This window comes from Bacillus sp. WP8, assembly GCF_000800825.1.
GTDB lineage: Bacteria > Bacillota > Bacilli > Bacillales > Bacillaceae > Bacillus > Bacillus safensis.
The window spans coordinates 2531114-2588784 of sequence record NZ_CP010075.1; the positions used below are offsets into that span (position 1 = coordinate 2531114).

Consider the following 57671-nt stretch of genomic DNA (forward strand, 5'->3'; position numbering starts at 1 on the left):
ATGACATTCATACTTGCTTCAAGGTGATTTTCCTCAACTGTACCGTTTAGCACTTCGCCGCCTGCATACATGCTGATCAATTGAGCTGCTCTTTCTGCTGCCGGCTTCGTACGCTGCGGATCGAGTCCTTTTTCAAATCGTGTGCTTGATTCACTGCGAAGTCCTAAGTCTCTAGATGCTTGACGGACTGTTTGACCGTTGAAATATGCCGCTTCTAAAAGAATCGTCGTCGTCTCATCACGCACCTCTGATTCAAAGCCGCCCATGACGCCTGCTACCGCGTGCGCTTTCGTTCCATTCGTAATGACAAGATGCTTTGATGACAATGTACGCTCTTGTTCATCGAGTGTTTGAATGATTTCGCTATCAGTTGCTTTACGAACGACCACCTGTTTTGAACCAAAGCGGTCATAATCAAAGGCATGAAGCGGCTGGCCGTATTCAAGCAGTACAAAATTTGTAATATCCACGACGTTGTTAATTGGACGAATGCCTGCATTCATCAATCTTGTTTGCATCCAAAGCGGTGCTGGTCCAACCTTTACATTTTTAATGATCTTTGCTGCATAAAGTGGATTCGCTTCTTGATCCTCAATTTTAACAGAAATATAGTCTGCTGCTTTTTCGGAAGAAGTGTCATGTGCTGTATCAGGAAGCTTGATGTCTCTTCCTAAAATGGCCGCAACCTCATAAGCGACACCTAGCATATTCAGGGCATCGGCACGGTTTGGTGTTAAGCCAAGCTCAAGTACCGCATCATCTAATTGAAGTGCTTGAAGGGCATCATCCCCTGGTTTCACGTCATTCGGGAAAACAAAAATACCTTCTGCATATTCTTTTGGTACGAGCTTGCTCTCTACACCTAATTCTTGCAGAGAACAAATCATGCCATGAGACTCTTCACCGCGCAATTTTGCTTTTTTAATTTTGAAGTTGCCAGGAAGGACTGCACCAACTGTTGCGACGGCCACATGCTGTCCTTTCTCCACATTCGGAGCCCCGCAAATAATTTGCACCGGTGCGTCTTCGCCGATATCAACAAGACATTTGTTTAATTTATCTGCATTCGGATGCTGTTCACGTTCAATGACGTGTCCAACGACAACCCCTTTGATGCCTTCACCTTTATATTCAACGGCTTCCACTTCAATTCCGCTTCTTGTGATTTTTTCTGCTAATTCATCCGGCTTGATGCCTTCTAAATCGACATAGTCTTCTAACCATTTATATGAAACAAACATGTTGATTTCCTCCTCTTAGTCCTGCTTGAATTGCTTTGTGAATCTAATGTCATTTGTGTAGAAATGACGAATATCGTCAATGCCGTATTTCAGCATCGCAATCCGTTCCACACCCATTCCAAAAGCAAAGCCTTGGTAAGTTTCTGGATCAAATCCGCTCATTTTCAGGACATTCGGATGAACCATTCCTGCACCTAAAATCTCGATCCAGCCTGTTCCTTTACATACAGAGCAGCCCTTCCCGCCGCATTTAAAGCAAGACACATCGACTTCAACAGACGGTTCTGTGAATGGGAAAAAGCTTGGACGCAGTCTAATTTCACGATCTTCTCCAAACATTTTTCTTGCGACTGTCTCCAGCGTTCCTTTTAGATCACTCATGCTAATATTGTGATCGACGACAAGCCCTTCAATTTGCATAAATTGATGTGAATGAGTCGCATCATCACTGTCACGTCTATATACTTTCCCAGGACAGATGATCTTCACAGGACCTTGTCCTTTATATTTCTCAAGTGTACGTGCTTGAACTGGTGATGTTTGTGTTCTCATCAGTGTATCTTCCGTAATATAGAAGCTGTCCTGCATATCACGTGCCGGATGCTCCTTTGGAAGATTCAGTGCTTCAAAGTTATAGTAATCCGTTTCCACTTCAGGACCTTCCTCAACGGTATAGCCCATTCCGATAAATAAATCTTCAATGTCTTCGACAACTATCGTTAATGGATGTCTTGCCCCCATTTTGATTGGACTTGCCGGCAAAGTAACATCGATCGTTTGAGAAGCAAGTTTCTTCTTTACTTCTTCTGCTTCCAGCTGTTCATTTTTTTCAGCAATGGCACCAGCAATCTGCTCTCTTACTTCATTTGCGAGTGCACCCATTTTCGGTCTTTCTTCCGCGGAGAGCTTGCCCATTCCGCGAAGCACTTCTGTAATCGGTCCTTTTTTCCCTAAATATTGAACCCGAATGTCATTGACCTCTTTGAGCGAGCTAGCTGCTTCAACCTTCGCTATCGCCTCTGTTTCAAGCTGTTTTAACGTTTCTTGCATGAGTGTAATCCTCCTTTTGATATACAAAACCGCTCGGATAAACGGCTGTTTGATCGTTTGAAGACAATAAAAAAACCCGTCCCTCCATAAAAGAAGGGACGAGTTGTGGTCGCGGTACCACCCTTGTTAAGCACAAATGCATGTGCGAATAAGCTTCATTGACATAACGGAATCAAACGAATCCGGTTCACCTTTACGCAAAGCAACGCCTGCGGTCCCGGTGACAACTCCAGAGGTGAATTCCTGTTTCAGCTTTCCTTAAATGCACTTTCAGTCTACGATGCATTCTCCCTATAAGGCTGCTTCTTGAAACAATCTTCCTCTATCATGGTTTTTAAAATATTAGTTTTATTATAGTGAAAATGAACGCATGTTGCAACATTATCCACGCAAATGATAGACAAGAACAGCTGCTGCAACAGCTACATTTAATGATTCTGCCTGCCCATACATTGGTACATATAAATTTTGGTCTGTCATTTGCAGAATCTCTGGATCAATACCAGCTCCTTCATTTCCAACAATTAAAGCAAATGGGCCTTCTGCCGTTACGCTTTTATACTCTTTCGCATCTTTTAAGGCACTGCCGTATACAGGTAAGCCTCGTTCTTTCAGTTCCATGATTGCCTGTTGAAGGGATTGCTTTAAGATAGGCAGGTGGAAATGAGACCCTTGTGCGGATCGGAGCGTTTTTCCGTTAAACGCATCAACTGTTCCTTCTCCTAAGATCACAGCATCAAGACCAGCCGCATCTGCTGTTCGAATGAGTGTGCCTAAATTCCCCGGATCCTGCACTGCGTCTAATAAAAGAAGCCGTTCAACCTTCTTTTCTTCAAAAACAGGAACTGTACAGACAGCGGCAATGTGCTGAGGCGTTTCTGTTTCTGTCATGGCAGAAAAGGCCTCTTCGCTCAGTTCATAAAGCTCAATGTCAGGCTGGATATGAGGAGGAAGCATATCGGGCGAAGTGACCATTAATTCCTTCACGATCCCGCTCTTTAATGCTTCTTCGACTAAGTGTATTCCCTCAACGAGAAACAGCCCCGTTTTCGTTCTTTCTTTTTTCGTATGGAGCTTTTTCCACTGTTTAATGTTTGTGTTTTTAGCTGATTCTATATATTTCAAGCGACGTTAACTCCTTTAATTATCATGAATTTATTATATCTCATGCACACTACATAATAAACCTGTCTTTGAGACAGAATAGGGCTATTACCATCAAAAAAGGAGTGTGGGCAATGGATTTTAATTTAAGAGGCGCAGTCATTCAAAACATTACTGGCCATAATCAAGAACAGCTTGAACATACGATTTTAGATGCTATTCAAAGCGGCGAGGAAAAAATGCTGCCAGGTCTTGGCGTGTTGTTTGAGGTGCTATGGCAAGAGGCATCAGAAAACGAAAAAAATGAGATCCTTGAAACACTAGAGCAAGGCTTAAAGCCTCAGCAGCAGCAATAAAAGAAGCCGGTTTGCTTATAAAAGCAAGCCGGCCTTTTTCATTTAGCCAGTGATAGGCGTTTCCATTCGAAGCGCTGGATCACGCCAGATTTCAACCCATTTTTTAATTGCAAACACAATAATCACAAACCCTAAGATCAGCATGATGATCGAAAGCACCGCATTCAGCACACTATAGCCGGATGCTTCAGGATTGAGATATACATTCGCTACCATCCAATAGCCTGCATAATTCACCGTCACATATAAGTAAGCAAGCGGAATTAAACAAGTCAGCATATAACGTCTTTTATCTGCAATTTTTAATACAACCGTCGCCCCAATGATCAATCCAACCGAAGCCATTAACTGGTTTGAAACCCCAAACAGCGCCCAAATAGACCCGATGTCACCTGAGTAAAGTAAGTATCCCCACATAAAACAAGCAAGCGCACTTGCAAACACCGAACCAGGTACCCAGTCAGTTCGTTTAAGCGGTTTATATGCTTCACCTAAGAAGTCTTGAATCAAATAGCGTGCCACACGTGTCCCCGCATCAATAGCCGTTAAAATAAAAACAGCCTCAAACATAATGACAAACTGGAAGAAGTAAGAAGCCAAATGACTAAAGAACGGAATTCCCGTAAAGATATACGCCATCCCTACCGCTAATGTTACGGCACCACCCGTTCTTCCTTCTAAATCAAGGCCGATTTCCTTACTCAGCTGCGGAAGGTTTTCAACGCTCATACCGAGTGTCCGGAAGACTTCTGGCGTACTGTTTATCGCAAAATAATCTCCTGGATGCAGGGCCGTAGCCGCAATTAAAGCCATAATCCCAACTAAGCATTCGACCAGCATTGCACCAAACGCAACAGGCTTCATATCACTCCAGCGGTCCAGCATCTTAGGTGTTGTCCCTGAACCAACAAATGCGTGGAAACCAGAAATGGCACCGCAAGCAATGGTAATCGAAATAAATGGCCAGACAGGACCAGCTAATACAGGTCCTCCTCCGTTCACAAACTCTGTAAACGCCGGGAATTGAATGGACGGATTCACCACAAAGATGCCGGCAATCAGCGCAATGAATACACCAATTTTCATAAAACTACTTAAATAGTCCCTCGGTGCAAGCAGCAGCCAAACTGGCAGAGCCGCAGCAAAAAAGGCATAGATCGGCAGGGCAAGAGCAAGCGTTTTTGTATCAAGTGTTAAAAAATCACCTAGTGCCGTTCCTTGAATATTTGGACCAAGGAATACACCAAACATCAGCAAAATAAATCCCGCAGATGTCGCCAGCTTTAAATTGCCTGTTTTTTTATAATACAGACCAACTCCCATCGCAATCGGAATCGTGATTCCAACTGCAAATGTCCCCCAAGGGTTTCGTTCTAAAGCATGAAGCACAACCATAGACAAACCTGCCATTGTGATTGTAATAATAAACAGCATCGCAAGCCCTGTACAAAACCCTGCAACAGGTCCCAGCTCTTCCTTCGCTACCTCTGATAATGATTTCCCCTTTTTTCGCATCGACGCAAATAAGACGACTAGATCATGTACAGCTCCGCCTATGACTGCACCAATTAAAAGCCAAAGGAGACCAGGTAAATACCCAAATTGAGCGGCTAATATCGGACCCACTAACGGACCAGCAGCTGCAATCGCAGCAAAGTGATGCCCAAATGTAACCCATTTGTTTGTCGGCACATAATCTTTCCCGTCCTCTAGTAGGTGAGCCGGTGTAGGATGATCATCTGTGACTTTTAATACCTTGACCATCATAAATGTGCCATAAAGACGATAGGCAATCGCTAAAATACACATAGATCCTATTACAATTGTAACCGCATTCATTTAACCATCCCCTTTGTATAAACAATTTGTTACAAATATAACATAAATTGATTGATTTTTCTTTCTTTTAAAACCAAGTTGACAAATAAGAATAATATGTTTATTCTTAAGGTAGCTTCACCTACTTCCATAAACTCTCTTTTGGCAGGGCATTCTATGGCTCTGTCCTTTTTATTGCTTTCATCTTACAAAAATAAACGCTTGATCACACGTGCCTTATTCACTAGGAAATATTCTCTTCTTTTGCCATAAATAGTTCTTTTGGCGCATCTTAAAAAAACACCGTTCATTTCCTGGGAAATTCAATAAAAAAAGCCTTTCCCCTGCTGAGGAAAGGCTTCCTTACTTATGAACCGTACGTAATTTGTTCGACGGTTTTTTGATCAAGTCTTTTGATCACTTCAGTTAAAAGCTTCACTGCATTTTCATAATCATCTCGGTGAATCATTGCAGCATGGGTATGAATATATCTGCTCGGAATCCCGATAGATAGTGATGGAACACCATGACCCGTTAAATGAATACCGCCAGCATCTGTCCCGCCGCCAGGCATTGAGTCATATTGATAAGGAATGTTCAGCTCATCCGCAGTTTGGACAACAAAATCACGAAGTCCTTTATGAGAGACCATTGAAGCATCAAAGACAACAATCGTTGGGCCTTTGCCAAGTTTGCTTGTTGCTTCTTTCTCAGTGATGCCTGGTGTATCTCCTGCCACACCTACATCAATGGCAAATCCAATATCAGGCTGAATCGTAGCCGCTGCTGTTTTGGCTCCGCGCAGGCCTACTTCCTCTTGGACAGTTGCGACGCTGTAAGCAATATTCTCATGCTGAGCGTTGTGTAAGTTTTTCATGACATCAATTGCCGCGGCACATCCAATGCGGTTGTCCCACGCTTTTGCAAGGAGCATTTTTTCATCATTCATGACTGTAAACTCAAAGTAAGGAACGATTTGATCTCCAGGCAGCACACCCCACTCCATTGCCTGTTCTTTGCTTGACGCCCCAATATCAATAAACATATCCGTAATCTCAATTGACTTTTTGCGAGCTTCAGGTGACAAGACGTGTGGTGGTTTAGAACCAATGACCCCTGTAATCTCTCCCTTTTTCGTTACAATGGTGACACGCTGAGCGAGCATGACCTGTGACCACCAGCCGCCGACTGTTTGAAAACGAATGTAGCCTTTGTCATCAATTTTTGTCACCATGAACCCTACTTCATCTAAGTGACCTGCGAGCATAATTTTAGGCCCGTTTGCGTTTCCTTCCTTTTTAGCAATCAAGCTGCCAAGGCGGTCTGTAGAGACTTCATCTGCATATGATTCTATGTATGTCTGCATGACTTTTTTGACATCACGTTCATTTCCTGGGATCCCTTTTGCATCCGTTAGGTCTTTCAGCATAGTTAATGTTTGATCTAGCTTTGTCATTCCATTTATCCTCCTTTATCTTCATGGTGCATTCTTATTATACAAAACCTCTTTCGTTCAATACGATCTTTTTATGAATATTTTTTCGTTTTACGAAATATTTTTTTAAAAAAAGTTGAAACCTTTTGGCGTTTTCATTCGTAGTACATCAGATAACGGTATTGGAGGTGCATCCTGTCATGTTTGTAATCCTCATGAGACTAGCTCTTGTTGCACTGCTTGTCTACATCTTCTACATGGCGGTAAAATTCTTCTCAAATCCGAGAAGAAAGCTGAAACAAGCACAATTAAAAGAAGGCTTTTATTTTATGGACGAACAGCAAAACGCGCGCAAAAACTTTAATTTCGTCTATAAAGGTGTCTTGTTTGAAGGGGAGAAGCATGTTCCTTCTAAGGATCATCCTCTGTTTGTCCACTCCATTTACGTTTGGACGGAGTCACCTGAGAAGCTGAGTGAATTTACATTAGAAGACTTTGAAAAACTAGAGGAAAACATTATCGAGCGTTATCCTCAAACCAAAATTGATTGGGATCAGCCCATTAAAAAAATCAAACAAAAAAAAGGAGCAGACACGCCGTCCTGATGGCGTCTGCTCCTTTTTCAAGTAACTTGGATATAGCCCAATAGAATCAACTGCAAAATCATTAATACAGGCATGCCGATTTGAAAGGCAGGATGCTTTGTTTTATGCCGGAAATACTGCATTCCCAGATACGATCCAGCGGCGCCAAAAAGCACCGCAGCACTCCATAAATGCGCCTCTGAAATTCTCCATTTATGTGCTTTGGCCCGGCGTTTGTCCTCACCCATGAGAAAAAAGCCGTAGCCATTCACTAAAATAAGCAGCAGGATCAAAGCCATATTCATTCATTTCACCTCACATGATGAGAAAAAAAGATCACCCCTCAAAGGAATGATCTTTTATAAAACTTACTTGTCTAGTTGTGCTTTTGCAGCATCAGCAAGCTGATTGAATGCATTTAGGTCATTCACAGCAAGGTCAGCAAGCATTTTGCGGTTTACTTCGATACCAGAAAGCTTTAAGCCATGCATTAAACGGCTGTAAGAAAGACCGTTCATACGAGCTGCAGCGTTGATACGAGTGATCCATAGTTTACGGAAGTCACGTTTTTTCTGACGACGGTCACGGAAAGCGTAGTTTCCAGATTTCATCACCTGTTGGTTTGCTACTTTGTATAATCTATGTTTTGAACCGAAATAACCTTTTGCTAATTTAAGAACCTTTTTACGACGCTGACGCGACACAGTTCCGCCTTTTACTCTTGGCATTGTAATTCCCTCCTATGATTCCTATTCCAAATTACTTGATGTTTGCAAGTTGTTGTTTGATACGTTTGAAATCTCCAGCACTTACGATTGCGCTCTTACGCAATTTACGTTTTTGCTTTGTAGATTTGTTAGCGAACAAGTGACTTGTGTACGCATGAGAACGTTTAAGTTTACCAGAACCTGTTTTTTTGAAACGTTTAGCAGATCCGCGGTGAGTTTTCATTTTTGGCATTGGATGTTTCCTCCCTCTGTTACTTTACTTTTCGACTTTTGGTGCAAGCATGAGGAACATGCTGCGTCCGTCCATCTTAGGTTTTGTTTCTACTGTTGCTACTTCAGCGCAAGCTTCAGAGAAACGGTCTAACACGCGCTGTCCGATTTCTTTATGCGTAATCGCACGGCCTTTAAAGCGGATAGAAGCTTTCACTTTATCTCCCTTTTCAAGGAATTTGATTGCATTACGGAGCTTCGTGTTAAAATCATGTTCATCGATTGTCGGGCTCAACCGAACTTCTTTTAAGCTAATGATTTTTTGATTCTTACGTGCCTCTTTTTCCTTCTTCTGCTGTTCGAATCGGAACTTACCATAGTCCATGATTCGGCAAACAGGTGGTTTTGCATTTGCAGCAACTAACACAAGGTCAAGATTAGCTTTAGCAGCAATTTCCAGAGCTTCCTGGCGGGTTTTAATCCCAAGCTGATCGCCATTTTGTCCGATCAAACGAACTTCACGCGCACGAATACCTTCATTAACTAATTGATCTTTGCTAATAGTGAGCCACCTCCATGAGATTTTGAATTGAGTTCACAATTCATTTTGACCATTTCGTTGTATGTTTTACAGGCAAACAAAAAGTGTGGGCATATAAAACACCCACACTGCGAACATTTGCATGAAAAAATAAATGTACGGTCAACCTGTCAACTACAAACATGTGTCAATCAGGTGAGAAGCGGGTGCTTCTGCTTGTGATATCTATTCAATTCGTTAACTATTCTACACAATTTTCATTTGTCCGTCAAGTAACCGAACTCTTGAAATAACTTTTTCAGTGTAACATGATGAGACGAATTGGGCAAGACTTTTTCACACAATGACGCCATCAAAGAATCAATTGCATAAAGATTGGGATGACGATAACGGTCACAACTCCTACGACCACAACGGCGATACTTGCCATAGCTGCTTCTACTTCTCCCATCTCAATTCCAACAGAAACCCCAAGCGCATGTCCTGATGTACCAAGTGCAAGACCTTTTGCCACTGGGTTTTTAATGCGGAACAATTTTAAGAAGAAGGCACCTAGTGCATAGACAATGACGGCATTAAATATGACCGCAAAGGCTGTGATATCTGCGATTCCGCCAATATCCTTTGCAATCGGGAGAGCAATCGCTGTTGTCGCTGCTTGTGGAAGCATGCTTTTCATCACAGCCGCATCTAAATGAATTCCTTTTGCGACGAGATATACGATCGTAATGGAACAAAGTGAACCTACAAAAATAGCGGATAAAATTTGCCACCAATATTTTTTAAGCAAGGCTCTCTGCTTATAAAGCGGGATAGCGAAAGCAATCGTGGCAGGCTCTAAGAAAAATTTGATAATCTTGCCGCCCTCATTATAATCTGCGTAGGAAAAACCGCCAACTTTCAAAAATAAAATGCCCAGTACCATCGCCACAAACAGCGGGGTGAACAAGAAGAAACCTTTTGATTTTTTAAATAAAAATGTCCCTATTCCAAAAGCGACTAATGAGACGACAATGCCAAAATAAGGACTCATTGTACTTGTACCCATTTTGCATCTCTCCTTTAATGCGTACTTGAAGCTGGTTTATTTGAATGAGAAGGAGCAGATTTACTCTCCTTTGTCTCTTTACGTTTCTGCGGTCTTTCTGATAATTGCATGAGAAGCTGTGAAAACAGCCCTGTCGCTGCAAGTAACATAATGGTTGCAATGATAATGACACCGACTACTTGCACACCTACTTCTTGCATGACACCTAGTGATTGAATAACTGAGATCCCAGAGGGAACAAATAGAAAGCTAATGAGTCCTGTCAATGATGTACCTAATTGCTCCACCTGCTCCAGTTTGACAATTTTCGTTGTTAACAAAACAAATAATAGAACCAAACCAATCACGGATGCGGGCATCGGAATCGGTAAATACATTGAAATGAGATTAGAAACGAACATTACGGTTGCAAAAATAAATGCTTGAGATAAAAATCCATATACTTTAGTGGCACTCATGCCCCTTCACCTCTTTCTTCGACTGCCCTCAGTATACGGCATGAAATAAATGAATAAAGCGTTTACAATAAAACTCACCAGATTCAATGACTGAAATGCAAAAAACGAGTATTGAAATACAAACAAAAAAAGCCCTCCTACTCTAGCAGGAGTGACTTCTTTAATTCTTTGGCATATGTGCGGCTGACAGGAATGATGGACCCGTCTGTCATATGCAGATTGTACGTCGAATTAAACCACGGCTGTACTTCTTTCATATGAGAGGTATTCACGATATAGCTGCGATGGACCCTCATAAAATAAGCCTCAGGGAGTTTCTTTTCAATGACCACCAGCGGTTCTGTGACCTCATACATGTGATCCTTTGTTTTCACAACCTTTTTCCCCTCGCTTAGTCCTACATACATGATCTCTTCAACTTGCAGGATCACAATAGAGTCATCAACTGATATCGCTAATTTTTGCTGATGGGGTATTTTCTCATCTAACAGCTGGTGCTCTTGCGTTTCAACAGATTTCCATTTTTTAAACTTTTGAATGGTCTGGAGCAAACGCTCTTCATCGAATGGTTTTGTTAAGTAATCAAGCGCACTTACCTCAAACGCCTTCAGCGCATATTGATCAAAGGCTGTCGCAAATACAACCGCTGGCGGATCAGACATCCGGTTGAGCCTTTTGGCAATATCAAATCCATTCTCACCAGATAAATCAATGTCTAAAAAGAGCAGATCCGGCTTCTGATCAACCATCCGATCAAAAGCAGATTCTATATTTTCTGCTTCCTCTATTTGAACTTCCTCTTTCGTTCTTCGTAATAAGTATTTTAATTCATCTCTTGCTAACACTTCATCATCTACAATTAATACCTTCATCAATGAGAATCATCCTTTTTTACATAATCCATTGGAATGCGAAATGAGATGTCAGTGCCTTGGTCACTATGAATCGATAAAGCAGCTTGTCTGCCAAAAATCCCTCTTAACCGCTGATCTAAATTAAAAAGGGCTGTCCCTGTTCCTTCTAGTGATTCGACAGGCGCTTTTAATAGTTGAGCCATCTTATCATCTTCAATTCCCTGCCCATTATCTGTTACTTTCATATAAACATGCCCATCTTTCATCAAAGCGGATACGATGACTTCACAATTTGTTTGATGTTTAGGAAAAGCATGTCTCACAGCGTTTTCAACAAGCACCTGAATCACAAAGGGCGGAATCATCACCTGCTCCAGCTCCTTTTCAATTTGAAAGGTCACATGGTACTTATTTGGAAATCTTGCTTGTTCAAGTGACAAATATGCCTCCACATGCTGAATCTCTTTATGCATCGGAATCAGCAGCTGGCGGGCACCTTGCATATTTGAGCGAAAATAAATACTTAGCTGCAACAGCAGCTTCCTTGCCATCTCCACATTGGTTCTGCACAAAACAGAGATGGTATTAATGGCGTTAAATAAAAAGTGCGGGTTCACTTGTGCTTGAAGGGCTTTGATCTCTGCATCTTTTAGCAGGCGGCTTTGAGTTTCCGCCTCCCCAAGCTCAAGCTGTGTGGAAAACAGCATCGCCAAACCTTCTGCAAGCTCCTCTTCCACCCTGCTTAATCCGACCGGAGAATTGAAATACATTTTTAACGTCCCGATCGTTTGACCGTTAGAAGTGAGCGGCAGCACGATTGCGGCTTCAAGAGGGCAATGGGCGACGGAACAATTGATTTCGCCCTTCGAATGTGCCTTCATAATCTTGCCGCTCATCAAGACTTGTTTCGACAGCCCCGTAATCAGGCTTTTAGATGGAATATGATGATCTGTTCCATCTCCGACATGCGCTAAAATCTTTTCTGTATCTGTTAAGGAGACCGCATCTGTTTCAGTCAACCGATGAATGATCTCCGCCACACTTTTACAAGACTGTTCATTTAAACCTTGGCGGAAAAAAGGCAGTGTTTGATCGGCGATCAAAAATACACGATGCGTCTGCATCGCCTTTGCCTGCTCTTCTTGCCGAATGACTGACTGTAAAATAGATAAAAAGATAAAGCTGCCGATTCCATTCACAAAAATCATCGGCAGGGCAATGATACTGACTAGCCCCCATGCATCGGCGAATGGTCTTGCAAACAGAAGGATAATGATCATCTGTAATGATTCCATCGCCACACCAAAAAGGGCTGCTTGGCGAGGTGTCACCATTCGATTCCTCCGCTTAAACCTGCTGCCGACATAACCTGCAATGACACCGGCTAAAATGGAAGAAATCGCACAGCTGAGCGCGGTGCTTCCTCCAAGGGAATAGCGATGAATTCCAGCTAAAAGCCCTGCGCCAATCCCTACAAACGGCCCCCCGATCAAACCGCCCATTTCGATCCCCATAATTCTCGTATTGGCGATAGAGCTTGACGAGCCGAGATGATAAGAAAACTCATGATTCATGACAATTTGCTGCTGAATTTCAATTCCTGTGTAATTGCTGATAATGCTAAAAGAAGCAAAAATGAAGACAAGGATTGCCTTTTTCCGAAATCCTTGATTATGTAGCAATAGATTGCGAAAGCCCTTCACATGAGCAAGCACAAATCCTAGAATAACGATGATCCCTACACGCTCGATCATCATGATAATTAAATGAAGCAAACCGGCCACCTCAAATGATGTATGTCATATCTACTGTCTTTCTATTCTATCATGTGCGGTCAATGATCAAAGATCTCTCAAATCTTTTCTTTATTGGCCTCTTCTTCTATTGTAAAATGAACATGAGCCTGTCACTTGCAATTGAAGGTAACACATACATAACAAGGGAGAAGATCATGAAAGCCGTATTTTTCGATTTAGATGATACTTTACTTTGGGACGAAAAAAGCATTCACACAACTTTTCAGGAAACTTGCCGGGAAGCGGAAAAGAAATATGGACTCGATCCAGAATCATTTGAACAGATTGTACGTGAAGAAGCAAGAAAGCTGTACTCTTCCTATGAAACATATGATTATACTGTCATGATCGGCATTAATCCTTTCGAAGGACTGTGGTCCAATTTTAGTGAACCGATTAGCGAAGGCTTTCAAAAGCTGAACGCCATTGCACCAGAATATCGCAAAAACGCTTGGACCAATGGCTTAAGGGCAGCGGGAATTGACGATGAGGCATTTGGACAATATTTGGCTGATTTCTTTGCAGCAGAGCGTAGGAAACGCCCATATGTCTATGAAGAAACATACCCTGTTTTAAACCGCCTGAAAGGCAGCTACGAATTGCTCCTTTTAACAAACGGAGATCCTAGCCTTCAAAAGGAAAAACTTGCGGGTGTTCCTGAGCTTGCTCCTTATTTTAACGAGATTGTGATTTCAGGGGATTATGGGAAAGGCAAGCCTGATCCAGGTATCTTTGAGCACTGCCTTCAGCTGTTAAACTTAACAAAAGACGAAGTGATCATGGTTGGGGATAATCCAAAAACAGATATTCTCGGCGCATCTCGCGTTGGTATCCAAACCGTTTGGATCAATCGCCATGACAAGAAAAATGAAACAGATGTGACGCCTGATTATGAAATCAAAGACTTACATGAATTGTTTGATATATTAAAATAAAACAAAAAAACACCCTTCTCCTGACGAGATTGGGTGTTTTTTATTCACAGAGCTAAATGATTGATGCTAGACTTTGCGCTTGCCGGTCTAAGCCGCGTGCTGCTTCTCCTACAATGATGAATTCTTCGCTTGCCAGCTTTACAAGATCCCGGTTTGTAAACACGGTTGTCTTTGCCCTGCTTGTTCCGCTGCTGACCTTCTCTACTTCTGCATGGATCGCCTTCACATATTGATCTACCTTGACGATCGCTTCTTTTGAATTTGTCGCAAGCTTTCGAATTTCTGCTGCCACTACACTAAAGCCATTTCCATAGGAACCCGCATGTGCCGCTTCTATTGCCGCATTTAAGGCGAGCAGCTGGGTTTGCGAAGAAATACTATTAATGGTTGCCGCAATAGAGCTGATGGACTCTACCTGCTCCGTTAATCCTTTTAGCAAGCTCATATTTTGATCGGTTTCGTTTGCTATATGATTAAAGGATGTATTGACACTTTGACTATGCTGTATGCCAACTTCTGCTCGTTCCATTAATTTCGCAGACATCTCCTTTAAGTCTTCTACAACCTGTTTCATCGATAGTTCTCTCTCCGTAATATCTGTCGCCACTTTCACAACACCCACTACAGTTCCTTCTTCATCTCGAACAGGTGAATATGTCGCTTCAAGCCATAAGCTGCTGCCGTTTTTTGTGAACCGCTGTACTTTTTCCTGAAAGACTTGACCTTCTCTCAAACTCTTCCAAAACATATGATAGCTTGTGTGTTCTGTAATATGTGGAGGACAAAACTGTCTATGTTTAAGACCGATCATCTCTTCTTTAGAATATCCCATGGCTTTTGCAAAAATATCGTTCACCCATAGAACTTCACCTGTCACATTAAATTCAATCATTGCCAGCGAGTGCTCTAATGCACGAAGAACAGCTGATTGCTCCAATACTTGTGACGATAAAGTGTTTGTAGTTTGCTTCATCGATTTCATTCCCCCAATTTGTCTCAAACCAATAGTACATACTTACCCTTACTTTTGTACTATCTAAACGTCTCTTTTTAGGAATTGGATCACTAGTGGAGAAAGTTTTCCAAAAAGAAAAAAGCCAGTGATCTTAAAAAGAATCACTGGCTGCTTCATTATTTTTTCGCTTCTGCTACTGCATGTTTCACAAAGGCTTCAAGATCCATTGTTTCTGAATCTTGTTCCCCGTATTTTCTAACATTGACAGCGCCATTTTCTGCTTCTTGATCTCCGACAACAAGCATGTACGGAATCTTTTGCATTTGCGCTTCTCTAATTTTGTATCCGATCTTTTCATCACGGCTGTCAAGTTCTACACGAAGGCCTTCAAGCTGTAAACGTTCCTGTACTTTTTTCGCATAGTCTAAATGAACAGACGGTGAAACCGGGATGACTTGGAATTGTACAGGTGCCAGCCATGTTGGCAGAGCTCCTTTGTATTCTTCAATTAAGAAGGCAACGAAGCGTTCCATTGTAGAAACAACGCCTCTATGAATGACAACTGGACGATGGTGCTTTCCATCTTCTCCGATATATGTGAGATCGAAGCGTTCTGGAAGTAAGAAATCAAGCTGTACAGTGGATAATGTCTCTTCTTTTCCAAGAGCTGTCTTCACTTGTACATCAAGCTTCGGACCATAAAATGCCGCTTCGCCTTCTGCTTCATAATAATCGTGACCAAGCTCGTCCATTGCATCCTTCAGCATCGATTGTGCTTTATTCCACATCGCATCGTCATCGAAATACTTCTCAGTATCTTCTGGATCACGGTAAGATAAGCGGAATGTGTAGTCATTCAAGCCAAAGTCTTGATACACTTCTTCAATTAAGCGAACTGTACGGATGAACTCGTCTTTGATTTGATCTGGACGAACAAAGATGTGTGCATCGTTTAATGTCATACCGCGGACACGCTGAAGGCCGGATAAAGCACCTGACATTTCATAGCGGTGCATTGTACCAAGCTCTGCAATACGAATTGGCAATTCGCGATAGCTGTGCGGCTCGTTTTTGTAAATCATCATATGGTGCGGACAGTTCATAGGACGAAGAACAAGATCTTCGTTGTCCATTTCCATCACGGGGAACATGTCTTCTTGATAATGCGCCCAGTGTCCTGATGTTTTATACAACTCAACATTCGCAAGAACTGGTGTGTACACATGCTCATAGCCAAGACGCACTTCTTTATCGACAATGTAACGCTCGATGACGCGGCGGATCGTTGCGCCTTTTGGCAGCCAAAGCGGAAGTCCTTGACCAACCTTTTGAGAATTCGCAAACAGCTTCAGCTCTTTTCCAAGCTTACGGTGATCGCGTTCTTTCGCTTCTTCAAGCAGACGTAAATGCTCATTTAAATCTTCTTTGCTGAAGAAAGCTGTTCCGTAAATACGCTGAAGCATTTGGTTGTTACTGTCACCTCTCCAGTATGCACCTGCAAGGCTTAACAGTTTAAACTCTTTGATTTTCCCTGTAGACGGCAAGTGAATCCCGCGGCAGAGGTCAAAGAATTCACCCTGCTCATAAATCGTCACAGCTTCACCTTCTGGAATCGCCTCTAACAGCTCAAGCTTCAACTCATCACCAATCGCTTCAAAGCGCTTTTTCGCTTCTTCTCTTGATACTTCAATTCGCTCAATTGGCAGATTGCTGTTAATGATTTTCTTCATTTCTTTTTCAATCTTTGGCAAGTCTTCAGGTGTGATGGCTACATCGATGTCCACATCATAGTAGAAGCCATTTTCGATGACAGGACCTACGCCAAACTGAACGTGATGTTCTTTTCCATACAGGCGTTTGATCGCCTGCGCTAGCAAATGGGCTGTGCTGTGGCGCATAATGTCGAGTGCTTCTTCACTTTTATCTGTGATGATCTCGATTGTTCCACTTTCTAATAGCGGCGTACGCAGATCTATTTCTTTACCGTTCAATTTACCGGCAAGTGCTTTTTTCTTTAGGCCCGGGCTAATTGATGCCGCGATGTCTTCTGTTGTCGCTGTTTTGTCAAACTCCTTGACTGCTCCATCTGGAAATGTAAGTTGAATTTGTTCTGACATCTCTGGTCACTCCTTTTTTTGGCAATATAAAAACCCCGCCCCCTGGAAAGGGACGAGGTTGAATAAACGGAATCGTGGTTCCACCCTTTTTCCCGTACTTGCAGCTTGCTTTTCATAAGCAAATACGGCTTGCGGTTCGATAACGGGAATTCCCGTCAGCCATTACTAAAAAGTTCACAGCTGATGTTCAAAGGTGGTAAAGCAAATGGTCCTCTGCTAGGAAGCTTTCAGCCGCGGCTTCCCTCTCTTTAAGCGGGTGTTCATTTGTTCATGTCCTTATCAATACGGTCTCTGTATGAAGTTACACCGTATTATAAAACGTTTTTTCGTGAAAATCAAGAAAGCTTTTCACTTTTCTTGTCGAAATGGTCATGTACAAATTGAACATTGTGCTCTTGGAATGAATGAGATGGGAACACCTCGACCCTTTCTTGAAAAATATTTTGAATCGTTTGCACCATCGAGTGACCTGTATCATTTGTAAATAGGTCAATTTTTTGCGGTGCAATGGAGACAAGCGGTGCAATCAGCTGCGAATCAATATACATTGGATGCTCTCTTACAAACTGTCTGTCTATGTATTGTTTTTGATCACGCTCAGAAGCGTAGCGAAATTCCCAAATCACCAGGCGGTCCTGATGCACAACATGTACTTTTTCGAGCCTAGGCTCTCTTGCCATCACATAGTCTCGAAGCGATTGAATGAAATTTTGATACTCTTGCTCCATTTTGTATTCTTCAATGGACACTTCAACATAGTTCTTCAGCCTTCGATCATATTCTGACAGCCTAAATGTCATAAATGAACCAATTGAAAAAACACCTTGCTGTAAAGAAATTGCCTCAAGCTCCTTTTTTAAAAGGGCTTCTCTTGACGGCTCTTGCTGAATGCCGGGAATATCATCTAAGTCCCCGTTCATGATACTGTGAGCGATGGAAAGAATTTGGTGCTGCTCTTCGGGATCTTTAAATAAATAGGTGTTTTCAAGGATGCTGCGCATGCGCTCATTTTCTTTGCATTCCAAAAAAAAGTGAACCAATAATGGCCGCACAATGTGCTCAAGTGCTTCTTCTGATTCCTTCGCCTCTATGAGAAGCCGGTCTTTCCCTTGTTGAATTGACATGTGATGCCGACTGTCCAAGTGTTCAGCAAGATGTAAAAAAGCGGCGGTATCATATTCATCTTCAAAGATTATTTCAAGCATGTTTGTCCCCCCTAACGACATCTGTTACATATATATGGGGGAAACATAAAAAATAGACGCCTAAAATAAATCAGGCATCTTTCTTTTTAAAATGAGTGGAACGGAGATAAAGATCAAATAAATCAAACAAACAACCACTAAGGCGGCATAATTGCCGCTGACAAAGCTTGAGCCGAGAACATTTAACGCAATTGTACCCGGTATTAAGCCTAAAAAGGTGGCTGCCACAAATGCACGATAATTTGCACGTGAAGCTGCTGCCGCATAGCTGACAAAATCAAAATGAATCGGTGCAATACGCAATAACAAAATATAAAGAAATCCATGCTCCTGAATGCGGGACGTCACCGCTTTCAGCTTCCGGCTGTTTGATTCCGTTTCCTTCTTTTTCGCACGAAAGGTTGACGCAATCATGAAGGAGCCTGTTGCCCCGGCTGTAGCCCCAATGAGGGCATAAATCGTCCCAAGGACACTGCCGAATGCCAAACCTGCTGCCAGCGAAAAGACTGTAATCGGGACGAGAACAAACGGGCGAAAAAGAGATAAGAAAAGAAAAACAAAGGGAGCCAGGATCCCAAATTGAAGCACCCAATTCTTCACATCTTTCGGCGCGAGCTGAAGATGCTGTTTATTCAGCCACCACAACGCAGCAGCAAGAATACCAATCACAAGAAAAAGCAGCCATTTTCTTTTGTTCATTTCATTTGCTCCTCCTTCAGGTGACATACGCTTTTATAAATGACGGCGGTTTTCTCCTTCGAGCAAGACCGGCTCTGCTAAATAGAGAATCCGTTCCATTAAACGGGCGGCTTTGACCTCTTCTTTTTCCCCGCGCTGTGAGTACGTAAAGTGATGCTTCAGCTCATTTGGTGAGAAATTAGAAGAGAAAAATGTCGGTAGCTGCTCTGCCATACGGTATTGTAAGATCGTACCGAGCAGCTCATCCCGCACCCAGCTTGTCATCGATTCTGCTCCAATATCATCAAGCATTAAAATCGGGGTGGATTTGACCATATTCAGCTTTTCTTCGAGTGTATGATCAGCTAACGAATTTTTTAACTCTCTTACAAATTCAGGCACGTAAACAAGGAGAGATGGGTATTCTTTCTCCGCTAGCTGCTGCGCAATGGCTGCCAGAATATACGTTTTTCCTACTCCAAATTTTCCGTGTAAATACAAGCCTTTTCCTTTTCCAGTCTCATCATAGCTTTGGAGGAATTGACCTACTTTTTGGATGACCTCTTGTCTTCCCACAACGTTCAGATCAGCGAACGTCGCTTGAAGGACATTTTGCGGAATATACATGCTTTTCATCAGCTCTTGCTGTTTTTTCTGTCTATCGAGCCGCAGCTTGACTGGACAAGGGGAATATTCAATATCAATACTCTGACCTTTGATCACAAGCTTCGGGTGATACCCATCTAAAATGGCATTGACGTTTTCATCATCTAAGCAGTAAGAGCAGCCCTTCGACTGCTGCACATATTCAAAGAGCCGGTTCAAGCTGCGATTGATCATGTCTTCATGTATCTCTTCTTGATGCTTCTGTAAAAAGGCCTTCACATCTTCATCAGATAACACACTTTCTTTAATCTGATTGTATCTCACACGAAAATCTACTCGTCCTTTTAGCTGTTCAAATGAACGACCGATCGGTTTCATCCCATCTCACCTCACCTTAATGTGCATTGTACTTTTTCATATTTTTAAACTGATCTAACAGTTTTTCTTTTTCTCGTTCGAGATCTTCTGTAGACAGATTGTCCGTTTGCTCTTTTGCCGGCTGTTCTTTCGTTTCGGTTTCTTTCATCCAGTCAGGCAGTTTCTCTTCCCTGACGACTTTTCCTGAACCATATGTGCTGCGCTGCTTTTTCTGCTGCGCCCACTCTGTCATTTGTCTGTTCTCTTCTTTGGCAATTTTCATCGCCGCGGCAACGGTTTTGATTTTCTTTCTTACCCAATGAGCGGCGATTTTTTGCATGTATGTTTTCGACAGCTTCATATCTGTTTTGAGTAAGGTATAGTAGATGAGAACATTCATGACACCTGGCTCTAGCTGCTGCTCGAGCATGATATCTTCGACAATTCTTAGGTCGGCATACGTCGGCTCAATGCCATCTGCCATGTCTTTTAGCAGCTCTCTAGGCGAAATATGATCCAGCTTTTCAATCAATTTTGCATCTGGAGTATCCGCTGCCGGCGTCTTTGAAGCATCTTGTCGCAAGTGTCTTGGCTGTTTTTGATCAATCAGCTTTGGCTGTTCGCCTCTGTATTCAATTTGGTACCAGTCTCTTGCTGCTTTTCTCAGCTCTTCTGTTGAGATCATTTGATCCGAACCGCATGCACCTGCTACAATATTTTGCATTTGAAGCGGGGTGATGCCGTATACAACAGCTAACTTCTTAATTGTTTCTTTTACCTGCTTAGTCAAAGCCTTTCTTGGAATCATCATGTCAGACATACCCGCTAATAATAGATCGAAATCGAAGGATTCGTCTAAGAGTGGTGCCGGCTGACTCGATCCAACGGTCACATATTCATAGCCTTGATCAAGCGATGACGCCTGATGAATCTCTTCTGTCATCTTGCGTTCGCCTGGCTGCAATACGTGAAAGACTTCTTCAAACGACCGTGAAATGTTCTTTGCTTCTGCAGGAACACCTGGATAAGAGAAATAATCACGAAGCTGCATATATTTTGCTTTCTCTACACGATGGTACAGCAGGACATTCAGCATACCATCTTGGAAAAATTCATCCGGTCTTAGCGGCGGTACAAGCTCATATGTAAACAGTCTGCCTTCTTCCGTTTCCTGTTCATATGTGCGGAGTAAGCCGATCGCTTCAAGCTTTAAACGTTCCTCAAAAATATCATTTAAATTCGTCTGCAGCATGACCATGAGCTGCCGATGAGGTGCAGGTTTTCCCCACATACGATTTTGTTCCAGCTCTCCCCACAGCGTCATGTATAAGCTAAAAGCGGACATGCCAATAAGCGGCTGATATAAAAGAGTGATGAGCTGTCTATCGATGTCACCGAGCAATGAAGCGCTTTTGACGACATACGGATCGACGGCTAGCACTTCCTTCCAATGCTCTGTCATTTGCTGATCCTCCCCATGAATTGCGATTGTTTCCATTGTACACTCTTTTTGCGTTTTACGCTTTACGCAGGAAAAAGAGCATGAAGAATCTCCAGCTCTTTTTAGCGTTCTTTCTTTAATAGATCTTTTAATTCATCAATAAAGACATTGATGTCTTTAAACTGCCGGTAAACCGAGGCAAACCTAACGTAAGACACTTCATCAATTTTCGCCAGCTCGTCCATCACCATTTCACCTACAAGCTCGCTTTTCACTTCTGACATGCCTTGATTGCGCAGTTCTTTTTCGATATTAAAGCAGACATCCTCCAGCTGCTTTAAAGCGACAGGACGCTTTTCACACGCTTTGATAAGTCCTCTCAGCATTTTTTCGCGGCTGAATTCTTCTCGAATTCCTTCTTTTTTCACCACAATCAGCGGTAATTCTTCTAATTTTTCAAACGTCGTAAAGCGATATTGGCAGCTTTCGCACTCTCTTCTACGACGGATGGATTTCCCTTCATCTACTGGTCTTGAATCAAGCACCCTTGTGCCAAGGTGCTGACATGTGGGACATTTCATATCATCAGCTCCGATCTATTCTTGGAAGTTGTTTGTCTAGTTCATCATAAAGGGACAGAACGGTCTTCTGACTATAGCCGAAATCTGTTGGCAGGGCCGTTTCTGTTGTTACATTAAAATCGACAGCTGTTTCAAAAGGACGAATTGAAATGACAGTCGCTACGAGAAAGGCTTTTTTCGGCAATCGTATGTTTGCGCTGATTTCACCTCGTTCTGCTGAAACAGATGTCACTTGATAGGAATCGTTTCGGGAAAGAATGGCTTCCACCGCTTGAAAAACTTGTGCATTCGTCGATTTGTAGTAATGGCTTTTCAGTTCTGACACTGGATGCTCGTCAAATGTTTCTGTATGGTTTGACATGAACCGTTTAAAATTTTGTCTTAAAATCATACACGTATCCCCTTTGCCATAATGCCTCTTTCTTTATTTTATAAAAAAAACCTTTGTTTTCCTAGAACAAAAGTATAGACAAGCTGGGGAATGTTGGATTTTTTATCAAATAAATATAAAAAGGAGCATAACACAAAGGCATTTAATGCTTTTGGCCAGCTCCCATTGCAATCTTTTTTATGTTTACAGTGCTTTGGCTTGTGCCTGTTTTACTTGTACAGGACCCATGCCTCGAGGAATTTCGATGTTTTCTCTTGTTTCAGCACCTAATTCATCTCCGATATGATCTGCTGCAATATTCGGATCTAGGTCGCCGCAAGTATAAACATCTATGCTCGCATAACCATGTTCAGGAAAGCTGTGAATTGTCAGATGAGATTCAGAAATAATGACAACTCCACTTACTCCTTGAGGTGCAAATTTGTGAAAAGCAACCTCTCTTACCTCAGCTCCTGATTTCAAAGCTGCATTTACAAACGTTTTTTCAATAAAATCCATGTCGTTCAGTTTATCACAGTCGCATCCCCATAGCTCGGAGATAACGTGACGTCCGATTGTTTCCATCATGGACCCCCCTTTAAACAAGAATGAAAGAGTGAAGTTCTAAGCAGCCGGACCGGACATATACCACGGGGGAAAGTTAGTCCTAAGAGGTCCTAACCCTTTAAGTATACCCGAATGAGTCTGCGAACAAGAAGTTCACGAAAAATAGTATACTTTGTTTAGACCCATTTTGCAAGCTGTGTTTTTAGTGGGATTTTCTCTCATTTCTTGAAAAGGGACGATCGTCTTCTTCATTTCAAACAGCAGACAGCTCTTTCATCTGTGCGCCGACAAATTTCACAAGGTCAACCACTCGGCATGAATAACCCCATTCATTGTCATACCATGCAAGAACTTTTACTTTTCTCCCTTCCATTACCATCGTTGTCAATCCATCAACGACTGCTGAGTAAGGGTTCGTGTTAAAGTCCGTAGAGACAAGCGGCTCATCTGTGTAATCTAAAATACCAGCAAGAGATGTTTTAGATGCATTCGAGAAGGCTGCATTGACTTCTTCTGCTGTGACATCTTTTTTTAAGTCTACAACAAGATCAACCATCGACACATTGGAAACCGGCACGCGGAGTGCAAGCCCATGCAATTTCCCTTTCATGTGCGGAAGCACTAAAGAAAGCGCTTTAGCGGCACCCGTCGTAGTTGGAATAATGGACTGAGCACATGCTCTTGCCCGGCGCAGATCCTTATGCGGGTTATCGATATTTTTTTGATCATTTGTATAAGCATGAACCGTTGTCATTAACCCGTTGTCGATGCCAAATTCATCATCTAACAGTTTTACAACTGGTGCTAAACAGTTTGTTGTACAAGATGCGTTTGAAATAATGACGTGCTTTTCAGGATCAAGATCATCCTCATTGACACCCATCACAATCGTAATGTCTTCATTTTTACCTGGAGCTGTTAGAACGACTTTTTTCGCTCCAGCATCTATATGGCCCATCGCTTGATCTTTTGAATTAAATTTACCTGTTGCTTCAATGACGATATCAATCCCAAGCTCTCCCCATGGAAGCTGCTTTGGATCTCTATTATTAAGCAAAAGCACTCTTTTGCCATTTACAATCAAGGCGTCATCTTCTGCAGTCACATCACATTCGTAACGTCCATGATTTGTGTCATATTTAATTAAATGTGCTAGCGTTTCGGCAGGATAGCTTGCGTTCACCGCTACAATTTGAATTTGATCATCAAGCATTGCTTTTCTGAAGACCATGCGTCCAATTCTGCCAAACCCATTGATCGCTGCTTTTACCTTCATGAACAGGTCACTCCTCTATTATGTGTTATACTCAATAAATTTATTTATGAAATTAGTATATCACATTAGAATGTAATTGCCAGTATATAAACGTATATTTTCTAAAAAGGGCTGTTCTTTTCAAAGGAGATAAGAATAAAGCATAAAAAAAAGAAGAGTACGTGTATGTACTCTTACTTATCTGTATGTTCCCATTCATTTAATATGTTTTGCAATTGCTTTCTGATAAAAGTAAGATCTTGTGTGTTCTCTATCACGCGGTCTGCTTTTTTACATTTCTCCTCAAGAGACTGCTGAGAGTGAATACGATTCAGTGCTTCTTCCTCGCTGAGGTCATTTCGATTCATGAGCCGCGACAGCTGCAATTCAGGCGTTGTATACACCACAATGATGCGGTCGACAAGGCTTTCCAGCTGACTTTCAAATAAAAGCGGGATATCGAGGACAACGAAGGTTTCTTGCTGACTAACCCCTTCATCTCTCTGTTTGAGCATTTCTTTTCTCACTTCAGGATGAACAATCGCATTCAGCTGCTTTCTTTTCTCTTCATCAGAAAAAATGATGGCTCCAAGCTGCTGCCGGTTCAGCTCCCCATTTGGCAGGAGAACATCCTCGCCAAAGGTTTGAACGATTTGTTGAAGAGCTGGTGTACCTTTGGCAACCGCTTCTTTTGCAATGACATCTGCGTCCACGACCCGGATGCCATGCTCTTTTATCATTTGCGAGACGGTGCTTTTTCCACTAGCAATCCCGCCTGTTAATCCAATGACAAGCGTCAATTGATTTCCTCCTTTACAGCTTCCACACCCCAATTAAAATGAGCAGAAGCCCTGGTAAGCATGCAAGTTTATCGATCCAGCGCCAATTTGCCAAGTAATGACCGGAACGAAGCCCGATACACACAAAGAGTGAGCTCATCACGGCCACAGTGATACTCATGACAATTGGTGAAAAGCCTAGAATCGCAGCGCCAATCCCTGCGCCAAATGCATCAATGGATAAAGCAATCCCAAGAAGCACTGCTTCTATTCCATTGATCGTCCCAGAACGGTCAATATCTGCACTTGTCGGCTTGCGCAAAATTTGAATGACAAGACCAAGTGACTGCACTTCCACATTAAGCAATGTCTTTTCATGAAGTAGCAAATCACGCTCTTTCGCTGGTTTGTAAAATTGATAAAGGACCCAAAGTCCAATGGCGATCAAAATGCCTCCACCAAGTTTATCTGTCACTGAGACAGGGAGGAATGTCGTCAGCAGGCTGCCAATCAGCATAGAAATGAGCAGCACAATCCCTGAACAGCATGCAATAATGACAATCGCTTTAAATGGAATCTTCATTTTACGAAGTCCATACGTAAAGCCTACAGAAAAGCTGTCAATGCTGACTGCAATAGCTAAAAACAGGAGCGAAATCGAAATCATACCTGAACTCTTCCTTTCTGTTCATGCAACGATGATCAAGAGTCTCTAGGCGTCCTTAGACTCTTCTTCACTATATGAAGAGCAGGTGGGCTGTGTGTCAGTCTACACCTTGCTGAAAAATGAATGTTTTTTATCGTATGCACAGCAAAAAGGAAGCATGCTGATGGCTGATTTTTATTGAGGACGTTTTTGGCAGGTTACACAAAAATGTGTGCCGCGCCCTCCGACTACTGTTTTCTCAATGATGCTTCCGCATGTTTGACAAGGCTCTCCCCGCCGGTCATACACAAGAAGCTGCAGCTGAAATGTTCCAATATCACCTTGTGAATTGATATATGAGCGAATCGTGCTTCCTCCTGCATCTACCGCTACTTGAAGTGTATCGATAATATGCCTGTGAAGTACTTTACACGATTCAAGGCTGAGCTGATTCGCTTTTGTTTCTGGATGAATGCCTGCTTTAAACAAAACCTCATCTACATAAATATTACCTAGTCCCACGACAATCTTTTGATCAAGCAGCGCTGTTTTGACCACACGGGATGTTTTTTTCAATTGCTCCCATAAATATTCCGGAGTGAATTGATCATCAAAAGGCTCATACCCCAGCTGTGAGAGCGGGAGTTCCTTTTCCTCTTCCCCCGGCTGAAATAAATGCATTGTGCCAAATTTACGCACATCATGATACCGAAGCTCAGTACCATCTGTAAAAGTAAAGACGACGTGTACATGTTTATCGTATGGCTCATGCGCTTCATGTACACGGTATTTCCCTTCCATCCTTAAATGGGAGACCATTACGTAGTGGTCTAAATGAAAGAGCAGGAACTTTCCTCTTCTTTCAATGGTTTGTATCGTTTCTCCTACCATCCTTCTTGCGAACTCTTCCGGCTCCCCAGGACGTTTGATGATATTCGGCCATTTGATATCGACCGTTTCAATCGTTTTTCCTTCGACTAACCGCTTGAGTGTGCGCCGGACGGTTTCAACTTCTGGTAATTCCGGCATGCTCCTCGCTCCTTTTTCTCTCTCTATTATTTTGCGTCGTACCAAGATGGGCCTGAAGCAAAATCAACTTTTAGCGGCACATCTAGCTGAAGTGCATTTTCCATGACTTCAGGGACAATTTTTTCGAGTATGGCAATTTCTTCTTTCGGCGCTTCGAAGATCAATTCATCGTGCACCTGTAATAAAAGATTTGCCTGCAAGTTTTCTTCTTTTAACTTACGCGCCATATCAATCATGGCTTTTTTAATAATATCAGCTGCACTTCCTTGGATCGGTGTGTTCATGGCTGTTCTTTCCGCAAAGCTTTTGATATTAAAATTACGGCTGGTGATATCCGGGATATACCGTCTGCGTTTGAGAAGTGTCGTGACATATCCTTTTTGTTTCGCTTCCTGCACAATCTCTTCCATATAGGTTTTCACGCCTTTAAAGCTTGTTAAATAGCGTTCGATAAAGGCAGCTGCTTCTTTTCTTGTGATCCCAAGATTTTGAGATAATCCATAGTCACTGATTCCATATACAATTCCGAAGTTGACAGCCTTGGCTTGTCTTCTCATAGAGGAAGTCACTTCTTCTTCTGAGACATGGAACACGTCCATCGCTGTTTTCGTGTGAATATCCATATCTTGCGTAAACGCTTCGATCAAATTCTCATCCTGAGAAATATGAGCGAGTACACGCAGCTCAATTTGTGAATAGTCAGCAGCAAACATAAGCCAGCCTTCTTTTGATGGAACGAATGCTTGACGAATCTTCCGTCCTTCCTCTAAACGAATTGGGATGTTTTGCAAGTTGGGATCTGTTGAGCTTAGTCTTCCTGTTTGCGTGAGCGCTTGATTAAATCGTGTATGCACTTTATGTGTATCCTTGCGCGTTACCTTCATTAAGCCTTCCACATAGGTCGATTGGAGCTTTCCAATTTGGCGGTAATGCAGAATAGACCGAATGATTTCGTGCTTATCTTCAAGCTTTTCAAGAACATCCGCAGATGTCGAGTAGCCTGTTTTTGTCTTTTTAATAATCGGCAGACCTAATTTTTCAAAAAGAATCACGCCAAGCTGTTTAGGAGAATTGATGTTAAACGTTTCACCTGCTAAGCGGTGAATGGTTTCCTCATATTCTTTCAGCTTTTTCGCTAACTCTTCACCCATCTTCTCTAGGCGCTCAATATCTACCTTTACGCCAAGTGATTCCATTTCACCTAAGATGAGGGCAAGCGGCAGCTCTAAGTCTTCATACAGTTCATGTTGATCATTTTTTTCTAGTGCTTCAAGTGTTAAATCATGCAGAGCAGAGATCGCCGCTGCTTTTCGTCCAAGATGTTCCTTCAGTTCATCTTCAGGTGGGATCGCCTGCTTTGCTCCTTTTCCGTACACTTTTTCATCAGAAAATGCGATGTTCAGGCCGTATTCCTTCGCCACACTGGCGACGTCCTCATAGGATTTCTGAGGATTGACGACATAGGAAGCGAGCAGGACATCGTTATCGACACCTTTTAGATCGACATCGTGCCATCTGAGGGCGACAACTGCTCTTTTTGAATCGAAGACCCATTTCTTCTTCGTTTCATCCTGTACCCATTGTTTAAATGCATCTGATTGAAGTGCATCTTCTTTCGTGATAAAAAACGCACCGTTTTCATTATGGATCGCAAAACCGATCAAATCCGCTTCATGATAATTATCTCCAAGCTGTTCTACCACAAGGGCGGCGTGATCTGTCAGCATTTCATCCGTTACATCAGTCATTTTTTTCACTTCTAATGCTTCAACTTCGACCTGTTCACCTGTTTCTGGTGTTTCTCCTAGACGCTCTAGCAGCGTTTGAAAGCCTAGTTCTTTATAAAGAGAGATCACTTGATCCATATGAGGACCTTCATATGCGAGATCCTTGCTTGATACATCAATTGGCGCTTCTACAAGAATCGTTGCGAGTTGTTTACTCATCACCGCTTGCTCTTTATATTCTTCAAGCTTTTCTTTGAGTTTTTTACCACTGACTTCGTCAATATGTTCAAGCAGGTTTTCTACCGTTTCAAACTGCTTTAACAATTTTATCGCTGTTTTTTCCCCTACACCGGGCACCCCTGGGATATTATCTGAGGAATCTCCCATCAAGCCTTTCATGTCGATGATTTGATCTGGGCGCAGACCATATTTTTCTTCAATATGAGCCGGTGTGTAATATTCTACTTCTGTAATGCCTTTTTTCGTAATTGCTACCGTCGTATGGTCTGTTGAGAGCTGCGTTAAGTCCTTATCTCCTGAGAAAATTTTCACTTCAAAGCCGTCTTTTTCTGCCTCCACAGCCAATGTCCCGATAATATCGTCAGCCTCGTATTGAGGAAGCTCGTACCTTTTCACCTGATAGGCATCTAATAGTTCACGGATAAACGGCATTTGTTCTGATAGCTCTGGCGGCGTTTTTTGTCTTCCGCCTTTATATTCTTTAAATGTCTCGTGGCGGAACGTTGTTTTCCCCGCATCAAATGCGACGAGCATATGGGTTGGCTTCTCGTCCTCGAGCATCTTCATTAAAATCATTGCAAAGCCATAAATGGCATTTGTATGGACGCCTTTATCATTTGATAATAGCGGCAAAGCAAAAAAAGCTCGATAAGCGAGACTGTTTCCATCCACTAGTACTAATTTCTTTTTGTCTGTCATGTTTTAATCCTCCATCGGCTGAGCCATTTCAGCCGTCTCTTTCACACATTGTATCATCATTTTATCAAAGTTTATTTTGAAAAGAAAATAGTCGAACCTGCATAAAAAAAGGGACGAAAACAACAAGTGTTTTCGTCCTTACAAAATTGGCTCCTTGGATGAAGGGGTTCCTATTCATCCTACCAATGATTGTTTAACTAAACATGAATCCATTGTAAAGATCATGTAAATTTTAACGTGACATTCCTTTTTTCCCTATTTTGATTTCAGGCTCACTGTAAAAGTCGTTCCTTTGCCTTGTTTGCTATGGACTGAAATCGTCCCTTCATGCGCCTCCACAAGGTGTTTGACAATCGCAAGACCAAGTCCTGTTCCGCCTGAATTTCTACTTCTATCTTTATCAATTCGATAAAATCTCTCAAATATTCTTGGAATCTCTCTTTTCTTCATGCCGATTCCTGTATCTGCTACATCAAATTCATAGGCGCCTTTCCGCGGTCTTGCCGAAATGGTGACACTCCCTCCCTCTGGTGTATAGGTAAGAGCATTGTTGACGAGATTGAGGAAGATTTGCTTTAATCTCAGCGGATCTGCCATCACATAGACAGGCTCTTTCGGGATACGCACTTGTAATTGAATACCTTTTTCCGCAGCCTTTTGTTTTAAAAGGACTTCAATCTCTTGAATGATTTCTGACGCATTGGCGTCTTGAATATTTAGTTTGAAATGCTGCTGCTCGATTTTGGAAAGATCGAGTAAATCTTGAATGAGAGTTTCGAGTCGGACACTCTCTTTTAAAATGATGGAAAGGAATTGTGTCAGCGCTTCTTTGTCATCAATCGCTCCATCAAGAAGGGTTTCGGAGAATCCTTTAATCGACGTAATCGGTGTCTTTAATTCATGAGAAACATTGGCGACAAAATCTTTTCGCATTTGCTCGAGCTGCTTTGTTTCTGTCACGTCATGAAACACAAGGACAATTCCTTTCCATTCATCGTCTGTACTTAAAATTGGGACACCATCCACTTGGAAGTAGCGCCGTTCAATGTCAACGGCTAGGCGCAAAAACTTCCGCACCTTCGTTTCTGTCATAAAAATTTCATCAATCAGCTCAATAATTTCGTCATGTGTAAATGCTTCATGATACAGCTTGTGCATGTAAATGTGCTTTTGCACCTTAAACTGCTTGCGGAAGGTTCGATTGACTAGGTTGATATACCCCATCTTATCAATCAAAATAATTCCTGCACCGATGTTTTCAATGACTGTTTGCAGACGGTCCCGCTGCATTTCCCCAGTGCTTGTCATTTCTTGAAGGCTTTCTGCCAGACGCTTCATTGATGTATTAAGCTCACTAGTTTCAATGATGAGCTCTTCATAATGATTGGTATCATAGTTCCCACGTTCCAGCTGTTTGGCTACCTTTGTGGCATAATCTATCGGTTTTACATATTTCATCGACATGCGGTATCCAAAGAAAACGATGATAATAATCGCCGAGCCAAGACAAACGGCTAATGCGAGCCAAAGCTGGCCATCAATTTCGTTTAAAGGCTGGAATGACGCATGGAGAAATAAATAGCCTGCCGGTTCGTTTTGTTTCAGAATAGGGACTGCGTAATGAAACAGCGCATCCTTCTCATCCTCAATGACGACGCCTTTTGTTTGAAGCCGTTCATTGTTCAGTGTGTTTTGAATGATGCCCCTTTGCTCCGCTTGACCCGTTGTATGTATGATATTCCCCTTCAGATTCACAATTGACGCATTCATGTCGAGATGCTGCTTTGCCTGATTGAGGATCTCCTTGTTTTGCTTCGCCTGCAGATCATCACCATCCATGGAAGAAAGAAGAAAGCTCGATTCATTTTCCATTCGTTCCGTTAATTTTGTTTCATAAAAAACATGGAACATGTGATCCAGAAAAAGGCCAAGTGCGACAAACACAATAAAAAGGAGAAAAATAAGTCCCGAAAACAGGCGGGTTCTTATTTTACTCATTTGGCTTTGGCTCCTCCAATTTGTAGCCTAAGCCGCGAATGGTTTTAATGTATGTTGGTTTTTTCGTATTCTTTTCAATTTTGTCCCGCAAGTGGCTGATGTGTACATCCACAATACGAGTGTCTCCTGCAAAGTCATAATTCCAAACGGCACTTAGCAGCAGATCACGTGTGAGGACACGTCCTTTATGCTTGGCCAAATAAAGCAGCAGTTCAAATTCCTTCGGCGTAAGCTCTAGACGTTCTTCTTGGAAGTAGACTTCGTAGTGTTCTGGTAAAATGCGCAGTTCACCAATTTTGATTTGGTCTGCAATGACCTCTTCCTTGTCCTCTTGCGTGGGGGCAGGCTGAGATTGCTGCGCTCTTCTTAAGATGGCTTTTACCCGAGCACCCACTTCTCTAGGACTGAATGGCTTTGTCATGTAATCATCGGCTCCAAGTTCAAGGCCGAGCACCTTATCAAATTCATCGTCCTTTGCTGTCAGCATTAAAATAGGGAACATCATTTTTTGAATTCTCAGTTGTTTGCACACTTCAATGCCGTCCATTTTCGGAAGCATTAAATCTAATACAATGAGATCAGGCTGTTCACTTGCTGCTTTTTCAAGCGCTTCTTCCCCATCTCTTGCTGTGACGACATCATAGCCCGCCCTTTCAAGGTTATAGCTTAGAAGTGTTACAATCGATTCTTCATCATCCACAACTAATATTTTTTTATTCATGTTGTGCCTCCAATTAGTGATTTCCCCTGCATCCGTTTTTTTGTATCTTATGTGAAAAGCGAGAAGTCACGCTTTCTCTTTCATTTTAACGAAAGCTTAACAAGAGGACAATTTAAAATTTCGACAAGATTTGTTTTGTAAACAAAAAGAAGGCCCCTCATAAGAGAAGCCTTCCTTTTTCATATTAAGACAATACTTTCATGACGTTCTTAACAGATTCAACAGAACGGTCAAGCTGACTTCTTTCTTCTTCTGTCAGCTCAAGCTCAATGATCTGCTCAAGGCCGTTTCCACCTACGATTGTTGGTACACCAAGGTAAATGCCTTCGTAGCCATATTCACCTTCAAGGTAAGCAATCGTTGGGATTACGCGGCGCTGATCTTTTAGAATCGCCTCAACCATTTCTACAAGTGAAGCAGCAGGTGCATAATAGGCACTACCGTTACCTAATAGGTTCACGATTTCGCCGCCGCCTTTTCTTGTTCTTTCAACAATCGCATCAATTCGATCTTTTGGAATCAATGTTTCAAGCGGGATACCGCCTGCATAAGAGTAACGAACAAGCGGAACCATGTCATCACCATGTCCACCAAGGACAAAGCCCGTCACATCTTTGACAGATAGGTTTAATTCTTGAGCAACAAACGTACGGAAACGTGCTGTATCAAGAATACCCGATTGTCCAATGACTTTTTCTTTTGGTAATCCTGATTCTTTATAAACTGCATATGTCATTGCATCAACAGGGTTTGTTAACACAACAATAATGGCTTCTGGAGAATATTTAACGATTTCGCGTGTCACGCTGCGCATGATTTTTTCATTTGTTGACACGAGATCGTCACGGCTCATTCCCGGCTTTCTTGCAATTCCTGCCGTAATGACCACGACATCAGAACCGGCTGTATCTTCGTAGTTAGAAGTGCCTGTAATGTTCGCATCGAAGCCTTGAACAGGGCTTGCTTCCAGCATATCAAGAGCTTTCCCTTTTGTTGGGTTCTCAAGCTGCGGGATATCAACTAAGACGACATCCGCTAATTCTTTTTGAGCTGTTAAAAATGCTGTAGTTGCTCCAGTAAAACCTGCTCCGATGACAGATACTTTTTTACGCTTGTTTGCCATTTCCTTTTTCCCCTTTAACTTTAAAGTTTAAGAATCAAGACAAGTTTTTGATGAGCTCGTCAGCAAACTCAGAACATTTTACTTCTGTTGCGCCATCCATTAATCTAGCAAAATCGTAAGTGACGACTTTAGATGCAATTGTTTTTTCAACAGATTGAATCACTAGATCAGCTGCTTCCTGCCAGCCAAGGTGCTCAAGTAACAGCACGCCTGATAGAAGAACAGAAGATGGATTCACTTTATCAAGACCAGCATATTTTGGTGCTGTTCCGTGAGTCGCTTCAAAAATAGCGTGTCCTGTTTCGTAGTTGATGTTCGCTCCTGGTGCGATACCAATTCCACCAACTTGTGCTGCAAGTGCATCAGAGATGTAATCTCCATTTAAGTTCATTGTAGCCACAACATCGAACTCAGCTGGACGAGTTAGGATTTGTTGAAGGAAAATATCTGCAATGCTGTCTTTGACAATGATTTTGCCAGCAGCTTCTGCTTCACTTTGCGCTTTGTTTGCCGCATCTTTTCCATCTTGTTCTACAATACGATCATATTGTGCCCATGTAAAGACTTTGTCGCCAAACTCTTTTTCAGCCACTTCGTAGCCCCAGTTTTTGAAGGCACCTTCTGTAAATTTCATGATGTTTCCTTTGTGAACAAGCGTCACAGATTTACGGCCTTGGTCAATTGCATATTGGATAGCCGCTCTGACAAGACGGGATGTTCCCTCTTCAGAAACTGGCTTGATTCCGATACCTGACGTTTCTGGGAAACGGATTTTGTTCACACCTAATTCGTTTTTCAAGAAGTCAATTAACTTCTTCACTTCGTCTGAACCTTTTGCATACTCAATACCAGCATAGATATCTTCTGTGTTCTCACGGAAGATCACCATGTCTGTGTCTTCTGGACGTTTAACAGGAGAAGGTACGCCTTTGAACCAGCGAACTGGACGTAAGCATGTGAATAAATCAAGCTCTTGTCTAAGTGCCACGTTTAATGAACGGATTCCTCCGCCAATTGGTGTTGTTAGTGGTCCTTTAATCGCAATTAAGTATTCACGAATGTCTTCAAGCGTTTGCTCAGGAAGCCACTCTCCAGTTTTATTGTAAGCTTTCTCACCTGCATATACTTCTTTCCAAGTGATTTGCTTTTCACCTTTATATGCTTTTTCTACAGCTGCTTCAAGTACTCTTGATGCCGCTTTCCAAATGTCAGGACCGATTCCGTCCCCTTCGATAAACGGGATGATTGGATTATTTGGTACATTCAATACGCCGCCAGTAACTGTAATTTTTTCGCCTTGTGACAATGATATTACCTCCCAGGTTATGTAGTGAATATTTGAAACTTCTTGGCTTGATGTCTGCAAGCAAAAAAGTTTTTCACGTGATTCGTTTTTTGTTGATGTTGATATGGAGGCTGATTAGCCTTTTGAAATCAGCCCCCGCTTATTCTATAAACATTAGTCTCTTTCACTGATCGGAACAAAGGTTTGAAGATCAGGTCCAATGTAATCAGCTCTTGGACGGATGAGTCGGTTGTTGTCATATTGCTCTAGAATATGAGCAATCCATCCAGAGAATCGGCTGATCACGAAAATTGGTGTAAACAAGTCATGATCAATGCCAAGACTGTGATATACAGATGCAGAATAAAAATCAACATTTGGTGGAAGATTTTTCTCTGATGTCACGATTTCCTCTGCGCGAACAGACATTTCATACCATTTCGGCTCGCCAGTGAGGTTTGTTAAACGCTGGCTCATTTCTTTTAGATGCTTTGCACGCGGGTCACCTTGACGATATACGCGGTGGCCAAAGCCCATAATTTTTTCTTTCTTCTCTAGCTTACCATGAATATAGGAATCTACGTTTTCAACTTCGCCAATTTCTGAAAGCATCTTCATCACGCCTTCATTAGCGCCGCCATGAAGCGGTCCTTTCAGCGCACCGATAGCCGCTGTCACACCAGAGTAGATATCTGATAGTGTAGCAACACATACACGTGCTGTAAATGTCGATGCGTTTAATTCATGATCCGCATGTAGAATAAGCGCCTTATCAATGGCTTCAATTTCTACTGGTGACGGCTCTTCGCCATTTAGCATATACAAGAAGTTTGCAGCATAGCTGTATTCTTCTTTTGGCTGTACAGGCTCAAGTCCTTTGCGAATGCGAGAAAACGCAGCGACTAGTCCAGAAATTTTCGCCTGTAAGCGAATTGCCTTTCTGTAATTCGCTTCTTTGTCCATAATCTCTGATTCGTCATCTAGTAAACCTAGTAAGGATACTGCTGTACGAATCGCAGACATTGGATGAACCCCATCGAGCGAATAAGATTTAAAATGCTCAATGATTTCTTGCGGAATCTGAGCATTTTCATTGAGCTGTTGTTTTAATTCACTCAGCTCCTGCTCATTCGGCAGCTTTAAGTGCCATAACAGGTAGACAATTTCTTCGAATGTAGCTTTTTCAGTTAAATCATCGATATTGTACCCTACATAAGTAAGAGTATCATCAATAATTGAGCTTACGGATGAAGTTGTTGCCACGATACCTTCAAGACCTCTTGTTGCTGTCATGTTCAATCTCCCCTTTTTAAAAAGATTCCCCTTCGTTGCAGAATTCTCACTTTTTGAAAGCGCTATCCAATCCGAATAAGATGGCAGGTTCTGAAAAGAAAATGCTTACATTTACCTATACGGTTAGAGCGCTTTTAGCCTCATATCTCTTGTGTGATCAATGAGTTCAAAATTAAGCCTATTCCCATTATAAACAATAATCAGACATTTGTTAAATGTTTAACTATAATTTTTTTTGATAATTTTTTTTCCAGTCTCCCATATCAGGCATGGAATAAAGGGAATTTGCTTCTTTTAATATATTTAATTATGTTTTTTTGCAAAAGCTCACGCAAGAAAAAATTTAAAAAAGAAAGTGGCAGGAACCACTCTCTTTTCATCCGCTGAAAAATTTCACAGCCTGCATCGCCAAATAAGCAATTCCTGCCCCGATGAGCGGGCCAACAGCCACCCCTTTAAATAAGCTGACTGCCAAAATGGTACCGAACACAAGCGCTGCCGTAATATGCGGATCATTTTCGAGTAGCACAATCCCGTTTTTTGCAATTAATGCTACTAATATACCCGCTCCAAGAGCTATCCAAGCATAGGAAGATTTCATCGCTTCTCCAAGCTGCTTAAATCCAATGTCACCTGTTGCAATCGGGACCAGCACAGCAATGGTAATAACGGTCACTCCCCAATTAATGCCTTTAGATTGGAGAACCGGGAAAATTTTTTGATCCAGGCCAATCAGCTTAATTGCGATCAGTACAGAGACCGCTAAAATTAACGAATTGTTTTTTGCAATAAGTGCAATAACGAGTAAAAGTACCAAAAATAAATTTGCTTGAGTAAACATACGCCGCTCCTTTCTTTCTTTTTATTGCGACCTTTTCATATTACTAATCTTTTTGAATAAAATGAAGTATCGGACATGCTTGTTTTTTGGAGGGGATTGTGTGAATCACGCCTATGTGGCCATTTTTCTGCGAAGTTTGATGATAATCAGCATTGCTGTTTTTGCTGTTGTCTTTTTATATCAGTCTTTTCCGTTTTTATATCCTTTTTGGATCGCCCTTATTGTGTCATGTTTGATTCACCCTGCCGTCTGCAAAATTGAAGAGATCACCGGGATGCCAAGAGGACTTGTTGTGGTCATTGTACTGTTGCTCTTTTTAGTCGCAGCCGCCGGCTTCATGACGCTTTTAGTGGCTGAAATCATTTCAGGAAGTGCTTATTTGGCAAAGGTGCTGCCTGGCCATCTTGATCAATTGATTGGTATTGTAGAGCAATTTTTCACAGATAAAATTCTGCCTTTATATCATGATGTCACAGCCCAATTTAATACGCTTCAAGCAGGTCAAAAGGAATCCATTTTGGGACAAATTCAAGCACTCGGTGATGAAGCTGCCGCAAAAATCGGGACTTTTCTTTCAAAAACACTCGAGCTTATTCCGGCTTTTTTAGGTCTTTTGCCTGATGCAGCAGCAACATTGTTATTTTCTGCTCTGGCAACTTTTTTTATCACGAAAGATTGGTTTACATTAAAAACATATGGCTCACGTATCTTTCCCGCAAAATGGATGCAGCATACACGCGCCATTTTATCTGAAATTAAAAAAGCCATTACCGGTTTTATGAAGGCTCAGCTTCTGCTTGTGGCCATGACGATTGGTATTGTATTGATTGGACTCATCGTTTTAAAAGTCGAGCATGCCCTTGTGATTGCTTTATGTATTGGATTTGTCGATTTACTTCCATATATCGGGAGCGGCACTGTTTTCCTACCGTGGATCATTTATTCTGCTATGACAGGAAATCTTTCACTCGCCATTGGACTGGGCATTTTGTATATTGTTGTCCTCATTCAAAGACAAATATCAGAGCCAAAAGTCTTAAGCAAATCCATCGGACTTAATCCTCTAGCAACGCTTGTGGCGCTATTTGTCGGGTTAAAATGGTTTGGTTTTCTTGGACTTGTGATTGGCCCTGCTTCCCTTGTCGTGTGGCAGGCATTCCGTAATGCAGGAGTTTTCAGAGATATTTTTGAGTACATTCGGTATGGCATGCAAAAATAAAAGAGACCTAGGCTGAAGGTCTCTTTAGCGAATGATTGTATAGCGGTTGCGATTAGACAAGTTTCTAAGCCAGCGTTCAAAGAGCGGCTTGATTCCCTTTCTCGTCACCGGAATGAGCAGCAAAGCCCCAATGAGATCTGATAAGAAGCCTGGAATGAGCAGCAGCAGACCGCCAATCAGAATACAAAAACCATCGACAATCGCTCCCCCTGGCATCTTGCCATATTGTAAATCTCGCTGTACTTTTTGGAAGGCTTCTATTCCTTGTTTTCTTGCGAAATAAGCACCTAATGCACTTGTCAGCACGATGAGCAGCATCGTTGGCAAAATGCCAATGATTTTACTTGAGATTAAAAATAAACTAATTTCCACCGCAGGGAACAGAATTAATAATAGTAGAAAATATTTCTTCAACCATATCACCTCATGGGGTATCTTTCATCGAAAGCTGTTTACTTTTTTTAGTGTAACATAAAAAAAGAGAGGAGTCAGACAACTCCTCTCTTGGATGATTTAAAGGACGCTTGCACGGCCTTTGTAGATCGCTCCGCGTGCTGGATCTACTGTAATCTCTTCGCCTTCTTTTAATAGTGTTGTTGCGCCGTCAAGACCAACAATTACTGGAATGCCAAGGCTTAATCCAACAACAGCTGCATGGCTTGTTAAACCGCCTTCTTCTGTGATAAGGGCAGATGCTTTTTCTAAAGCTCCCATCATATCACGATCTGTGCAGTTTGCGACTAGGATCGCACCGTCGTACATTTTTTCTTCTGCTTCTTTTCCGCTTTGTGCAATGACAACCGGTCCAAATGCAGATTTACGGCCAATACCTTGACCTTTCGCAATGATGTCACCGACAACATATACTTTCATTAAGTTCGTCGTACCTGTTTCACCAACTGGCACACCTGCTGTAATGACGATTAAATCGCCGTGTCTTACATAGCCTGTTTCAATAGACTTTTCTACTGCATTCTCAAGCATTTCATCAGTAGACGTCGTTTTTGATCCGCTCTTTGCAAATACACCGAATACGAGTGAAAGCTTTCTTGCCACTGATTCGTTTGCTGTAACTGCTACGATTGGTGCTTTTGGTCTATATTTTGAAATCATTCTGGCTGTATGTCCGCTTTCCGTAGGCGTCACAATGGCTGCCACATCAAGCTTCATTGCTGTATGTGCAACAGATTGACCGATCGCATCTGTAATGCTGACTTCTACTTCTTCGCTTCTGCGGGAAAGAATTGCTTTATAGTTTAGTGCTTCTTCTGAACGTGATGCAATGTTATGCATCGTTTGTACAGCTTCTACTGGATATGTTCCGGCTGCTGTTTCACCAGAAAGCATAATCGCATCTGTACCGTCAAAAATAGCATTGGCCACGTCACTTGCTTCCGCGCGGGTTGGACGAGGGTTACGCTGCATGCTGTCCAGCATTTGAGTCGCTGTGATGACAGGCTTGCCTAAACGATTACATTTTTTGATCAGCATTTTTTGAACAAGAGGTACTTCTTCTGCCGGGATCTCTACACCAAGATCTCCACGCGCAACCATTAAACCATCAGATACCTCAAGGATTTCGTCGATGTTATCAACACCCTCTTGGTTTTCAATCTTAGGAATGATTTGAATATCAGTCGCATTGTTCTTTTCAAGAAGCTCACGAATTTCAAGAACATCAGAAGCTCGTCTCACAAAAGAAGCTGCGATGAAATCGACGCCTTGTTCAATTCCAAACAGAATATCATTGGCATCCTTTTCTGTAATACCTGGCAGGTTCACACTGACGCCAGGTATGTTGACACCTTTTTTGTTTTTGAGTGTGCCTGTATTCATGACTTTAGTGACGATTTCTTTGCGGTCCTTGTTAATTTCTTTTACTTCTAAACCAATCAGACCATCATCTAATAGAATCGTTGAACCTACTTCTACATCATGAATTAAATCTTCGTATGTCACACTAATTTTTTCCGTATTTCCAACAATGTCTTCCATACTCACGATAAGATCAGCACCAGCGACTAGCTCAATTGAGCCGTTTTCAACTGTACGTGTACGGATCTCTGGACCTTTTGTATCTAGAAGGATCGCAATGTCCTTGCCTAATGTTTTACCTGCTTTACGTATGTTTTCAATGCGTGCACCATGCTCTTCAAAATCTCCGTGGGAGAAGTTTAGTCTGGCTACATTCATTCCTGCTTCAATCAATTCAGTCAGCTTTTCAATGCTTTCACTTGCTGGACCGATTGTACAAACGATTTTTGTCTTTCTCATTACTGTTCCTCCTAAGGTCTTCTCGTTTTATATAGAGAGCTCTTGTGAAAGTCGGTACATATTTTTATCGACTGTATGTTTTTTATCTAAGATTTCTAAAATATCATGATGGACAAGTTCATTGCTTTGAATGCCTACACAGCGTCCGCCTTGTCCTTCAAGGAGAAGCTCGACTGCGTATGCTCCTAAACGGCTTGCCAGTACACGGTCAAATGCACTCGGAGAACCTCCGCGCTGAATATGTCCTAAGACAGATACACGTGTTTCAAGGCTTGTCTCCTCTTCAATCCGCTTACCAAATTCAACACCGCTGCCTACGCCTTCTGCAACGATAATAATACTATGCTTCTTGCCGCGCTCGTGACCTCTTCTTAACCTAGCAATAATTTCGTCCATGTCATAGTCTGCTTCAGGAATCAAAATAGATTCGGCTCCGCCCGCAAGACCTGACCAAAGGGCAATATCACCAGCATGTCTTCCCATTACTTCCACTACGTATGTACGTTCATGAGATGTGGCTGTATCACGAATTTTATCAATGGCATCAATGACAGTATTCAGTGCTGTATCAAAGCCAATAGTGAAATCAGTACCTGGAATATCGTTGTCAATCGTGCCAGGGACACCTACACATGGAAAACCGAGCTCTGTTAATTTCTTCGCTCCCATAAATGACCCGTCTCCACCAATGACTACAAGTCCTTCAATACCGAATTTTTTTAAGTTTTCAATTCCCTTTTCACGACCTTCAACTGTCTTGAATTCAGGACATCTTGCCGTGTAAAGTTTTGTTCCTCCACGATGAATGATATCGCCTACCGAACCTATTTCGAGTTTCTCAATTTTACCGTTAATTAGACCTGAGTATCCATTATAAATACCGTAAACTTCAACATTATGGTAAATTGCTTTCCTTACAACTGCGCGCACAGCTGCATTCATTCCTGGGGAATCCCCACCGCTTGTTAAAACTCCTATACGCTTCATCTTTTTCACCTCAGAGACCATATATGAATTAAACATACCATTTCCACTGCTTGAAAACAATCATGAGCAAATTTGGATGTTTTCAATACGAATTTCTAAAACCGTACTTATTATACAATTAAATAAACCGTTTTTAAACAAAAGTTAAGAACGTCATGAAAGCAAATCTCTCTGAAATCTGTAAAGGCAGGTGCTATAAACCTTGTCATATCAGGGTTTTCAGACGTTTCAAATTTTATGAAAACAAAAGAAAATTATTTTCAAATAGCGCTTACATGAGGTCGGTTTTCATGAAAAAAGATGAAAAAAAATAAACGCCAGCCAAAAAGGCTGTACGTTTATTTAGTTTACCCCAATATATTGATTTTCAATCGATACTTTCCCGATTGCTTTGTATTTTTCATATCTTTGTTCGACTAGTTCTTCAGGTGTTAGTTTGAGCAAAGATGTAAGTGATTGTTTTAATACATTTTCCATGTAGGCTGCTTGTTGTTTCACGTCTCGATGTGCTCCACCTTGCACTTCTTTAATAACATCATCTATAATATCTAATTCTTTTAGGTCTGGAGCGGTAATTTTCATTGATTCTGCAGCTTTTTTCGCAAGTGATGAGTCCTTCCAGAGCAGTGCTGCTGCACCTTCAGGTGAAATCACTGAATACGTTGAGTTTTCTAGCATGAATAGGTGGTTTCCTACGCCTAGGCCTAGTGCGCCGCCGCTTCCGCCTTCTCCAATGACAATACAGACAACCGGTACACGAAGTCCTGCCATTTCGAATAGGTTTTTCGCAATTGCTTCACTTTGTCCGCGCTCTTCAGCTGCTTTACCAGGATAAGCTCCTTTTGTATCAATAAAGCAAATGATCGGGCGATTAAATTTATCTGCTTGTTTCATCAAACGCAGCGCTTTACGGTAGCCTTCTGGATGAGGCATTCCGAAATTACGGCGCAAGTTTTCTTTTGTATCTTTACCGCGCTGATGACCAATAACAGTGACAGGAAGCCCTTTAAACGTGGCAATTCCTCCAACGATCGCTTCATCATCACCATAAAAACGGTCACCGTGACATTCGAAAAAGTTGTCAAACAGCTCTTGAATGTAATCGAGAGTTGTTGGGCGCATCGCATGCCGAGCAATCTGCACTCTGTCCCACGGCTTTAAATTTGTATAAATGTCTGCTTCAAGCTTGCTCAGACGTGTTTCAAGGCGCTCAATTTCTGCACTTAAATCCATTTCTGAGTTTTGTGTGAACTTTTTCAGTTCATCAATTTTCGCTCGAAGTTCAATGACAGGTTTTTCAAATTCTAGTTCTCCAGCCACTCTCGTTCACCTCCTGTGCTGTGTAGCGCTAAGATTCGGCCTAGTGTTTCTTTCATTTCTGCACGATGGATGACAGCATCAAGCTGTCCATGCTTCATTAAAAATTCAGCCGTTTGGAAGTCCTCTGGCAGGTCTTCACGAATCGTTTGTTCAATGATTCTGCGGCCTGCAAAACCAATTAAAGCACCCGGTTCTGCAAAGTTGTAATCACCGAGAGACGCAAAACTAGCTGATACACCGCCAGTTGTTGGGTTCGTCATCACAGAGATAATCAACCCTTGATCTTCGCTGAACAGTTTTAATGCTGAACTTGTTTTTGCCATCTGCATCAGACTGAGAATTCCCTCTTGCATTCTCGCTCCACCAGATGCAGTAAAGATAATAAACGGAACCTTGTCCGCTTTTGCTTTCTCGATCGCCAGTGTGATCTTTTCACCAACAACCGATCCCATGCTGCCCATACGGAACGTGGCATCCATGACAGCAATCACAGCACTTTGGCCTTCAATCTCACCTTTACCTGTGACAATGGCTTCATTCAAAGATGTTTTTTCTCTGTCTTTCTCAAGCTTTTCTTCGTAGCCTGGGAAACCGAGCGGGTTTGCTGAAATGAGGTGCCCGTTAAATTCTTCAAATGTGCCTTCATCTACAAGGCTTTCGATACGCTGTTTTGCATTCATTTGCAAATGTCTGCCGCAATTCATGCAAACACGTAAATTTTTATCTAGTTCTTTGGTGAGCATTATTTTTTTACATTGCGGACATTTGGTCATGATGCCTTCAGGCACATCTTGGCTTGCCTGTTCAGAGGGTACAGATGCATATTTTTTCTTTTTACTGAAAATATTCTTGATTGACAAATGACTACCTCCCTTTTTGAAGGGTTTTTTCTTTACACGCACATCCACTATTATAGGACATGTCATAACTGTACCGAAACTATTGTACTTTTTTTGTCAAACGCTGTCATCCTTCATTCAATTTTTTCAGTGGGGAATTGATGAGAAATGAGTAGGTGTTTGGGGCGCTGAGCAGTTGATATGTTTGAATTGTGAACGTCTACAAAAAAATCTCATTCCGGATGAAAAATTTTTCGCGTAAGAGAGGAAATGTTGCACGTTTTTCCTCCAATTTCAGAAAAAACGTGCACACTTTTCCAGTTGATTATTCGCCGATAATCGTTAATTTTCTTGTTTTTTCAGCGACCGCTTCTGGGTCGACTTTGATTCTTGCAACGCCAGTTTCCATTGCTGCTTTTGCCACAGCTTTTGCTACCGCTGGTGCCACGCGTGCATCAAATGGTGCAGGGATGACATATTCAGCTGACAATTCCTCATCTGAAACAAGAGACGCTATCGCTTCAACAGCTGCGATTTTCATTTCTTCGTTAATGTGAGTTGCACGTACATCTAATGCTCCGCGGAAAATTCCTGGGAATGCCAGTACGTTGTTCACTTGGTTCGGGAAGTCAGAACGGCCAGTTCCTACAACACTTGCACCTGCTGCATGTGCATCTTCTGGCATAATCTCTGGATTTGGATTAGCCATAGCAAAGATGACAGGATCTTTTGCCATTTTTCCAACCATTTCTTTTGTTAAAGCGCCTGCTACAGAAACCCCGATAAAGACGTCTGCGCCTTCAATGACTTCTTCTAATGAACCTTCTTTGCGGTCTTGGTTCGTGAATTTAGCTACTTCGTTTTTCACTGCATTCATACCATTCGGGCGGCCTTCGTAAATGGCACCTTTCGTATCACACATAATGATATCACGTACACCGAAATGATAAAGAAGTTTGATAATCGCAATTCCTGCTGCCCCGGCGCCGTTTGCCACTACTTTGATTGAAGACATAGATTTTCCAGAAAGCTTCAGTGCATTCACAAGTCCTGCTACTGTCACAATGGCTGTTCCGTGCTGATCATCGTGGAAAACTGGAATGTTTGTCTCTTTTTTCAAGCGCTCTTCAATGATAAAGCAGTTAGGAGCTGCAATATCTTCAAGGTTCACACCGCCAAAAGTCGGCTCAAGAAGCTTCACTGTTTCAACGATTTTGTCTACATCGTTCGTTGCAAGCGCGATTGGGAAGGCATCTACGCCTGCAAAGCTTTTGAATAATACGGCTTTCCCTTCCATTACTGGAAGAGATGCTTCTGCACCAATATTTCCAAGCCCTAAAACAGCGCTTCCGTCTGTGACAACAGCGACCATATTGCCTTTCATTGTATAATCATACACTTTGCTTGTGTCGTCATAAATATCTTTACATGGTTCTGCAACACCAGGTGAATAAGCCAAGCTCAAGTCTTTCGCATTTTTCACTTGTACTTTTGATTTTGATTCGAGTTTGCCTTGATTCTCTTTGTGCATATGTAATGCTTCTTCTCTTAATGACATGTGATGAACACTCCTTCAAGTGGAAAATGATTTAATGATTTGCTAAATTGATAAGCACATACTGGCAGTTTTAAATACACAGAATCTTTAAAATGATAACACAATAGGTGAATTTGTAAAACATATTCAGGCGATTTGTCATCATTTAATCACAACGTTTTGTTCACCGAGCAGCTCTTTTAACTGGAAAATCACAGCATGATCTGCATGAACTTTGTATGCATCTGGAAGTCTCATCGTCTTTTTTTGCTTCTCATAATACAAATAGACATCTGCTTCTCCGCTGTGCATCGAAAGGACTCGTTTTACTTGCTCTAGCAGCTCCTGCGTATGATTCTCTTCTTTCACCCGAATGTAGACAGACTCTTTTCTTTTTACGTCCATCTCTTCAAGCAAAGCAGCTTCTTGCACGATGATTTGACTGCTGTCATTTCTGATCTCTACTCTGCCTTCCACATAAAGCATGGTGCCCTCCTCAAGTAAGGGGGACAGCTTTCTAAATTGCTCTGGAAAGACGACGCCTTCCATTTCTCCCGTTTCATCCCCAAATGTAACAAATGCCATCGATTGTCCATTTTTTGTCCGAATCGATTTCACTTTTGTCAAAAGACCACCCATTGAAATTTTTCGCTTAATATAGGAAGAAAGTCTGATGATTTCCACTGCACCATTCTCTCTTAAGCGTTCTCGATATGCTTGTACTGGGTGATTTGATAAGTATAGCCCGAGTGCCTCTTTTTCAAATTGCAGGAGATCAACAAGCGGCATTTCTTCTATCTCCGCATATTTTGGCTTAATGGAGAAGGTTGTATCCCCAAGAAAGTCCAGCTGATCCTCTGGATTTAAAAATGACACGTGGTCTAACGCAATATCTATCGATGCTAATAACGAAGCACGATTGGGATAAAACTCATCCATCGCTCCTGAAAAAATGAGCGCTTCAATCGTTTTTCGGTTGACACTCTTTGGTGATACTCTTGCGCAAAAATCGAATAAATCTTCAAACGGCTTTTCCTGTCTTGCTCTGTATATATCCTTTACAGCTGACACTCCGACATTTTTAATCGCTCTTAAGCTGTAGCGGATCTCCCCTTTTTCAACCGTAAATGGAAACTCACTCTTATTAATAGAAGGCTTCAACACAGATATCCCTTTTTCCTTCGCCTCATAGAAATATTGAGCAATTTTGTCTTCATTTCCAATTACACTCGTTAAAAGACCGCACATAAAATATAACGGATAATGCGCTTTTAAATAAGCAAGCTGAAAGCCAATCATGCTATATGCAACAGCATGGCTTCTATTAAAACCATAGTTTGCAAATTTGACGATTAAGTCATAAACGTCATTTGCAATGTTAACAGGATACTCCTTTTTTAGGCATCCTTCAACAAAATGGCTTCGCTCTTCATCAAGGACCTTTTTATCCTTCTTCGAAACAGCTCTTCTTAATAGATCAGCCTCGCCCAGCTGAAAACCAGCCATCTTCGCTGCAATCAGCATGATTTGCTCCTGATAGACGATGACCCCATATGTATCCTTTAATATGTCATACAAATCAGGATGAGGGTAGGAGACCTTGACTCTGCCATGCTTTCGGTCGATAAAAAGCGGGATATTTTCCATTGGACCTGGACGATAGAGGGCATTGACCGCTACGATATCTTCTAAACTAGACGGCTTCAGACGTCTCAGCACCTGACGCATTCCCTGTGATTCAAGCTGGAATATTCCAGTTGTATCACCCGCAGATAACAATTCAAACGTTTTCTGATCCTCATATGAAATGTCACTAAAGTTAATGTGGACGTTTTCCTGTCTTTCAATCTGGTTTTTAATGGATTCAATTAATGTTAAGTTTCTGAGCCCTAAGAAGTCCATCTTTAAAAGTCCGAGATCTTCTAAATAATTCATGGCATACTGCGTTAAATACACACCTTCATGGCCGTCTTGAATCGGAACGACCTCTGTCAGCGGCTCTTCGCTCAGCACAACGCCAGCTGCATGTGTCGAGGTGTGTCTCGGTAAGCCTTCTACCTTTAAAGCAGTTTGGAAGACCTTTCGAAGCTCTTCAGATTGCTGAAGCATCGTTTTTAATTCAGGAGATGCAGTCACCGCTTCTTTCAGCGTCGTTCCTGGCTTTGATGGAATCAGCTTGGCAAGACGGTCCGCTGCCTTTGAATCGATTCCCATCACACGTCCAACATCCCTTAAAGCAGCCTTTGCTGCAAGTGTTCCAAACGTGACAATTTGCGCCACATGCATGTCTCCGTATTTGTCTTTTACATAAGAAATGATTTCGTCTCTTCTCGTGTCGGGGAAATCAATATCAATATCTGGCATACTGATTCGCTCTGGATTTAAGAAGCGCTCAAATAAAAGACCGTGACGGATCGGGTCGACATCCGTAATAAACAGAACATATGCAACAAGTGAACCCGCTGCTGATCCCCGTCCAGGGCCTGTGACAATCCCTCTGTCATGCGCATACTTCATAAAATCCCACACAATGAGAAAATAATCACTGAAATTCATTTTTTGGATAATGCTCAGTTCATATTCAAGTCTTTTGACATACGTGTCATGTGAAGCAATCTTTCTTTGCATCATCCCTTCTGCGCACACTCTGCGTAAAAACTGATCTGCTGTTGATTGATCAGGAGTTGGATAGGATGGAAGTTTTGTCTGCCCAAGATTTAAATCGACCTCGCAGCGGTCTGCAATCTCCACCGTTCTTGTCAGCAGCTCTCGATCATCTCTATACCATTCCAACATTTCTTCAATGGATCTGAAATGCTTTTCTCCTCGGTCTTCCTCTATCTCTGAAAGCTGCTCTCCTGCTTTAATAGCCTTTAAACACGTATAAGCCATTTTATCCTCTCGATTGATGTAGTGAACATCCCCCGTCGCAACAAGAGGTATGTCCACACTTTGTGAGACGTCCCGCAGTTTGCTGGTGAGCGATTCGTCCTGCTGAAATGGCTGAAGTGCGATGTACACGTGGCCCTCGCCGAATATATGCTTTAATTGTTTGGCGGCTTCACGCGCTTCTTCTATCTGATCATGCTGCAAAAGCGTTTCAATATACCCAGATGCACCTGGTGTGATCGCAATGAGCCCGCGATGATAGCTTTTGAGCCATTTTTCTTTCAGTCCGGCTTTTGATTTTGATTTCAGCACACTGCTGATTTTGATCAGGTTTTGATAGCCTTCGTTGTTTTTTGCAAGGAGTACCAAGGGATAAGCCTCTGTCTCTTGTTCATCTATGAAGACAGAAGCTGTTAAACCGATAACCGGCTTGATGCCATGTTTTTTACATTCCTTATAAAATTCAACCGTTCCATACATCACATGGTCATCGGTAAGAGCGAGCGCCTTGCAGCCAAGTTCTTTTGCTTTCAGTACAAGCTCCTTTACTTTAGCTGCACTGCTTAACAAGCTGTATCCACTGTGGACCTGAAGATGAACATAAGACATGCTAAATCCACTCCTTTCGTCTAAAGTCATTCTTTCATTATAAAACGCGATGCGATGAGAAACAAATGTTCTTTCTTTTCTGTCCGTTCATACTTGTCCAGCACACACCATATATTGAATAGAGTGAGGTGGACAAAATGGATGTGAAGGAAGCTTTTATTCCGAATTTTATCAGCTGTTATTTTATCGCCCTTGGGGTCATTTTGGGTGGTGCTATCATAGGCGGTGTTGGTGCGTATTTATCTGGTCAGCCGCCTTTATCCATTATTACTAGTCTTGCCAACCGTTTAAAGATTTGGGCGCTTGTCGCCGCTATCGGCGGAACATTTGATGCTGTTTATAGCTTTGAACGAGGCATTTTCGAAGGAAACACGCGTGATATTTTCAAGCAGATTTTATTAATTATCTCTGCCATGGGCGGCGCACAAACGGGGTATCTCATTATTACGTGGCTCACACAGGAGCATGTGTCATCATGAGGGTGCCGGAGCTGTATAAACGCCCAGGCTGGCAGCGTTTTTTTGCAGGAATGATGTTTGGTGCGATTGTAAGCTGGCTCATTTTTCTCTTTACATACGGAACCTTTCAGGAAAAGCAAGTGACACTGCTGAGGAGCCAGCAGCATCATATGGACAGTTTGAAGGAACAAATCACACTCTATCGGGAAGATTTGCATAAGTTAAATGAGGATAATAAGAAGCGGCTGCTGATCCAAAGCGTAGATGTTCATCTCGTGAATCGTGAGCAATATAAAATCCCAGAGCCAGATACGCTAAAGTTTGAAGACCAGGTCAAGGAGGATATCTCAGAAGTCATTACAAAGGATATTGAAAGTGTCTATAAAACAAAGGAATTACTAAAACGGACAGTGGAAAATAAAGAATATACGATTCGGGAAAAGGCATACCGAGCGAAAGTGACAGAGCTGACAATTTATACGAAGCTTTCACTTGAAGTACGTATCTCATTTGCTGAATAAACAGGTTGTGGAATTTTTATGAATTTCTGCCCTCAATGATCGCTTTTCACGCTTCATTTTTATACACTAAAAGTAGAACGAGATCTTAAATAGAAAGAGGTGAGGACAATGGAGGTTTACAGCTATCGTCAAATGGCACGAGACAAAGCAAGCCGGATCAAAGACGGCATGTGTGCTTATGCTGAGACAGAAATGATGGCTCATTTAATTAAAAAAGAATTAAAGCATCAAAATCTCCAAGCCTATGAAGATTCAACAGACATCGGCTGCTGGTTTATCCCTGTATGCAAGTAACCCTTTTCTCCATGACAAAAAAAGAGAGAAGGGACTTCATATCCCTCCTCTCTTATGATGATGATTTACATACTTCTTCTAAATCTCGCAAAATCTCATCTGCTACGGCCCAATCAAAAATGGACGCACCGGCTGCAAGCGGGTGGCCGCCGCCATGATATTTTTTCGCAATGGTGTTAATGACGACACCTTTAGAGCGGAATCTGACACGAATCTGATCGTTTTCTTCCACAAAAAAGACCCATGCCTTAATGCCTGCAATATTTCCTAGTGTCCCAACAAGCTGTGAGGCCTGCTGCGCTGTTGTTTGGAACGATTCCAAAATTTCACGCTTAATGAACACAGATGCAACCCCGTTCTCTGACAAAGAAATATGTTGAAAAATATAACCATTTAATTTCACGACATTCAAATCTGTCTCATACAATTGATTGAAAAGATCTGAAGATGAAAACGGATATTCGATGAGTTCCCCTGCATATTTGAGTGTCTTTTTCGTTGTGTTTGGGAAAAGGAAGCGGCCAGTGTCTCCTACAATGCCGGCATAGATCAATTCAGCCGCCTTTGTATTCAGCTGATATCCTTCTTCTTTCCCCTCTAAGTACAATTCATAAATCATCTCGCTCACAGAGCTTGCCTCTGTATCCACCCAAAGCAAATCACCATAAGGATCTTCATTCGGGTGATGGTCGATTTTCATCAGCTTATCGCCCATTAAATAGCGCTGATCATCAATTCTTGCTTGATTGGCCGTATCACAGACAATGACAAGGGCCCCTTTATACACGTCGTCTGGTATCTCATCGAGTTCATATAAAAATGAAAGGGATGGCTCAGGGGTTCCTGTCGCATAAATATTTTTTTCTGGATAGGTGGCACGCAAGATTTCCGTAAGGCCGCACTGCGATCCATACGCATCAGGATCTGGTCTTACATGTCTATGAATGATGATGGTGTCATATAATGATATGGTTCTAATCAGTTCTTTTTTCATAAAAACTCCTTCTCATGCGATACTCTTTTTATTATTAAATCATAATCTATCGTGACGGAAAAGTGAGGAATAGACAATTTATTCTAGTAAGCAAGCCTATTTACGTTTAAAATAGGGTTGTAACCACTTACAATGGAGGCTTGGCACATGCTTGTTTTGATTGTGTTTATTATTTGTTCTGCCATGTTTTATTTATACTACAAAGCAAAAAATGTCCGTACGAACCGGCCAGTTGAGAAAAAATTCTGGTCGGCGAAATCCAGTATGGCCCTTGGCTGCTTTGTCCTGCTTTTCGGTGTGAATCAATTATTTTTAAACCGCTCGTCACTCGCATTTGTCATCGGATTTATTTTTGTTGCTGTCGGTATCGGCAGTACGTGGGCTGGGTATAAAGCCTACAAGCATTACCTTCCGCTCTTTTTAAAAGAAGGCGAAAAGGATCACGCGTAATAAGGAAAGGGGCGACATGGGTTCGCCCTTTTTATCATTATCCCCTCTCCATCAGCTGCACCATCAGCATCGCTTTTCCTACGATATTCGATTGATGGTACACCTCGACTTCCAGCTTTCCAAACTTGCGCCCTACTTCTAAAATATTCGGCTTGATCTGGATTGTGGATTCCATTTGGACCGGTTTTAAGAAGTAGACAGAAAGACTCTCGACGATCAGCTCGCCCTTTTTATGAGATTTTAAGAAGCGGTTGGCTGATTCGATTAAAATTTGTGTGAACACCCCATATGAAATGTTTCCAAGCTGGTTTGTCATTTGCGGGGTGACCTCATATTGATAAACCGCATCTGCTTTTGGTTTTTCTGTATCAGTTTCTTTAAACCCTCTTGAGACAACATCATCCAGCTTTTCTCCGACCTGCGGCTGCTTTTGAATCATTTGGAGCGCCTTGAGCACATCCTGACGGCTGATCATCCCGATCAGCTTCGCATGATCATCCACAACTGGCAGCACCTCAATGCCTTCCCACACCATCATTTGGGCAGCTGAGGCGACAGATGTTTTGCCAATGACCGTCAGCGGATTTTTCGTCATCACCTTTTCAATCGGTGTGGAGCGGTCATGCCCCGCAATATCCTTTGAGGTGAGGATGCCGTGAATCTTCATTTGATCATCTGCGACCGGGAAACGGCCGTGGCCAGTTTCATAATTCTTTTCATACCATTTTTCAAGCTTATCCTCTGGTGATAAATACACAGTGCGTTCAATCGGCGTTAAAATATCTTCTACAAGCACAATCTCTTTTTTAATTAATTGGTCATAAATGGCTCTGTTAATGAGAGCCGCTACGGTAAATGTATCGTAGCTTGTTGATAAAATTGGCAGCTCTAGCTCATCTGCGAGCTGAATGATTTCATCATCTGTTGAGAATCCGCCTGTGACCAGCACAGCCGCCCCTGCCTCTAATGCCTGCTTATGGGCATTGATCCGGTTTCCGACGATGAGAAGGTTTCCAGCTGCCGTATAGCGCATCATCGCATCCAGCTCCATCGCTCCGATGACAAATTTATTTAACGTTTTATGTAAGCCTGCTCGTCCTCCAAGCACCTGTCCATCAATGACATTGACCACTTCTGCATATGTCAGTTTTTCAATATTTTCTTTTTTCTTCTGTTCAATTCGAATGGTGCCGACTCGTTCAATGGTACTGACGAATCCTTTATTTTCAGCATCTTTGATGGCCCGGTAAGCGGTGCCTTCACTCACTTTCATTTCTTTCGCTATGCGCCGGACAGAAATTTTCTCCCCGACATCTAATGAATCAATATACGATAAAATTTGCTCATGCTTTGTCGCCAATCCCGTTCACCCTTTTTGTTTTCAGCGTTTTCATCTATGTTTCATTATAAGGGCAGGAGGCTTTTAATAGCAATTTGTCTTTTCTTTCAGCAGATGAAGGCAAACAAAAAAGCCGGCATTTGTGTGCCAGCTTTTTTCATATGGGGATTAAATCTCGATTGATTCCCCGCTGTTTAACACATGACCGACGCCGCCATGCAGGCTGTCTGCAAATGCATGCGGATCCTGTTCAATTGGCGGGAATGTGCTGTAGTGAATCGGAACGACCTGTTTTGCCCGCAGCCATTCTGCTGCAATTCTTGCATCCTCCGGCCCCATCGTGAAGTTATCACCAATTGGAAGGAATGCGAGCTCAATATGATTCAGCTCACCAATCAGCTTCATATCTGAAAAGAGTGCAGTGTCTCCAGCATGATAAATTGTTTTGCCCTCTGCGGTAAATAAAATACCTGATGGCATCCCTGTATACGTAATTGTCTGTGCCTCTTCATCAATGACAGCAGAACCATGGAACGCTTGCGTGAGCTTCACTTTACCAAATTCAAACTCACGGCTGCCTCCAATAGAAAGCGGGTGCGTTTTCACCCCTTGCCAGCTTAAATACGTGGCAAGTTCGAAAGGCGCGACAACAAGTGCATCATTGTTTTTAGCGATTTCAATGGTGTCACCGATGTGATCTCCATGTCCATGTGTCAGTAAAATGACATCTGCTTTCACATCTTGCGGATTGATATCTGTGTGCTTATTTCCATTTAAAAATGGGTCAATCCAAATATGATATCCGTTTGTTTCAATGTGTACAACTGAATGTCCATGATATGTAGCTTTCATGTAGTATATCCACCTTTCAATTTTGATCTCATATCATTTATTCCCTCTATAAAAAGCTGAAAAACTTAATGCCTGTGAATCACGTTAAGACCACCTGTTGCTTCAATGACGGTCCCTGTAATAAGGTCTGAACGGTCATCACATAGAAATGAGATGATACGTCCTATATCCTCTCCAGTACCAGACCTGCCTATTGGCGTTTCTTCGTCTTTAATTTGGCGGGCTTCCTCTATTGTCGATTCTTTCATGTCTCCAACGATTTTGCCTGGACAAACCATATTGGCGGTGATGCCGTTTTCGGCTTCTTCAATCGCAATGGTTTTCGTCAATGACGCAAGGCCCACTTTTGCCGCTCCAAAGGCTGATCTGTGCATCCAGCCTGGCGCATGGTCTGCACCTTGGAAGCCATAAGTGATAATGCGGCCAAAGCTTTGTTTTCTCATCATTGGGATGACCATGCGGAACAAATGGAATACTGCTGATAAGTTGCCTTCTATCATTTGATACCATTCATCTTCAGAGTAATCCGCCAGTTTTTTTCGTTCAAAAATATAAGGACCAGCATTGTTAATCAAGGCATCAATCCGCCCAAATCGCTCTATTGCCAGCTCTACCATGTTTTTTAGATCTTCTTTTTTTGTCACATCACCTTGGACAAATTGAAGCTTATCTTCGTACTGCTGTAATTCTTCTCTCATCTGCCGGACAGCTTCATCATCACTTCGATAATTCACTGTCACAGAATACCCCATATTCAGTAAAGACTCGGTGACTTTCCGGCCAAGTCCTTTAGAACCCGCTGTTATTAATGCGTGTCGCACACAATCTCCTCCTAAAGCAAAGGTTGCAAGTTCACGTGTTTCTTATCTTATCTTTTACTTTACTATAAACCGGCATCTGGCGCACTTATGAACCCTTTATCAATAGGAGTAAAACAGTATAGGGTGATTCATCCACTTTTTCAGATCCCATGAGCCATGGATATCGAGAAGCAGCGAAACAAAACGATAGCATTCTCTCACCTCTTGAAGCTCGCGAGGAAGCGGACAAATCTCTTCATACCCCAATTGGACATCGCGGGCAGCTTCTTTTGTCAAAAGGTATTCCAATGCAATAAAATCAAACGCAGCTGGTCCATATACGACATATTCTGTATCAACTAAACTCGTTACTTGATCATCTTTTTCAATATATTGAGACGGATCTAAATCAATTAAAATAAGACTGGCTGAATCAGGAGGCTTCAGCTTTCCAATCTTTTGCAACACAATTTCTGTATAACAATGAAATTCAGGCTGATCTGCGTAATAACGCTCTATGAGTTTGGGTACAGCCTTTTTTAACACCGCATGAAATTCTCTCAAATGTTTCTTTTCAGCTCCGTATACTGCCCCAAAAAAGTCAGTTCGATATGAATGAAGATGTGCTAGTTTCCTCCCATAATCCTTATAAAAGTTTGATGAACGTCCATCGAAAGATGTGAAAGGTGTTCCTTCTACTTTCTCCATTACATAAAAATGTCTTCCTGCCTTCTTCACTTTACGAACAACTTCTGGAATCTGAAACGAATTCGTATGAGACAGTTTTTGATTAATTTGATCGATATACTTTTGTATAGTATGAGCATCTACTCCATAGATCATATTGATCCCAGTCACAAATTCACTTTCTTCTCTTGCAGTTTTAGGAGATTTGATCACATATTCCGTTTTATCTTGTAAGGAGATCAGCCACACATCATTGGCCCGTCCGTCATATTGTTCTCCTAACGTTTTCACTGATACTATCGGTTGATGAAACAAAGCCTCAAGCGTTTTCTTCATGATCTGCTGTCACTCCCTCTTCTGCTTGACGCTGGTATGCTTTCATTTTCTCCAATGGTCATCAATCTCCTTTTTTCCATGACAAAAAAACCATCCGTATAAACGAATGGTTTTGATCAGTTATGCCAGACAGGCTTTTGCTTTTTCTAAAGCGAGCTGGATTTGTTTGAATCCAGTTCCGCCTGCACTTGTTCTTTTTTCAACCGCCACATACGGATCAAGAACAGTGTAAATGTCTTGTTCAAAAAGCTCGCTTGCTTCTGTAAAAGTTTCAAAAGGAAGATCACTTAAGTAGATGCCTTTTTGAATACATGTATACACAAGCTTGCCAACGATTTCGTGTGCTTCACGGAATGGCATGCCTTTTTTCGCAAGGTAGTCTGCCACTTCTGTCGCATTTGAGAAATCTTCTTTTGTTGCCTTTTTCATGACATCTTCGTTGACTGTCATCGTTTGAATCATACCTGTGAAGATTTGCAGGCTGCCAGCGATGGTTTTCACTGTATCAAACATGCCTTCTTTATCTTCTTGCAGATCTTTGTTATACGTAAGCGGCAAGCCTTTCATAATCGTGAGAAGCCCCATCAGGTTGCCATACACACGGCCTGTTTTTCCGCGGATTAATTCAGCCATATCGGGGTTTTTCTTCTGCGGCATCATGCTGCTGCCTGTTGCATACGTATCATCGAGTTCAATGAATTTGAATTCTTGCGAGCACCATAAAATGATTTCCTCACAAAAACGTGAGAGGTGCATCATCACAAGACTGCTATTAGACAAAAACTCTAAAATGAAGTCCCGATCACTCACACCATCAAGGCTGTTTTCGTAAATGTGATCAAAGCCAAGCTGCTCTGCAGTATATTCACGATCAATCGGGAATGTCGTTCCTGCTAACGCTCCGCATCCAAGCGGAGATACGTTAATTCGCTTCAATGAATCTTGAAAGCGCGCTTTGTCACGCTCAAGCATCCAAAAATAGGCGAGCATATGATGGGCAAACGAAATAGGCTGTGCACGCTGCAGGTGCGTATATCCTGGGAAAATCGTTTCAACGTGCTGTTCTGCCTTCTCTACAAGCACCGTTTGAAAGGAAGAGATCAATTCAATGATATGCTCGACTTGGTTATTCAAATATAAGTGCATATCAGTTGCGACCTGATCATTCCGGCTTCTCGCTGTGTGCAATTTGCCGCCAAGCGGACCAATCTCATCAATGAGCATTTTTTCAAGGTTTAAATGAATGTCCTCATAATCTACTGAGAATTCCAGTTCATCCGCTTCTGCCTTTTTCATGAGCGTATTTAGTCCGTCTTTGATGGCAGCGGCCTCCTCATCACCGAGGATACCGCATTTATTCAGCATACTTGCATGAGCAAGGGAGCCGGTCAGATCTTCTTTCACTAATTGTTTGTCGAAATGAATGGACGCGCCAAACTCATCGACCCATTTTTCTGGTGTTTTTTGAAATCGGCCTCCCCAAAGCTTTTTCATGCTTTAACCTGCTCCTTTTTATTCACGATGCTGTTTACTTTTGTCGGTAAGCCCCAAAGGTTAATAAATCCTACAGCTGCATCATGATCAAATTCATCTGCTTTTGTATAAGTTGCGAGATTTTCATCATAAAGTGAATATGGTGATTTACGTCCTTCTACAATGGCATGGCCTTTAAATAGTTTCACACGTACAACACCTGTTACGTTTTGCTGTGTTTCTTGTAAGAATGCATCTAGTGCTTCTTTAAGCGGTGAGAACCATAAGCCGTTGTATATTAATTCAGCCATTTTTTGTTCTACGATTGGTTTAAAGTGTGCGACTTCTTTAACAAGCGTTAAGTCTTCAAGCTCTTTATGTGCTTTAAGAAGTGTGACTGCACCTGGGCACTCGTACACTTCACGAGATTTGATCCCAACAAGACGGTTTTCAACGTGATCGATTCTGCCAACACCATGCTGACCAGCGACTTCATTTAAATGAAGGATAAGATCAGATAATGAATACTGGATACCGTCAATCGCTGTCGGTTTTCCTTTTTCAAACGTGATTTCAATGATTTCTGGTGTGTCAGGTGTTTTTTCAAGTGGATTTGTCAGATCATATGCACCTTCTGGCGGCGCAGCCCAAGGATCTTCTAAAATGCCACATTCGTTACTTCTGCCCCAAAGGTTTTGGTCGATTGAATATGGGCTGTCTAAGTTAATCGGAATTGGAATACCATGTTTTTGTGCATAATCGATTTCCTCATCACGAGACCATTTCCATTCACGCACTGGCGCAAGAACTTCTAGATCTGGATTCAATGCTTTAATGGATACTTCAAAACGAACTTGGTCGTTCCCTTTTCCAGTACATCCATGAGCAACAGCTACTGCATTTTCTTTTTCTGCTACTTCCACTAATTTTTTTGCAATAAGCGGACGGGATAGTGCAGATACTAGTGGGTATTTTCCTTCATACATTGTGTGTGCTTGTAATGCAGTGAGTGCAAACTCTTCAGCAAATTCTTCTTTTGCGTCAATCATGTATGATTGAACCGCTCCGACTTGAAGCGCTTTTTGTTGAACGAATGCCAAGTCTTTTCCTTCACCTACGTCA

The 57671-nt window shown here is 42.0% G+C and carries 55 protein-coding genes and 2 other annotated features (2 of these 57 running past the window's edge); of the genes, 8 read left to right on the forward strand and 47 right to left on the reverse strand.

Going from position 1 to position 57671, the window contains the following annotated elements:
• The 3 genes from pheT to QR42_RS12735 form a co-directional block, all read right to left on the reverse strand.
• Positions 1 to 1241, reverse strand: partial view of a phenylalanine--tRNA ligase subunit beta gene (gene pheT / locus QR42_RS12725; protein WP_039180515.1) — the 5' portion only. The gene continues 1174 nt to the left of window position 1, outside the view; the window shows 1241 of its 2415 coding nt (coding positions 1-1241); the start codon lies at positions 1239 to 1241; the stop codon falls past the left edge of the window.
• A gap of 15 nt (positions 1242 to 1256) precedes the next feature.
• Entirely contained in the window at positions 1257 to 2291 is a 1035-nt protein-coding gene (pheS, locus tag QR42_RS12730) for a phenylalanine--tRNA ligase subunit alpha (protein WP_039180518.1), read from the reverse strand.
• A gap of 381 nt (positions 2292 to 2672) precedes the next feature.
• The gene (locus QR42_RS12735) at positions 2673 to 3416 is read right to left on the reverse strand and encodes a TrmH family RNA methyltransferase (protein WP_039180522.1); all 744 of its coding nucleotides are present in this window, start codon (positions 3414 to 3416) and stop codon (positions 2673 to 2675) included.
• Positions 3417 to 3529: 113 nt separating this feature from the next.
• Between QR42_RS12735 and sspI the strand changes: the two genes are divergently transcribed.
• Entirely contained in the window at positions 3530 to 3751 is a 222-nt protein-coding gene (gene sspI, locus QR42_RS12740) for a small acid-soluble spore protein SspI (RefSeq protein WP_024425725.1), read from the forward strand.
• 42 nt (positions 3752 to 3793) lie between these two features.
• Here the strand turns inward: sspI and cstA are convergent, their stop codons facing one another.
• Both cstA and QR42_RS12750 read right to left on the reverse strand, forming a co-directional pair.
• Entirely contained in the window at positions 3794 to 5590 is a 1797-nt protein-coding gene (gene cstA, locus QR42_RS12745; protein WP_039180524.1) for a carbon starvation protein CstA, read from the reverse strand.
• Between the two features lie 346 nt (positions 5591 to 5936).
• A complete protein-coding gene (locus QR42_RS12750; RefSeq protein WP_039180527.1) occupies positions 5937 to 7025 on the reverse strand; it encodes a M42 family metallopeptidase in 1089 nt (362 codons plus the stop codon).
• A gap of 179 nt (positions 7026 to 7204) precedes the next feature.
• On the opposite strand from QR42_RS12750, the gene QR42_RS12755 reads away from it, so the two are divergent.
• Positions 7205 to 7609, forward strand: coding sequence for a hypothetical protein (locus tag QR42_RS12755; RefSeq protein ID WP_024426127.1), 405 nt, complete (start codon positions 7205 to 7207; stop codon positions 7607 to 7609).
• A 17-nt stretch (positions 7610 to 7626) separates the two neighbouring features.
• On the opposite strand, the gene QR42_RS12760 is transcribed toward QR42_RS12755, so the two are convergent.
• The 8 genes from QR42_RS12760 to QR42_RS12795 all read right to left on the reverse strand — a co-directional run bounded on the left by QR42_RS12760 (position 7627) and on the right by QR42_RS12795 (position 13202).
• Positions 7627 to 7893 (reverse strand): DUF1294 domain-containing protein, encoded by a 267-nt coding sequence (locus QR42_RS12760; protein ID WP_039180532.1) that lies wholly within the window; start codon positions 7891 to 7893, stop codon positions 7627 to 7629.
• Between the two features lie 63 nt (positions 7894 to 7956).
• Positions 7957 to 8316, reverse strand: coding sequence for a 50S ribosomal protein L20 (gene rplT, locus QR42_RS12765; protein ID WP_007501659.1), 360 nt, complete (start codon positions 8314 to 8316; stop codon positions 7957 to 7959).
• Between the two features lie 31 nt (positions 8317 to 8347).
• Positions 8348 to 8548, reverse strand: a complete 201-nt coding sequence (gene rpmI / locus QR42_RS12770; protein WP_003216324.1) for a 50S ribosomal protein L35 — start codon at positions 8546 to 8548, stop codon at positions 8348 to 8350.
• 24 nt (positions 8549 to 8572) lie between these two features.
• Positions 8573 to 9088: a translation initiation factor IF-3 gene (gene infC, locus QR42_RS12775; protein WP_024425720.1), complete on the reverse strand. Its 516-nt coding sequence runs from the start codon at positions 9086 to 9088 to the stop codon at positions 8573 to 8575.
• A 71-nt stretch (positions 9089 to 9159) separates the two neighbouring features.
• Positions 9160 to 9291 (reverse strand) — a sequence feature (ribosomal protein L20 leader region).
• 128 nt (positions 9292 to 9419) lie between these two features.
• The gene (gene lrgB, locus QR42_RS12780) at positions 9420 to 10115 is read right to left on the reverse strand and encodes an antiholin-like protein LrgB (protein WP_024425719.1); all 696 of its coding nucleotides are present in this window, start codon (positions 10113 to 10115) and stop codon (positions 9420 to 9422) included.
• Between the two features lie 14 nt (positions 10116 to 10129).
• Positions 10130 to 10573: an antiholin-like murein hydrolase modulator LrgA gene (gene lrgA, locus QR42_RS12785; protein ID WP_024425718.1), complete on the reverse strand. Its 444-nt coding sequence runs from the start codon at positions 10571 to 10573 to the stop codon at positions 10130 to 10132.
• Between the two features lie 137 nt (positions 10574 to 10710).
• Positions 10711 to 11448, reverse strand: coding sequence for a LytR/AlgR family response regulator transcription factor (locus QR42_RS12790; protein WP_039180535.1), 738 nt, complete (start codon positions 11446 to 11448; stop codon positions 10711 to 10713).
• A complete protein-coding gene (locus QR42_RS12795; RefSeq protein ID WP_039180537.1) occupies positions 11445 to 13202 on the reverse strand; it encodes a sensor histidine kinase in 1758 nt (585 codons plus the stop codon). The genes QR42_RS12790 and QR42_RS12795 overlap by 4 nt, the downstream gene beginning before the upstream one ends.
• Before the next feature lie 176 nt (positions 13203 to 13378).
• Between QR42_RS12795 and QR42_RS12800 the strand changes: the two genes are divergently transcribed.
• Complete coding sequence (locus tag QR42_RS12800; protein WP_039180540.1) at positions 13379 to 14158, forward strand: HAD family hydrolase; 780 nt, start codon at positions 13379 to 13381, stop codon at positions 14156 to 14158.
• A 52-nt stretch (positions 14159 to 14210) separates the two neighbouring features.
• On the opposite strand, the gene QR42_RS12805 is transcribed toward QR42_RS12800, so the two are convergent.
• The 20 genes from QR42_RS12805 to QR42_RS12900 all read right to left on the reverse strand — a co-directional run bounded on the left by QR42_RS12805 (position 14211) and on the right by QR42_RS12900 (position 36671).
• Positions 14211 to 15131: a methyl-accepting chemotaxis protein gene (locus tag QR42_RS12805; protein ID WP_039180543.1), complete on the reverse strand. Its 921-nt coding sequence runs from the start codon at positions 15129 to 15131 to the stop codon at positions 14211 to 14213.
• A gap of 158 nt (positions 15132 to 15289) precedes the next feature.
• The gene (gene thrS / locus QR42_RS12810) at positions 15290 to 17230 is read right to left on the reverse strand and encodes a threonine--tRNA ligase (RefSeq protein ID WP_024425713.1); all 1941 of its coding nucleotides are present in this window, start codon (positions 17228 to 17230) and stop codon (positions 15290 to 15292) included.
• A 45-nt stretch (positions 17231 to 17275) separates the two neighbouring features.
• Positions 17276 to 17522 (reverse strand) — a binding site (T-box leader).
• A 43-nt stretch (positions 17523 to 17565) separates the two neighbouring features.
• Positions 17566 to 18435: a putative sporulation protein YtxC gene (ytxC, locus tag QR42_RS12815; protein WP_039180544.1), complete on the reverse strand. Its 870-nt coding sequence runs from the start codon at positions 18433 to 18435 to the stop codon at positions 17566 to 17568.
• Between the two features lie 60 nt (positions 18436 to 18495).
• Positions 18496 to 19134, reverse strand: coding sequence for a TVP38/TMEM64 family protein (locus QR42_RS12820; protein WP_039183253.1), 639 nt, complete (start codon positions 19132 to 19134; stop codon positions 18496 to 18498).
• Positions 19135 to 19167: 33 nt separating this feature from the next.
• Entirely contained in the window at positions 19168 to 20097 is a 930-nt protein-coding gene (gene dnaI / locus QR42_RS12825; RefSeq protein WP_024425710.1) for a primosomal protein DnaI, read from the reverse strand.
• 16 nt (positions 20098 to 20113) lie between these two features.
• Entirely contained in the window at positions 20114 to 21538 is a 1425-nt protein-coding gene (locus tag QR42_RS12830; protein ID WP_039183256.1) for a replicative helicase loading/DNA remodeling protein DnaB, read from the reverse strand.
• Positions 21539 to 21639: 101 nt separating this feature from the next.
• A complete protein-coding gene (gene nrdR / locus QR42_RS12835; protein WP_003216720.1) occupies positions 21640 to 22098 on the reverse strand; it encodes a transcriptional regulator NrdR in 459 nt (152 codons plus the stop codon).
• A gap of 4 nt (positions 22099 to 22102) precedes the next feature.
• Complete coding sequence (locus tag QR42_RS12840; RefSeq protein WP_039180545.1) at positions 22103 to 22489, reverse strand: hypothetical protein; 387 nt, start codon at positions 22487 to 22489, stop codon at positions 22103 to 22105.
• 183 nt (positions 22490 to 22672) lie between these two features.
• Positions 22673 to 23053: an adenosylmethionine decarboxylase gene (gene speD / locus QR42_RS12845; protein WP_003216492.1), complete on the reverse strand. Its 381-nt coding sequence runs from the start codon at positions 23051 to 23053 to the stop codon at positions 22673 to 22675.
• Positions 23054 to 23288: 235 nt separating this feature from the next.
• A complete protein-coding gene (locus QR42_RS12850; protein ID WP_024425707.1) occupies positions 23289 to 24311 on the reverse strand; it encodes a glyceraldehyde-3-phosphate dehydrogenase in 1023 nt (340 codons plus the stop codon).
• Positions 24312 to 24484: 173 nt separating this feature from the next.
• Positions 24485 to 25090, reverse strand: coding sequence for a dephospho-CoA kinase (gene coaE / locus QR42_RS12855; RefSeq protein ID WP_039180546.1), 606 nt, complete (start codon positions 25088 to 25090; stop codon positions 24485 to 24487).
• 13 nt (positions 25091 to 25103) lie between these two features.
• Entirely contained in the window at positions 25104 to 25736 is a 633-nt protein-coding gene (ytaF, locus tag QR42_RS12860; protein ID WP_034279660.1) for a sporulation membrane protein YtaF, read from the reverse strand.
• Positions 25737 to 25910: 174 nt separating this feature from the next.
• Positions 25911 to 26744, reverse strand: a complete 834-nt coding sequence (mutM, locus tag QR42_RS12865) for a DNA-formamidopyrimidine glycosylase (protein ID WP_024426140.1) — start codon at positions 26742 to 26744, stop codon at positions 25911 to 25913.
• Between the two features lie 26 nt (positions 26745 to 26770).
• Complete coding sequence (gene polA, locus QR42_RS12870) at positions 26771 to 29410, reverse strand: DNA polymerase I (protein WP_039180554.1); 2640 nt, start codon at positions 29408 to 29410, stop codon at positions 26771 to 26773.
• 255 nt (positions 29411 to 29665) lie between these two features.
• Complete coding sequence (pnpS, locus tag QR42_RS12875; protein WP_039180556.1) at positions 29666 to 31408, reverse strand: two-component system histidine kinase PnpS; 1743 nt, start codon at positions 31406 to 31408, stop codon at positions 29666 to 29668.
• On the reverse strand, positions 31401 to 32129 hold the full coding sequence (locus tag QR42_RS12880) for a response regulator transcription factor (RefSeq protein ID WP_039180559.1): 729 nt from the start codon (positions 32127 to 32129) through the stop codon (positions 31401 to 31403). Before QR42_RS12880 ends, pnpS begins: the two co-directional genes overlap by 8 nt.
• Positions 32130 to 32313: 184 nt before the next feature.
• Positions 32314 to 33252 carry a malate dehydrogenase gene (gene mdh, locus QR42_RS12885; RefSeq protein WP_008356047.1) on the reverse strand — a complete coding sequence of 313 codons (939 nt, stop codon included), beginning with the start codon at positions 33250 to 33252 and terminating at the stop codon, positions 32314 to 32316.
• 34 nt (positions 33253 to 33286) lie between these two features.
• Positions 33287 to 34558, reverse strand: coding sequence for an NADP-dependent isocitrate dehydrogenase (icd, locus tag QR42_RS12890; protein ID WP_024424789.1), 1272 nt, complete (start codon positions 34556 to 34558; stop codon positions 33287 to 33289).
• A 153-nt stretch (positions 34559 to 34711) separates the two neighbouring features.
• On the reverse strand, positions 34712 to 35830 hold the full coding sequence (citZ, locus tag QR42_RS12895) for a citrate synthase (RefSeq protein ID WP_024424790.1): 1119 nt from the start codon (positions 35828 to 35830) through the stop codon (positions 34712 to 34714).
• 376 nt (positions 35831 to 36206) lie between these two features.
• Positions 36207 to 36671: a DUF441 domain-containing protein gene (locus QR42_RS12900; RefSeq protein ID WP_007501699.1), complete on the reverse strand. Its 465-nt coding sequence runs from the start codon at positions 36669 to 36671 to the stop codon at positions 36207 to 36209.
• 100 nt (positions 36672 to 36771) lie between these two features.
• On the opposite strand from QR42_RS12900, the gene ytvI reads away from it, so the two are divergent.
• Entirely contained in the window at positions 36772 to 37890 is a 1119-nt protein-coding gene (gene ytvI / locus QR42_RS12905; protein ID WP_039180561.1) for a sporulation integral membrane protein YtvI, read from the forward strand.
• A gap of 24 nt (positions 37891 to 37914) precedes the next feature.
• On the opposite strand, the gene QR42_RS12910 is transcribed toward ytvI, so the two are convergent.
• The 7 genes from QR42_RS12910 to dnaE form a co-directional block, all read right to left on the reverse strand.
• On the reverse strand, positions 37915 to 38304 hold the full coding sequence (locus QR42_RS12910) for an FxsA family protein (protein ID WP_039180564.1): 390 nt from the start codon (positions 38302 to 38304) through the stop codon (positions 37915 to 37917).
• A gap of 99 nt (positions 38305 to 38403) precedes the next feature.
• Complete coding sequence (gene pyk, locus QR42_RS12915) at positions 38404 to 40164, reverse strand: pyruvate kinase (RefSeq protein WP_039180567.1); 1761 nt, start codon at positions 40162 to 40164, stop codon at positions 38404 to 38406.
• Between the two features lie 27 nt (positions 40165 to 40191).
• On the reverse strand, positions 40192 to 41151 hold the full coding sequence (gene pfkA, locus QR42_RS12920; RefSeq protein ID WP_024424794.1) for a 6-phosphofructokinase: 960 nt from the start codon (positions 41149 to 41151) through the stop codon (positions 40192 to 40194).
• Positions 41152 to 41493: 342 nt separating this feature from the next.
• Entirely contained in the window at positions 41494 to 42471 is a 978-nt protein-coding gene (gene accA, locus QR42_RS12925) for an acetyl-CoA carboxylase carboxyl transferase subunit alpha (RefSeq protein ID WP_039180569.1), read from the reverse strand.
• Positions 42456 to 43331: an acetyl-CoA carboxylase, carboxyltransferase subunit beta gene (gene accD / locus QR42_RS12930; protein WP_034279640.1), complete on the reverse strand. Its 876-nt coding sequence runs from the start codon at positions 43329 to 43331 to the stop codon at positions 42456 to 42458. The genes accA and accD overlap by 16 nt, the downstream gene beginning before the upstream one ends.
• Positions 43332 to 43635: 304 nt before the next feature.
• Positions 43636 to 44868 (reverse strand): NADP-dependent malic enzyme, encoded by a 1233-nt coding sequence (locus QR42_RS12935; protein WP_025092260.1) that lies wholly within the window; start codon positions 44866 to 44868, stop codon positions 43636 to 43638.
• A gap of 141 nt (positions 44869 to 45009) precedes the next feature.
• Positions 45010 to 48345: a DNA polymerase III subunit alpha gene (gene dnaE, locus QR42_RS12940; RefSeq protein ID WP_039180575.1), complete on the reverse strand. Its 3336-nt coding sequence runs from the start codon at positions 48343 to 48345 to the stop codon at positions 45010 to 45012.
• A 137-nt stretch (positions 48346 to 48482) separates the two neighbouring features.
• Here dnaE and QR42_RS12945 point away from each other — a divergent pair, with 137 nt between their 5' ends.
• From QR42_RS12945 to QR42_RS12955, 3 genes are all read left to right on the forward strand, one after another.
• Entirely contained in the window at positions 48483 to 48824 is a 342-nt protein-coding gene (locus tag QR42_RS12945) for a sporulation membrane protein YtrH (protein WP_024424798.1), read from the forward strand.
• Entirely contained in the window at positions 48821 to 49324 is a 504-nt protein-coding gene (gene ytrI, locus QR42_RS12950) for a sporulation membrane protein YtrI (RefSeq protein ID WP_003216226.1), read from the forward strand. The genes QR42_RS12945 and ytrI overlap by 4 nt, the downstream gene beginning before the upstream one ends.
• Positions 49325 to 49432: 108 nt before the next feature.
• Positions 49433 to 49618 (forward strand): YtzJ family protein, encoded by a 186-nt coding sequence (locus tag QR42_RS12955; RefSeq protein WP_003216400.1) that lies wholly within the window; start codon positions 49433 to 49435, stop codon positions 49616 to 49618.
• A gap of 52 nt (positions 49619 to 49670) precedes the next feature.
• On the opposite strand, the gene QR42_RS12960 is transcribed toward QR42_RS12955, so the two are convergent.
• Entirely contained in the window at positions 49671 to 50612 is a 942-nt protein-coding gene (locus QR42_RS12960) for a DHH family phosphoesterase (protein ID WP_039180578.1), read from the reverse strand.
• Positions 50613 to 50759: 147 nt separating this feature from the next.
• Between QR42_RS12960 and QR42_RS12965 the strand changes: the two genes are divergently transcribed.
• Positions 50760 to 51062, forward strand: a complete 303-nt coding sequence (locus tag QR42_RS12965; RefSeq protein ID WP_003216665.1) for a YtpI family protein — start codon at positions 50760 to 50762, stop codon at positions 51060 to 51062.
• Positions 51063 to 51099: 37 nt separating this feature from the next.
• On the opposite strand, the gene QR42_RS12970 is transcribed toward QR42_RS12965, so the two are convergent.
• From QR42_RS12970 to QR42_RS12995, 6 genes are all read right to left on the reverse strand, one after another.
• Positions 51100 to 52422, reverse strand: coding sequence for a CBS domain-containing protein (locus QR42_RS12970; protein WP_039180580.1), 1323 nt, complete (start codon positions 52420 to 52422; stop codon positions 51100 to 51102).
• A 147-nt stretch (positions 52423 to 52569) separates the two neighbouring features.
• Entirely contained in the window at positions 52570 to 53253 is a 684-nt protein-coding gene (locus QR42_RS12975; RefSeq protein ID WP_039180583.1) for a metal-dependent hydrolase, read from the reverse strand.
• A gap of 65 nt (positions 53254 to 53318) precedes the next feature.
• A complete protein-coding gene (locus tag QR42_RS12980) occupies positions 53319 to 54074 on the reverse strand; it encodes an SDR family oxidoreductase (protein WP_039180586.1) in 756 nt (251 codons plus the stop codon).
• Between the two features lie 99 nt (positions 54075 to 54173).
• Positions 54174 to 55076: an aminoglycoside phosphotransferase family protein gene (locus QR42_RS12985; protein WP_039180588.1), complete on the reverse strand. Its 903-nt coding sequence runs from the start codon at positions 55074 to 55076 to the stop codon at positions 54174 to 54176.
• A gap of 120 nt (positions 55077 to 55196) precedes the next feature.
• Positions 55197 to 56570, reverse strand: a complete 1374-nt coding sequence (argH, locus tag QR42_RS12990) for an argininosuccinate lyase (protein WP_024424805.1) — start codon at positions 56568 to 56570, stop codon at positions 55197 to 55199.
• On the reverse strand, positions 56567 to 57671 hold the 3' portion of the coding sequence (locus QR42_RS12995; protein ID WP_024424806.1) for an argininosuccinate synthase. Its footprint extends 107 nt past the window's final position; 1105 of the gene's 1212 nt are visible here — the last part of the coding sequence; its start codon lies off the right edge, out of view; it ends in the stop codon at positions 56567 to 56569. The genes argH and QR42_RS12995 overlap by 4 nt, the downstream gene beginning before the upstream one ends.

What these genes read in the sequence shown, in the direction of transcription:
- QR42_RS12820 (WP_039183253.1), bottom strand. Translation starts at nt 19,134, where the DNA reads ATGAACAAAAGAAAATGGCTGCTTTTTCTTGTGATTGGTATTCTTGCT.
- QR42_RS12935 (WP_025092260.1), bottom strand. Translation starts at nt 44,868, where the DNA reads ATGTCATTAAGAGAAGAAGCATTACATATGCACAAAGAGAATCAAGGC.
- QR42_RS12805 (WP_039180543.1), bottom strand. Translation starts at nt 15,131, where the DNA reads ATGAAGCAAACTACAAACACTTTATCGTCACAAGTATTGGAGCAATCA.
- mdh (WP_008356047.1), bottom strand. Translation starts at nt 33,252, where the DNA reads ATGGCAAACAAGCGTAAAAAAGTATCTGTCATCGGAGCAGGTTTTACT.
- QR42_RS12945 (WP_024424798.1), top strand. Translation starts at nt 48,483, where the DNA reads ATGGATGTGAAGGAAGCTTTTATTCCGAATTTTATCAGCTGTTATTTT.
- QR42_RS12955 (WP_003216400.1), top strand. Translation starts at nt 49,433, where the DNA reads ATGGAGGTTTACAGCTATCGTCAAATGGCACGAGACAAAGCAAGCCGG.
- citZ (WP_024424790.1), bottom strand. Translation starts at nt 35,830, where the DNA reads ATGACAGCAACAAGAGGTCTTGAAGGTATCGTGGCAACAACTTCATCC.
- QR42_RS12985 (WP_039180588.1), bottom strand. Translation starts at nt 55,076, where the DNA reads ATGAAGAAAACGCTTGAGGCTTTGTTTCATCAACCGATAGTATCAGTG.
- pheS (WP_039180518.1), bottom strand. Translation starts at nt 2,291, where the DNA reads ATGCAAGAAACGTTAAAACAGCTTGAAACAGAGGCGATAGCGAAGGTT.
- sspI (WP_024425725.1), top strand. Translation starts at nt 3,530, where the DNA reads ATGGATTTTAATTTAAGAGGCGCAGTCATTCAAAACATTACTGGCCAT.
- QR42_RS12755 (WP_024426127.1), top strand. Translation starts at nt 7,205, where the DNA reads ATGTTTGTAATCCTCATGAGACTAGCTCTTGTTGCACTGCTTGTCTAC.
- speD (WP_003216492.1), bottom strand. Translation starts at nt 23,053, where the DNA reads ATGGAAACAATCGGACGTCACGTTATCTCCGAGCTATGGGGATGCGAC.
- ytxC (WP_039180544.1), bottom strand. Translation starts at nt 18,435, where the DNA reads ATGCTTGAAATAATCTTTGAAGATGAATATGATACCGCCGCTTTTTTA.
- nrdR (WP_003216720.1), bottom strand. Translation starts at nt 22,098, where the DNA reads ATGAAATGTCCCACATGTCAGCACCTTGGCACAAGGGTGCTTGATTCA.
- QR42_RS12750 (WP_039180527.1), bottom strand. Translation starts at nt 7,025, where the DNA reads ATGACAAAGCTAGATCAAACATTAACTATGCTGAAAGACCTAACGGAT.
- QR42_RS12900 (WP_007501699.1), bottom strand. Translation starts at nt 36,671, where the DNA reads ATGTTTACTCAAGCAAATTTATTTTTGGTACTTTTACTCGTTATTGCA.
- cstA (WP_039180524.1), bottom strand. Translation starts at nt 5,590, where the DNA reads ATGAATGCGGTTACAATTGTAATAGGATCTATGTGTATTTTAGCGATT.
- lrgB (WP_024425719.1), bottom strand. Translation starts at nt 10,115, where the DNA reads ATGGGTACAAGTACAATGAGTCCTTATTTTGGCATTGTCGTCTCATTA.
- QR42_RS12850 (WP_024425707.1), bottom strand. Translation starts at nt 24,311, where the DNA reads ATGAAGGTAAAAGCAGCGATCAATGGGTTTGGCAGAATTGGACGCATG.
- mutM (WP_024426140.1), bottom strand. Translation starts at nt 26,744, where the DNA reads ATGCCGGAATTACCAGAAGTTGAAACCGTCCGGCGCACACTCAAGCGG.
- polA (WP_039180554.1), bottom strand. Translation starts at nt 29,410, where the DNA reads ATGACAGACAAAAAGAAATTAGTACTAGTGGATGGAAACAGTCTCGCT.
- ytrI (WP_003216226.1), top strand. Translation starts at nt 48,821, where the DNA reads ATGAGGGTGCCGGAGCTGTATAAACGCCCAGGCTGGCAGCGTTTTTTT.
- QR42_RS12800 (WP_039180540.1), top strand. Translation starts at nt 13,379, where the DNA reads ATGAAAGCCGTATTTTTCGATTTAGATGATACTTTACTTTGGGACGAA.
- dnaI (WP_024425710.1), bottom strand. Translation starts at nt 20,097, where the DNA reads ATGAAACCGATCGGTCGTTCATTTGAACAGCTAAAAGGACGAGTAGAT.
- rpmI (WP_003216324.1), bottom strand. Translation starts at nt 8,548, where the DNA reads ATGCCAAAAATGAAAACTCACCGCGGATCTGCTAAACGTTTCAAAAAA.
- argH (WP_024424805.1), bottom strand. Translation starts at nt 56,570, where the DNA reads ATGAAAAAGCTTTGGGGAGGCCGATTTCAAAAAACACCAGAAAAATGG.
- rplT (WP_007501659.1), bottom strand. Translation starts at nt 8,316, where the DNA reads ATGCCAAGAGTAAAAGGCGGAACTGTGTCGCGTCAGCGTCGTAAAAAG.
- QR42_RS12880 (WP_039180559.1), bottom strand. Translation starts at nt 32,129, where the DNA reads ATGAATAAAAAAATATTAGTTGTGGATGATGAAGAATCGATTGTAACA.
- QR42_RS12965 (WP_003216665.1), top strand. Translation starts at nt 50,760, where the DNA reads ATGCTTGTTTTGATTGTGTTTATTATTTGTTCTGCCATGTTTTATTTA.
- QR42_RS12960 (WP_039180578.1), bottom strand. Translation starts at nt 50,612, where the DNA reads ATGAAAAAAGAACTGATTAGAACCATATCATTATATGACACCATCATC.
- thrS (WP_024425713.1), bottom strand. Translation starts at nt 17,230, where the DNA reads ATGTCAGAACAAATTCAACTTACATTTCCAGATGGAGCAGTCAAGGAG.
- pnpS (WP_039180556.1), bottom strand. Translation starts at nt 31,408, where the DNA reads ATGAGTAAAATAAGAACCCGCCTGTTTTCGGGACTTATTTTTCTCCTT.
- ytaF (WP_034279660.1), bottom strand. Translation starts at nt 25,736, where the DNA reads ATGATTTCGATTTCGCTCCTGTTTTTAGCTATTGCAGTCAGCATTGAC.
- pfkA (WP_024424794.1), bottom strand. Translation starts at nt 41,151, where the DNA reads ATGAAGCGTATAGGAGTTTTAACAAGCGGTGGGGATTCCCCAGGAATG.
- QR42_RS12975 (WP_039180583.1), bottom strand. Translation starts at nt 53,253, where the DNA reads ATGAAAGCTACATATCATGGACATTCAGTTGTACACATTGAAACAAAC.
- QR42_RS12760 (WP_039180532.1), bottom strand. Translation starts at nt 7,893, where the DNA reads ATGAATATGGCTTTGATCCTGCTGCTTATTTTAGTGAATGGCTACGGC.
- QR42_RS12830 (WP_039183256.1), bottom strand. Translation starts at nt 21,538, where the DNA reads ATGACAGAGCATTGGAAGGAAGTGCTAGCCGTCGATCCGTATGTCGTC.
- lrgA (WP_024425718.1), bottom strand. Translation starts at nt 10,573, where the DNA reads ATGAGTGCCACTAAAGTATATGGATTTTTATCTCAAGCATTTATTTTT.
- QR42_RS12840 (WP_039180545.1), bottom strand. Translation starts at nt 22,489, where the DNA reads ATGATTTTAAGACAAAATTTTAAACGGTTCATGTCAAACCATACAGAA.
- dnaE (WP_039180575.1), bottom strand. Translation starts at nt 48,345, where the DNA reads ATGTCTTATGTTCATCTTCAGGTCCACAGTGGATACAGCTTGTTAAGC.
- pyk (WP_039180567.1), bottom strand. Translation starts at nt 40,164, where the DNA reads ATGAGAAAGACAAAAATCGTTTGTACAATCGGTCCAGCAAGTGAAAGC.